This is a genomic window from Rhizobium sp. ERR 942 (assembly GCF_007828395.1).
Taxonomy (GTDB): domain Bacteria; phylum Pseudomonadota; class Alphaproteobacteria; order Rhizobiales; family Rhizobiaceae; genus Rhizobium; species Rhizobium dioscoreae.
In genome coordinates, this window is record NZ_VIUA01000006.1 from 447695 (window position 1) to 504402 (window position 56708).

The window sequence follows — 56708 nt, forward strand, 5'->3', positions numbered from 1 at the left end:
TCTATGCGAGATCGGGCGAAGCCAAGAGATGGACCTTCCTGCAGGGCGATGGAGCGGCCGTCGACTATTTTCCGCAGACGCGGTTGCGTCTTGATGACCTGGAGGTCATTGCCGATGCAGCCGCCGCGGGAATGGGCATTGCGTGGCTGCCCTGCTGGCTGGTGCGGGACTATGTGCGGGCCGGCAAGCTCATGCAGGTGCTCAATGTCTCCAGCCGGCCCGTCAACGTCTATGCCGTCTGGCCGCAGGTGCCGCAGCTTTCGCTGAAGATGCGCGTGGTCATCGACCTGCTCGCCGCGCGCCTGCCTGCAATCATGGACTGAGCATGTGACGCTGCCTCCGGTTAAAGGAGTGCGCCCTCCGCGAATACCTGGTTCCAACGAAAGACCTTGACGGATTTGCGCAGGCCTGCCGCCCAGAATGGATCTTCCTTCACCAGACGATCGACGGCAGCGGCGGTCTCCACTTCGACGAGCCACAGGCCGCCGGCAAAAGCATCGCCTTCCCGGCTGAGTGGTCCCGCCGTCCTGATGGAAGCGGCATTCGCCTCCAGGAAAGCGAAGTGACGAGGCAGATATTCCTTGCGGATCGCGGCGGCGTTTTGTTGATCATCCTCGAACAGGACAGCGAACAGGGTCATCGTTATCTCCTTACTGGATATTTCCAGTCTATGACTGCAATAATGCCGATACACGCGGTAAGTTTGCCGTAAGGAGCTGCAAAATTGCACGACGTCGATTGGAATGACCTGCGCCATATTCTGGCGCTCGCGCGGGGTGGATCCTTTGCCACCGCCGGCAGGGTGATTGGCACGGATGCGACGACGGTCGGTCGCCGCCTGCGCATTCTGGAAAAACGCCTCGGCACGACGCTGTTTGCGCGCGATGGAGGTGGCGCCTTATTGCCGACGCCAGCGGGCGAGATCGTGGTCGCGAAGGCAGAGACGATCGAGGCCGAAGTCATGGCGCTGTCGGGTGCGTTGGATGCAGCCGATCCCATGGCACTCGGCAAGGTACGCCTCACGGCGGCGCCATCCTTCATCAGCCGGCTGTTGATCCCCGCGCTACCCAGCCTGTTGGCGCAGCATTCCGGCCTGCAATTGGAACTCATCGGCGATTCCAGAAATCTCAACCTGACGCGGCGCGAGGCAGACATGGCGCTGCGCCTTGCAAGACCTGCCGATATGACAAACGGCAAAGTCGTCGCCAGGCGGATCGCGACGCTTGACTATGCCGTCTACGTCGCTGCCGGGCAGGAGAGGCATGCGGAAGATTTGCCGTGGATCATCTATGAAGAGGCAATGGCGCATCTGCCGCATGCCCGCTGGATTGCCGCACAGGCGGAAAAGTCAGGTCGTTCCAGCCAGCTTGCGGTCAACGATGCCGAGGCTCTGCTGCAGGCCGCGGCTTCAGGATTGGGGCGCGCATTGCTGCCGAAAATCCTGGCCGGGAATGTGGGAGGTCTTTGCCGCGTCGATAGCGGCGACAGCAATCTGCCGGTGCGAGAGATGTGGCTGCTGATGCATGCCGAGCTTCGTCCACTCGTGCGCATTCGCGCCGTTTCCGGTTGGTTGGATGGGATATTCCGCCGTCCGCATTCGGAGCGGTGAGAGAGGCGGCAGGGATGCCGCCTCTCGTGATCGGGTGAATTACTTGCCGTGCTTCTGCAGCCAGGCTTTCATTTCCTTGATCTCGGCTTCCTGCGCGGTAATGACGGCTTCCGCCAGTTTGCGCAGTTCGGGATCCTTGCCGTATTTCAGCTCGATCTTCGCCATGTCGATCGCGCCCTGATGGTGCGGGATCATGCCGCGGACGAAATCCGCATCGGCATCGCCGCTATAGTGGATCATCATGTCCTTGTGCATCTTGCCCATGGCGTCGTTGAACGCCTTGCTGGAAGCGCTCTGGTCGCCCATCGGCTTGCTCATGTCCATGCTCTTCATGTCGTCGGCAAGGGCAGGAAGGGCGATCGCAAAGGCGAATACGCCGACAAGCATCAGCGATTTTGAAGTAGACATAGGGATTCTCTCCGTTTCTGAACGGTATCTGGATTTGAGCGGCAGCGCTCGTCGATTGAATGCAGGAGATCGTCAGGTGAAACGGGGAGGGGGCGCTGTCGGCTGCGGCAGGGAACCGGCAAGGCGCTGGCCGGGCGCCGGCACTGGATAGGAGATGGCGTGTTTGCCGTCTTCGACTCCAAGGGTCGGCATCAAGGCAAGGCAGGCAGCGCAAGACGCCACATGCGCCATGCCGCCGGCGCAAGGATTTTCCGGCTTCGTTTGCTGGGGCTCGCCCATGTTGCCGTGACCGGCCATGCCAGGCATAGCGGTGATGCCATCATGTATGCTCATGGTCGCCGGCAGGGACATGGCGGAAGCGCAGACAGGGCAATTCGCCAGCGCCGGCATGGCACCGTAAAGCAACCAGGCAATCAGCATTGTCAGGATCGCAAGCGCGCGCATAAACAGAAACCTAGCCGTGCAATCCGTGAAAGCAAGCATGAATTGCATTCCCCGGACACTGGAAGGCGATCAAGGCAGCAGTTTGACTTCCTTGATGATTTCGATCGGCGGAAAGCGGATGCAATCCACCACATCGAAGATGAGCGTAAACTGGGCTGGCCTTGCGGCCGCCCATCTTAGAGCCTCTCCCGCCGCCCCCGAGGGGATCTTCATCGCAACGGTGCAATGCGGCTGCCAGCGATCCGGGCGGGAATGCTCATGACAAAGGCTAGGGTCGATCTCGTCGTGAATGGCGCGGTGTATGCATCTCAGCACGCGATCGTCGGCTGGGCGCGCCCAAAGCACCAGCATCTCGTTCGGAAAATGGCTGATCCCCGAAAACTCGACCGATAGCGGCGGCACGTTCGCGAAGGCCTTTTGAGCGGCGGCGACGAGGGAGGAAACGGCAATGTCTTCATAGACTGCAAATGTCAGATGCGGCGGATAGTTGAGTGCCAGCATCGATGGAGAGGTTTCGAACCGGCTCGCCTCCCGCCAGAGATCGAGAACCGGACCGGCGCTGTTATCCGTGCATTTCAAAACGATTGCGTGTGGCATGGTTCCCTATGCTGCCTTCTCCGGCTTTTCTCGGTTTTGTCGGCCGCTAACATATAACAATCCTTGCCGCATTCAGCCCAATCCGCTAGTTAACCGCGACTGTTCCCATACCGGATTACCCTAGAGATGAGCGACAAACAAAAGAAACCGCAGAAGCTCAAGGCCCGCCTGCCGCGTGGTTTTGTCGATCGTTCGGCCAGCGACATTCGCGCCGTCAACGAGATGACCTCCAAGATCCGGGCAGTTTACGAGCATTATGGCTTCGATCCCGTCGAAACGCCGCTGTTCGAATATACCGATGCGTTGGGCAAGTTCCTGCCCGATAGCGACCGGCCGAACGAGGGCGTGTTCTCGCTTCAGGATGACGACGAGCAGTGGATGTCGCTGCGCTATGATCTGACGGCGCCGCTCGCCCGTCATGTCGCCGAGAATTTCAACGAGATCCAGCTTCCCTACCGCACCTATCGCGCCGGCTATGTCTTCCGCAACGAGAAGCCAGGCCCGGGCCGCTTCCGCCAATTCATGCAGTTTGACGCCGATACCGTCGGCGCGCCGGGCGTACAGGCCGATGCCGAAATGTGCATGATGATGGCGGACACTCTGGAAGCCTTGGGTATCAAGCGGGGCGACTATGTGGTTCGCGTCAACAACCGCAAGGTTCTCGATGGTGTATTGGAAGCGATCGGCCTCGGCGGTGATGACAAGGCCGCTCAGCGACTGAACGTGCTGCGCGCCATCGACAAGCTTGACAAGTTCGGTCCGGAAGGCGTGGCGCTGCTGCTCGGCCCCGGCCGCAAGGATGAGTCCGGCGACTTCACCAAGGGTGCCGGACTCAACAACGACCAGATCGAGAAGGTGCTCTTCTTTGTTGGCATCAAGGACTATGCCGAAAGTGCCGCCCAGCTTGCCGCGCTTGTCGCCGGCACGTCCAAAGGCGGCGAGGGCGTCGAGGAGCTGAATTTCATCGGCAGCCTCGTGACAAGCGCCGGCTATGGAGCGGATCGCATCAAGATCGATCCATCCGTCGTGCGTGGTCTCGAATATTATACCGGCCCTGTCTACGAAGCCGAGTTGCTGTTCGACGTCACCAACGAAAAGGGTGAAAAGGTCGTCTTCGGCTCGGTGGGCGGCGGCGGCCGTTATGATGGGCTCGTCTCGCGCTTCATGGGCCAGCCGGTGCCGGCCACAGGCTTTTCCATCGGCGTGTCGCGCCTGATGACGGCGCTGAAAAATCTCGGCAAGCTCGGCATGGACGAGGTGATCGAGCCCGTGCTTGTCACCGTCATGGACGGCGATGTCGATGCCATGGGACGCTACCAGCGCTTCACGCAGCATCTGCGCGCCGCCGGCATCCGCGCCGAGATGTTCCAGGGCAACTGGAAGAAGTTCGGCAACCAGCTGAAATATGCCGATCGCCGCGGCTGCCCGATCGCCATCATCCAGGGCGGCGACGAGCGTGCCCAGGGCGTCGTCCAGATCAAGGATCTGATCGAAGGCAAGCGCCTTTCCGGCGAGATCGAGGACAATGCCAGCTGGCGCGAAGCCCGCGTGGCCCAGGAAACCGTGCCGGAAGCCGAGCTGATCGAGAAGGTCAAAGCTATCTTGGCGGCACAGGCGGAAGACCGGAAGAGGGCGCTCGGCAATGTCTGAGTGTGCGGCTTTGCCCCTCACCCTAGCCCTCTCCCCGCAGGCGGGGAGACGGGACGACCTCTCTTGCCGCAGCCTATCGATTCTCACAGAGTTGAGGGATGACAGAAGGCGCGCCCATCCCCTTCTCCCCGTCCAAACGGGGAGAAGGTGGCCGATAGGCCGGATGAGGGGCTTTAGTGGAGTTCTGATCCCATGCCCCTGATCAACCTCCCCAATTTTGCCAGCGACCTGCTGGACGAATTTTCCGTTCGCGGGACGGAGAGGGTGGATACGCCCATCATCCAGCCGGCCGAGCCCTTTCTCGATATGGCCGGCGAGGATCTCCGCCGGCGCATCTTCATGACCGAAAGCGAAACCGGTGCCAGCCTTTGCCTGCGCCCGGAGTTCACCATTCCCGTCTGTCTGCGCCATATCGAGACCGCCACCGGCACCCCGAAGCGTTACTCCTATCTCGGCGAGATCTTTCGCCAGCGCCGCGAAGGCGGCCATGAGTTCTATCAGGCCGGCATAGAGGATTTGGGTGATGGCAATACGGCGAGCGCCGACGCTCGCGCCATCAGCGATGCCATCGGTATCCTGGATCGCGTGGTGCCCGGCAAGCCGCTCTCCGTGACGCTTGGCGATCAGGCCGTGTTCGAGGCCGTTGTGCAGGCGCTCGGCCTGCCATCCGGCTGGCAGAAGCGCCTGATCCACGCTTTCGGCAACATGATGCAGCTCGAAACCTTGCTGGCGCATCTTGCAAGCCCGCAGCCGGTCACCGGGCTCGATGCCCATGTGCTCGATTTCCTGAGCCGTGGCGACGAACAGGGGCTGGTCAGGCATATCGATGCCACCATGCACGCAACCGGCTATTCCACCAATGCCAGCCGCTCGCCGCAGGAGATCGCTCGCCGCCTTCGTGAGAAGCTGGTCCTATCGGAAACGCGGCTCGACGATGCGGCCTTCCGCGTGCTGGAGGAGTTCTTGTCCCTGAGCGTACTGCTCTCGGATGCTTCCGCCGCACTGGCGGGTTTTGCCGACGCGGCAGGTCTGAAGCTGGGCAAGGCCCTGGAAAGCTTCGACGTCCGCGTCGCGGCATTGGCCCGCGCCGGTGTCGATGCTTCCAAGATCGACTATCGTGCCGCCTTCGGTCGCCCGCTCGACTACTATACCGGTCTCGTCTTCGAGGTGACGGTGGAAGGGTCGAGCGCGGTGCTGGCCGGCGGCGGCCGCTTCGACCGGTTGATGACCCTGCTCGGTGCCAAGGACCATATCCCGGCTGTCGGCTTCGCGCTTTGGCTCGATCGCATCGAAACCGTGAGGGCAGCCTGATGACCATTACGATAGCGATTCCTTCAAAGGGCCGGATGAAGGACGATTGCGCCGCGATCTTCGAGCGCGCCGGCATGCCGATCGTCGCCGTCGGCAATGACCGCTCCTATCGCGGCCGTGTCGAAGGCTTTGAAGGTGTCGAGATCGCCTTCCTGTCGGCCTCGGAAATCTCGCGAGAGATCGGCAATGGCAGCGTCGATTTCGGCATCACCGGCGAAGACCTCGTGCGCGAGGGCATGGCGGAGGCTGATCGCCGCGTCGAATTCTGCGCCAGGCTCGGCTTCGGTCACGCCGATGTTGTCGTAGCAGTGCCGGAAATCTGGCTTGATGTCGATACCATGGCCGATCTTGGCGACGTTGCCGCCGATTTCCGTGCCCGTCATGGTCACAGGCTGACGGTCGCGACGAAGTACTGGCGGCTGACGCAGCAGTTCTTCTCCAGCCAGCATGGCATTCAGCTCTATCGCATCGTCGAAAGTCTCGGTGCGACGGAAGGGGCACCCGCTGCCGGCTCGGCCGACATCATCGTCGACATCACCTCCACCGGCTCGACGCTTAGGGCGAACCATCTGAAGGTCCTGTCGGATGGCGTCATCCTGCGCTCTGAGGCGTGTCTGGTGCGTGCCCGCAAGGAGAGCCACAATGGCGATCCGATGGTCGACCGCATCATATCTGCCGTGCGCAGGGCGCTCTGACTTTCCAATTTCCTATTCATGCGAAAAGGCCCGCCGGAATTCCGGCGGGCCTTTTGTCTTGGGAAACATGCGGCAATCAGGCGGCGGCGTAGGCACCGCGGCGTGCGTCGACCGAGTAGACGCCTGCGCCGTAGGTGGCGAGCATGATGTAGGCGCCGGCGAGCGTGATGTTCTTCATGAAATTAGCCGAGTTCAGGCCATTGATCCAGCCATTGGCGGCAGCCGGGAAGTCCGGAACGTTGACGGTACCCAGGTGGAAGACGACGCCGGTGAAGACACAGAAGAGGGCGAGCAGCCAGCCGACGATACGGACCTGGAAGCCGATGAGGACGCAGACGCCGGTGACGAATTCAAACGCGCCGGCAAGATAGGTAAGCAGCGTTGCAGCAGGCATACCGGCGCCGGCAATCATGCCAGCCGTGCCGGCCGGATCGGTCAGTTTGCCGAAACCGGCGAAGATGAACATGAAGGCGAGCAGGATGCGCGCCACAAGAATGATGATGTTGTTGGTGTTGGACATGACAGTCTCCAGTAAATTCACTCGGGATCGGGTGGCGACAATTTCTGGAGACAGATATTCGTGATTTTTGAAAGGTTGGAAAGATAAACAACTGCGCACAATTAGTTCACAATCATTGAACAATGGGCCGCTGAGATAACACTTCCCATCCAAGCCCTATCGGCTATTGTGGCGGCAAATCAGTTGTCAAATCATAGCCTTCAGGAGCAAGCCCATGGCCGATCTGTCGTCCTTTCCGATCACGAAACGCTGGCCTGCCAGCAATCCGGATATTATCCAGCTCTACTCGCTGCCGACCCCGAACGGCGTCAAGGTGTCGATCGCGCTGGAAGAGCTTGGTCTGCCCTATGAGCCGCATCTGATTTCCTTCGGCACCAACGACCAAAAATCTCCGGAATTCGTTTCGCTGAATCCGAATGGCCGCATTCCTGCGATCATCGATCCCAATGGTCCCGACGGCAAGCCGATCGGTCTGTTCGAATCCGGCGCGATCCTGGTCTATCTGGCGGAGAAGACCGGCAAGCTCATGCCAAGCGACGCAGCCAGGCGCTACGAAACGCTGGAATGGGTTTTCTTCCAGATGGCCGGCGTCGGCCCGATGTTCGGCCAGTTCGGCCATTTCTTCAAATTCGCCGCCGAAAAAGTCGCCAATAACTCCTATCCGGTCGAGCGTTATCGCGATGAAGCCAAGCGCCTGCTCGGCGTTCTCGAGAGCCGCCTGCAAGGACGCGAATGGATCATGGGCGATGAATACACCATCGCCGACATCACCACTTTCCCCTGGGTCCGCGGCGTCGACATCTTCTATGGCGGCCGCGAGGTTCTGGAGTTCGAAAGTTTCCCCTCGGTCATGGCCTGGCTGGAGCGAGCCCTTGCGCGCCCGGCAAGCCAGCGTGGTCTCAGCATTCCCAAGCGGGATTGATCAGGTTGAACCAAGTAACTGGTCAGGCGAACTCACCCGACCATCATCGACAGTCGTTTACTGCCGGGTGGCGAGCTGGCTGCCCGGTTCCAGCTTGAAGCGTGGAAACAGGAAGACGCCGACCATGCTGCCGGCACGTTGCTTGTCGGCAGCAACGGATTCGCCAACGCAAAAGACCGGCTGGCGATGGCCGCCGGTGCCGAGCGTCGTCGTGGAATAACAGAAAGAAGAGTTTGCGGTTGCCGCCTGCTCGAAGAGATCGAGGATACGCGCTCGATCGTGCGGATCATAGCAATGCATGAGGCTCAGCAAGCCACATTCCGAGGAGCTCAGCCCGTGCAGCATCGTGCTCCACTGCCCAAGTTTGATGATGCCGCTTGAAAGATCGCCCGTCCATCCCTCGGAAACACAGAATTGTGCCAGAAGATCGGGGTCATGGCCTTCGAACTCCAGCGAGCCGGGAGCAAACGGTGCGGAAAAATTGGCTTTGGCAATCTTGAACAAGATGATCCCCACAAGAGCGCATGGTTCCCCGCGCCTCACTTCAATTCCGTATTTCCCCGGATGGAGGGTCTCCCTGCATTTTGCGCCGCAGCTTATGGCCGAGGCGTGCCTCCACTAGTCCGCTGTCGACAATGCTTTTCGGGATGGCGTTCCAGTTTATGAAGTCATTTCAAGTAATAAATCAGGACAGCGCCAGCGCGCAAGGTTATGATCATGCCAAGCCGCAGGTTAAGCCTGTCCAAAAGAAGTAAAAATTACGTGTATTGCAGCTAACTCTCCAAAATCGCTGCGCTGCGAGTTATAGGGGCTTTTTCGAAAACAGCAATGGGCAAGTTGCAAAATTTGCAACACGATAGAATCTTGCAGGGATTGCAGTTGTACAGTTTCGGCACAATTAAAAAGGGCGACCCGAGGGCCGCCCTTCATCAATTCTGGATGTCGGATTGAACAATCGCAACAGGCCGTTGGCCCATCACATCATATCCATGCCGCCACTTCAGGCCGCTTGGCGGCCTGAAGCACTGAAGTGCATGGGCGAAGCTTTATGGACATTCCTGCGATTAGGCCTGTTGGCCTATCACATCATGTCCATGCCGCCCATGCCACCCATGCCGCCCGGCATGCCAGCAGGGGCATCCTTCTTCGGCAGTTCGGCGATCATGGCTTCGGTGGTGATCAGCAGCGAAGCAACCGAAGCTGCATCCTGCAGAGCCGTGCGAACGACCTTGACCGGGTCGACGATGCCCATGGCGATCATGTCGCCGTAAACACCCGTCTGAGCGTTGTAGCCCCAGTTGTCTTCGTTCTTGTCGAGGATCTTGCCGACAACGATCGAAGCTTCGTCACCAGCGTTTTCAGCGATCTGGCGAGCCGGGGACTGCAGAGCACGGCGAACGATGTTGATGCCGGCTTCCTGGTCTTCGTTTTCGCCCTTGACCGAGATCTTGACTGAAGAACGCAGCAGAGCGGTACCGCCGCCCGGTACGATGCCTTCCTGAACGGCAGCGCGCGTCGCGTTCAGAGCGTCGTCGATGCGGTCCTTCTTTTCCTTGACTTCGATTTCCGTCGAGCCGCCAACGCGGATAACGGCAACGCCGCCAGCGAGCTTTGCAAGGCGTTCCTGCAGCTTTTCGCGGTCGTAGTCAGAGGTGGTTTCTTCGATCTGGGCCTTGATCTGGGCAACACGGCCTTCGATGTCGGACTTGGCGCCAGCGCCGTCGACGATCGTGGTGTTTTCCTTGGAGATCGAAACCTTCTTGGCGCGGCCGAGCATGTCGAGGGTGACAGACTCGAGCTTGATGCCGAGGTCTTCGGAGATGACAGTGCCGCCTGTCAGGATGGCGATGTCTTCCAGCATGGCCTTGCGGCGATCGCCGAAGCCCGGAGCCTTGACAGCAGCGATCTTCAGGCCGCCACGCAGCTTGTTGACGACGAGGGTCGCAAGCGCTTCGCCTTCGACGTCCTCAGCGATGATGAGGAGCGGCTTGCCGGTCTGAACGACGGCTTCGAGAACCGGGAGCATGGCCTGCAGGTTCGAGAGCTTCTTCTCGTGCAGGAGGATGAAGGCGTCTTCGAGGTCGGCCACCATCTTTTCCGGGTTGGTTACGAAGTAGGGGCTGAGGTAGCCGCGGTCGAACTGCATGCCTTCAACGACTTCGAGTTCGGTTTCGGCGGTCTTGGCTTCTTCAACCGTGATGACGCCTTCGTTGCCGACCTTCTGCATGGCTTCGGCAATATCGAGACCGATCTGCTTTTCGCCGTTTGCGGAGATCGTGCCGACCTGGGCAACTTCTTCCGAAGTGTTGATCTTCTTGGCCTTGGCGAGCAGGTCCTTGACGACTTCTGCAACAGCGAGGTCGATGCCGCGCTTCAGATCCATCGGGTTCATGCCGGCTGCAACAGCCTTGGCGCCTTCGCGAACGATTGCCTGGGCAAGAACGGTTGCGGTGGTGGTGCCGTCACCAGCGACATCGTTGGTCTTCGAAGCGACTTCGCGGACCATCTGGGCGCCCATGTTCTCGAACTTGTCTTCGAGTTCGATTTCCTTGGCGACGGAAACGCCGTCCTTGGTGATGCGCGGAGCGCCGAAGGATTTGTCGATAACGACGTTACGACCCTTCGGGCCGAGCGTGACCTTCACTGCGTCAGCGAGGATGTCGACGCCACGAAGCATCTTTTCGCGGGCGCTGCGGCCGAATTTTACTTCTTTAGCTGCCATGTTTGAAACTCCTGAATTCGCGTTTTCCGGGCTTTAAGGCCCGTCAGCTGTATCGGAAAAGGGAACCGGCCGGATTAGCCGATGATGCCCATGATGTCGGCTTCCTTCATGATCAGAAGGTCTTCGCCGTTGAGCTTGACTTCGGTGCCGGACCACTTGCCGAACAGAACGCGATCGCCAACCTTGACGTCGAGTGCTACGACCTTGCCGGATTCATCGCGAGCGCCGGAGCCGACGGCGACGATTTCGCCTTCCTGCGGCTTTTCCTTGGCGGTATCGGGAATGATGATGCCACCCTTGGTCTTTTCTTCCGACTCGACGCGGCGAACGACGACGCGGTCATGAAGGGGGCGGAAATTGGTGCTTGCCATTGTCTAATCCCTCGATCAAATGACATTCACGGATCAGCGGAGATCCGTATGGATTTTGTTAGCACTCATCCTTGGAGAGTGCTAGCGACGGTGATTTAGGGGTGGCTTCCGGACGAGTCAAGGACAGCACTGTGAATTTTTTGCGGCGCGTAACGGCTTGTTTTGAGGATGATTAACGCCCATGGCAGTGGCGTGTAGCACGTCGTTGCGAAGTTCCTCTCATTTTCCCCTCTTCAGAAAGGGTCAGGTCGCACCTTTTCGAGAGCGTCATGCTGTTGCTTCCGCTGCGCAATCTTGCCGCTCGCCGAGCTTGCACATGTCTGCTTCTCAGGCCTTGTGCGACGCAAAAACCTTGCATGCCGCTCTTGTAATTTGCCGGCCGGTTTGCGATGTCAGCCCGTGATTTATTTGATGCGAGGATGGCATGGGCAAACGGATCGAGAGCTTTCGCGACATCGGCGGACTTTATGATGTTGCGCTCTGCGATGTCTGGGGCGTGCTCCATAACGGCGTCATGGCCTACAAGGAGGCCTCCATCGCGCTCGAAGCGGCCCGCGGCGAAGGCCTTGCTGTCGTCCTCATCACCAACTCTCCACGCGTCGCTCCGAAGGTCGTCGAGCAGCTGCGTGCGATCGGGGTTCCCGACAGCGTTTACGATCGCATCATCACCTCGGGCGATGTCACCCGCAGGCTGATTGCCGAGGGACCGAAAAAGGTGTTTCTGCTCGGCCCCGAGCGTGACATCGGCATCCTGGAAGGCCTTGACGTTCAGCGCGTCGACGCTGGCGAGGCCGAAAGCATCGTCTGCACCGGTTTCTTTGACGACGAGACCGAAACACCTGACGATTATACCGACATGCTGACGGCCTGGTCGGCTCGCAAGGTGCCGCTGATCTGCGCCAATCCGGATCTTGTGGTCGAGCGCGGCCACCGCATGATCCCCTGCGCCGGCGCTATGGCCGCCTATTATGAGCGGCTTGGTGGCCAGACGCGCATCGCCGGCAAGCCGCACCAGCCGATCTACGATGCCGCGATCGCGGCGGCCCGCGAGGTGAAAAGCGAGTTTCCGCTGTCGCGTGTCGTGGCGATCGGCGACGGCATGCCGACCGACGTGCGCGGCGCACTCGATTACGGCCTCGATCTTCTTTATATCAGCCATGGCATCCACGCCCGCGAATATGTCGTCGAGGGGCATACGGATGAGGCCGCGCTCGGCGCCTTCCTGGCGCGCGAGCAGGCCTCGCCGAAGTGGTGGATGCCGCGCCTTGTCTGAGGAGAGTGGCAGTCGATGACCGTTTTCCATCGCAACGAAACCCGCGAGCCGCTTCCCGATGCCCTGAAGGGCGGGGTGGTCGCCATCGGCAATTTCGACGGTGTGCACCGCGGCCATCAGTCTGTGCTGACACGTGCGCTGGAGATCGCCAGGGAGCGCGGCGTGCCGGCGCTGGTGCTCACCTTCGAGCCGCATCCGCGCACCGTCTTCAAGCCCGATCAGCCTGTTTTCCGTCTGACGCCTGCGCCGCTCCGAGCACGTCTCCTCGAAGCGCTCGGCTTCAACGCCGTCATCGAATATCCCTTCGATCGCACCTTCTCGCAGCGTTCGGCGGACGAGTTCGTCCACTCGATCCTGATCGACTGGCTGCACGCGTCGGAAGTCGTCACTGGCTTCGATTTCCATTTCGGCCATGATCGCCAGGGAGGCCCCGCCTTCCTCATGAATGCTGGCAGTCACAATGGTTTCGGCGTGACGCTGATCGATGCCTTCCGCGACGAAAACACGGAGGTCATCTCGTCGAGCCGCATTCGTGCGCTGCTCGCGGAAGGCGATGTCGCCCAAGCCGCCGGTCTGCTTGGCTATCGCTATACCGTTCAGGCGCCCGTTATCGGCGGCGAGAAGCTCGGCCGCACGCTCGGCTTCCCGACGGCAAATATGCAGCTGCCGCCGGAGTCATCGCTGAGGGCAGGCATCTATGCGGTTCGCTTCCGAACGGCCGATGGTGTCGTCCGCGATGGCGTCGCCAGCTACGGCCGGCGCCCGACGGTGACGGATAACGGCGCGCCGCTGCTGGAGACCTTTGTCTTCGATTTCAGCGGCGATCTCTACGGACAGGTCTGTTCGGTTTCCTTCTTTGGCTATCTCCGCCCCGAACTGAAGTTCGAAGGTCTCGACCCGCTGGTCGCGCAGATCCGCAAGGATGAGGACGAAGCACGCGCGCTGCTTGCCGGCGTCCAGCCGCTCAGCGAGCTTGATCGCGCCATCGCCTTCGACTGATATTCGCGAAGTGATGGGGTGGAAAAGGTTTTCCGCCTCGTATCATCGCTCCGATTTCGGGCTGACATCAACGCCGCCAAGAGACTGTTGAATTCATGCCCGACAAGGATCATTGTTCCGCGCCGGTTTTTGGGAGGAGCAATCGTTGACACTACGCAACCAGATTATTGCGCTCGCGCTCGCGCCTCTCGTCATCTCGATCCTGGCAATCACTGCCTTCATTACCTGGCAGTCGACCAATCTTACCAAGAGCAATATCGAGACCTTCGAACAGAACATGCTGAGGGCGAAGGAAACGGAGATCGTCAACCTTACAAATCTTGCCGTGTCGGCCATTCAGGCGATCTATCGGGACGCAGCCCCGGACGATCAAGCCGCTAAGGACAAGGTAGCCGCGATCCTGACGTCGCTTGATTATGGCCCGGACGGATACTTCTTCGTCTACGACTATGATGGCAACAACATCGTTCATCCGCGCGAGAGATTTCGTAACGGGCGCAATTGGATCGATTTGACCGATCCGGACGGCGACAAGGTCATCGCGGAGCTCATCAAGACCGCAAAAGCCGGCGGGGGCCTGCACCAGTACAAATGGGAGAAGCCTTCCACCGGCCGTGTCGCCGATAAGCTCTCATTCGCTGTCGGCCTTGATAAATGGCACTGGGTTGTCGGAACCGGCGTCTATCTGGATGATATTTTTACCCAGACTGCTGCGGCCAATGCCGCCATGCGGGCAAACATAAAAGGAACCTTTGTCGTCGTCACACTCATTGCCGTCCCTGCTGTTCTGGTCGTCTTCACGACTTGCATGCTCTTGACCTTCCGTGAGCGACGCATGGCCGATGGTCGGCTGAAGGAGCTGACGCAAAGAGTGATTGATACGCAGGAGGAGGAACGCGCCCGCCTTGCGCGTGAACTGCACGATGGCGTGTCGCAGAATCTCCTCGGCGTGCGCTATGTCATGGACCTTGCCAACCGCAAGGTACGAAACCAGGTCGATGATGCCGCCACGACGATCGAGAAGGGTATCGATACCCTGAACAGCGCAATCAAGGACATCAGGCGGCTCTCGCATGATCTGCGTCCCCGCGTGCTCGATGATCTTGGCTTGACGGCGGCGCTGACCGCGCTCGCGAACAATTTCGCCGAGCGGACCGGGATCGCAACCGAGATCGAGGCTTCCGGCTTCACCAGCATGCTGAAGCCGGAAGCCAATACCGCGCTCTACCGTGTCACGCAGGAGGCCTTGAACAATGTGGAGCGCCATTCCGGGGCGACGGTTCTTGCGATCAAACTTTGGAGTGATCGCGGGCGTGCACGCTTGAGAATTTCGGACAACGGCATTGGTTTTGACGGCACTGGCGACGGCAAAGGCGGACTTGGGCTGAGGAACATGCAGGAGCGTATGGCACATTTCCGCGGCCTGCTTCTCGTCCAGAGCAAGGCCGATGGTACGACACTGATTGCGATGCTGCCGAAATCGGCCAATGCCTCGCCAAGAGCAAAGGTGGATGCGGCATGAAAAGCGACAGGATCAGTGTTCTGTTGATCGACAATCATCCCGTGGTGTTGGACGGATTGAAAGCCGTGCTGGAGACGTTTGACCACATAGAGGTGGTCGGGACGGCAAACCTTGCGCAGATCGGCCTGGAGGTCGGACGACGGACGCTCCCGCAGGTTACCTTGATGGATATCAATATGCCGAAGCTGAGCGGTATCGAGGCGATCGAGCTCTTTCGCCGGGAGCTTCCGGAGACGCGGATCGTGATGCTATCCATGCATGACAGCCGAGAATACATCTCCTCGTCGATCATGCGCGGTGCGGTCGGATATATCCTCAAGGATGTTTCGACGGATGAAGTCGTCTGCGCCATCGAGACGGTAGCAGCCGGCGGGACTTATTTCTCGTCCGGCGTTCGCGACATACTGGTGGCAGACAGGGCGCAAAATGAGGCTGATCCGCTGACCCCGCGCGAGCGGCGCATTCTGGGCTTGATCGTTACAGGCAGGAGTAATCGCGAGATTGCCGAAGAACTTCAGATCACGCCCGCGACGGCGGAAACGCATCGCAAGAACTTGAAGAAGAAGCTTGGCATCGCAACGACCGCCGGTCTGATCCGCTACGCGCTTGACCACGGCATCGCAACCGCGGCGGGCTGACGTCCGCCTACCCACTTCTGGGTAGGTTCGGCGATTTCGTATCAGCTAATATCTTGTTCGGACGGTAGACTCGCCGTAGGACTTTATCAGCGGCTGCCCGCAGGCGGGCCGTTGGGAGGAATTCACATCCGTTGGTCTGGCTCTGCATAGCCAAAGCTCCTCGGCTCCGGTCCTAGGGCCTACATTGCAATCGCAGACTGATGCACCCCTTCCACTCTGACAACTGCAACAAGGTGGCGCGCAGACACCGCGTGAGAGGTATCGGACATGGACAAACGTTTCGGGACGGCGGCCTGCTGGCTGCTCGTCATTCCCTACATAGGCTTGCTTTGGGTCCCCTTCTACAACAGCCACGATCCGGTGCTGTTGGGTTTCCCCTTCTTCTACTGGTATCAGCTGGCCTGGGTGCCGATCACCGCCTTCCTGACCTGGATCGCCTATCGGAGCATGCGCCATGATGACTGATATCGATCCGACAGCTCTTGCCGTCTTCATCTTCTTCCTGGCCCTCGTGACCGTCATGGGCTTTGTCGCTGCCCGCTGGCGCCGACCGAAGACTCTTGCCCATATTGATGAATGGGGTCTTGGCGGCCGCACCTTCGGCACCTGGATCACCTGGTTCCTCGTCGGCGGCGACTTTTACACCGCCTATACGGTCATCGCAGTTCCAGCCCTGGTCTACACTGTCGGTGCCTATGGCTTCTTCGCGCTGCCCTATACGATCGTCGTCTACCCGTTCGTCTTCATGGTCATGCCGCTTCTCTGGAGGCGGGCGAAGGACTACGGCTATGTCACGGCAGGCGATGTCGTCCACGGGCAATATGGCTCGCGGGCGCTGGAACTGGCGGTCGCTCTGACGGGCGTCATCGCCACCATGCCCTACATTGCCCTGCAGCTCGTCGGCATGACGGCGGTGTTCAAGGCGCTCGGACTTCATGGCGAATTGCCGCTTGCCGTCGCCTTCATCATCCTGGCGCTCTATACCTATTCGGCTGGCCTTCGCGCCCCGGCGCTGATCGCCTTCGTCAAGGACATCATGATTTATATCGTGGTGATCGCGGCGATTGCGCTCATTCCAGCCAAGCTCGGCGGTTATGCCAATGTCTTTGCGGCCGCCGATGCGGATTTCAAGGCCAAGGGCGCGGGCAGCCTCCTGCTCGGTGGCAACCAGTACGTCGCCTACGCGACTTTGGCGCTCGGCTCCGCGTTGGCGGCCTTCATGTATCCGCATACGCTGACCGGCATCTTTGCCTCCAACAGCGGCAATACCATCCGCAAGAATGCGGTGCTGCTGCCGGCCTATACGCTGCTGCTCGGTCTCCTGGCACTGCTCGGCTATATGGGCCATGCGGCGCAACTGAAGCTGGATAGCCCGAACGATGTCGTTCCGGCGCTATTCCAGACGCTGTTCTCGAGCTGGTTTGCAGGTTTCGCCTTCGCGGCCATCGCCATCGGCGCGCTCGTTCCCGCGGCCGTGATGAGCATTGGCGCTGCCAATCTCTTCACCCGCAACTTCTGGAAGGCCTATGTCGATCCGCAGGTTTCCGATGCCGGCGAGGCAAAGGTTGCCAAGATGACCTCGCTCGTCGTCAAGATCGGCGCACTTCTGGTCATCATTTTCCTGCCGACGCAATTCGCGCTCGATCTGCAGCTGCTCGGCGGCATCTGGATCCTGCAGACGCTGCCGGCCCTGGTCTTCGGCCTCTACACCAAGTGGTTCCGTGCGCCGGCTCTGCTTGTCGGCTGGTTCGTCGGCTTCTTTGGTGGCACCTATCTGGTCTGGGATGCCGGCTGGAAGCCGCTGCATATGGTCCCCCTCGGCGAAGCGGGTTTCACTGTCTACACCGGACTGCTGGCGCTTCTCGCCAATATCGTCGTGGCGATCATCGTCAATGCGGTGATGCCGGCGCGGGCGGAAGCACGGGCCTGATCCGAACAATGCCCATATGGCCGCGGATGGAAACGTTCGCGGCCATTCTCTATGCCGGCTGCGTTGTTTCCTCTTCCTTTCCTTGGAAAAAACGCCTATGAACCGGCGACCATGACCCAATTTCGGCTGAGCCTATCGATACGAATTATTGGCCCGGCCTTCCGCGCGCTCTAAGCTGCCGGAAGGTCCGGGTTTTTGGCGTCTCGTTCAAGAGGCGCTTTCCGCCGCCGAAAAATCCCCATATGGCTGCGCCAGTTCAGGCGCAAGACGCCCGAGACACCGAGGCAATTGTCACGACTATGACCGATACCGTTGAAAAGATGGATTACTCCAAGACCCTTTACCTGCCGGAAACCGATTTTCCGATGCGCGCCGGGCTGCCGCAGAAGGAGCCGGAACTGGTGAAGCGCTGGGAGGAGATGAACCTTTATAAGAAGCTGCGCGCTTCCGCCGCCGGCCGCGAAAAGTTCGTGCTGCATGACGGCCCGCCCTACGCCAATGGCCATATCCACATCGGCCATGCGCTGAACAAGATCCTGAAGGACGTCATCACCCGCTCGTTCCAGATGCGCGGCTATGACAGCAACTACGTTCCCGGCTGGGATTGCCACGGTCTGCCGATCGAATGGAAGATCGAGGAAAAGTACCGCGAGAAGGGCAAGAACAAGGACGAGGTCCCGGTGAACGAGTTTCGCCAGGAATGCCGCGACTTTGCCGCCGGCTGGATCAAGATCCAGTCTGAGGAGTTCAAGCGCTTGGGCATCACGGGCGATTTCGACAATCCCTATCTGACCATGAATTTCCATGCGGAATCCCGCATCGCCGGCGAACTGTTGAAGATCGCCCGCACCGGTCAGCTTTATCGCGGCTCCAAGCCGGTCATGTGGTCGGTGGTCGAGCGCACGGCGCTTGCCGAAGCCGAAGTCGAATATGCCGATGTCGAGAGTGACACGATCTGGGTGAAGTTCCCGGTGGCTGAAGGCCCGGCGCATCTCGCCGGTGCCTTCGTCGTCATCTGGACGACCACTCCCTGGACGATCCCCGGTAATCGCGCGATCGCATACTCCTCGCGCGTGTCCTATGGCCTCTATGAGGTCACGGAAGCCGCCAATGATTTCGGTCCGCGTCCCGGCGAGAAGCTGATCTTTGCCGACAAGCTCGCCGAGGAATCCTTCGCCAAGGCAAAGCTGCAATACAAGCGACTGGCGGATGTGACCGCTGCCGATCTGGCCGCAGTCACCTGCGCGCACCCGCTTGTCTCGCTCGGTTATGGCTTCAAGGTGCCGCTGCTCGATGGCGATCACGTCACCGATGATGCCGGTACGGGCTTCGTGCACACCGCACCCAGCCACGGCCGCGAGGACTTTGATGCCTGGATGTCGCATGCACGCGATCTCGAAAAGCGTGGCATCTCCTCCGCCATCCCGTTCCCGGTCGATGACGCGGGCTTCTACACCGCCGATGCCCCCGGCTTCGAAGGCGGCCGCGTCATGGACGACAACGGCAAGAAGGGCAATGCCAACGATCTCGTCATCAAGGCGCTGATCGAGACGAACACGCTGTTTGCGCGCGGCAGGCTGAAGCATTCCTATCCGCATTCCTGGCGGTCGAAAAAGCCGGTCATTTTCCGCAACACGCCGCAGTGGTTCGTCTATATGGACAAGGACTTCGCTGACGGTTCGACGCTGCGTTCGCGCGCCTTGAAGGCGATTGACGACACCCGCTTCGTGCCGGCTGCCGGCCAGAACCGCCTGCGCGCCATGATCGAACAGCGCCCGGATTGGGTGTTGTCGCGCCAGCGCGCCTGGGGCGTGCCGATCGCGATCTTCGTCGACGAGCAGGGCAACATCCTGCAGGATGACGGCGTGAATGCCCGTATCCTCGAGGCTTTCGAGCAGGAAGGCGCCGATGCCTGGTTCGCGGAAGGCGCGCGCGAGCGCTTCCTTGGCGAGAAGGCCAACGAGCCCTGGACGCAGGTCATGGACATCCTCGACGTATGGTTCGATTCCGGTTCGACCCACACCTTCACGCTGGAAGACCGCCCGGACCTGAAGTGGCCGGCGGATGTCTATCTCGAAGGCTCCGACCAGCATCGCGGCTGGTTCCACTCGTCGCTGCTCGAAAGTGCCGCGACCCGCGGCCGTGCGCCTTACGATACGGTCGTCACGCATGGCTTCACCATGGACGAACAGGGCCGCAAACAGTCGAAGTCGCTCGGCAACGTCGTTGCCCCGCAGGACGTGATGAAGGACGCTGGCGCCGATATCCTGCGCCTCTGGGTCATGACCACGGACTACTGGGAAGATCAGCGCCTTGGCAAGGCTATCATCCAGACCAATGTCGATGCCTATCGCAAGCTGCGCAACACCATCCGCTGGATGCTCGGCACGCTGGCGCACGATAAGGGCGAAGTGATCGCCTATGCCGACATGCCGGAGCTTGAGCAGCTGATGCTGCACCGTCTCGCCGAGCTCGACGAGCTGGTGCGCGAAAGCTACGACGCCTTCGACTTCAAGCGCATCGCCCGCGCCTTGATCGATTTCGCCAATGTCGAGCTGTCGGCCTTCTACTTCGACGTTCGCAAGGATGCGCTCTACTGTGATGCGCCGTCGAGCCTGCGCCGCCGTGCCGCTCTCGCCGTTATCCGCACGATCTTCGATTGCATGGTGACGTGGCTGGCGCCGATGCTGCCCTTCACCACGGAAGAGGCTTGGCTCTCGCGCAATCCGTCGGCGGTTTCCGTTCATCTCGAGCAGTTCGTCACCGTTCCGGCCGAATGGAAGAACGAGGCGCTGGCCGAGAAGTGGAAGAAGATCCGCGCTGTGCGCAGCGTCGTCACCGGCGCGCTGGAAATCGAGCGCAAGGACAAGCGCATCGGCTCCTCGCTGGAGGCTGCCCCGGTGGTCTACGTCGCCGATCCCGAGCTGTTGAAGGTGCTCGAAGGGCAGGACTTCTCCGAAATCTGCATCACCTCCGGTATCACCATCCTTGGCGAACAGGGGCCTGCGGATGCCTTCCGTCTCGACGACGCCGCGAAGGTCAGCGTCGTGCCCAAGCTTGCCGAAGGCCGCAAATGCGCCCGTTCGTGGCGCATCACCACGGATGTCGGCTCGGATCCGGAATACCCGGATGTGTCGGCTCGCGATGCGGCGGCACTGCGCGAGCTGATGGCTGTCAACTGAAGAAAGTTGCCGGATGAATTGCCTTTGCGGCATTCATCCGGTAAAAGCTGCCTGAAAATGGCCTGAATTTTACGGCAGTTGCCGTTGAATGGGGTCCTATTGCGTTTATTCCGGCATGGCTGGGAAGGGTTTTCATGAGAGCGATGCATAAGGTTCGTGTCGGCGTCAGCTTGGCGGCACTTGTGGTTGGCTGCGGCGCCATGTCCGGTTGCCTTAGCAGCCCGACTTACGGCACCGACAAGACGGCCGGCGTCCAGCTCCTCGATGACCTCGGCGATATCGCCTCCGTTTCTGCCGCAACGCCGAAGGACAAGGGTGTAAAATACCCGAACAGACCTGGTCTGGTTATTGGTGGCGACAAGAACACTCTGACTCAGCCGCAGCAGTCGCTGGCCAGCAAGGACAACCCGGCCTGGCTGGAATCGCCGGAAGATGCCCGCAAGCGCCTTGCCGCAGAAGCCGACGAGAAGAAGAACGACGTCAACTATCGCTCGCCGCTGGCTCAGGCCGACAGCGCCAAGAACCATCTGAGCGAAGCGCAGCAGACGGCTGCCTATCGCGCTGCCCGTCAAGACCAGGCCGGCACCTATATCGATCAGCGTCGCTATCTGATCGACCCGCCGCAGCAATATCGCCAGGTATCCGATCAGGCTGCTTTGAACGATCTCGGCACGCCCGAGTCGAAGAAGGAAAAGAAGCGCAAGAAGGATGCCGAGGCTGCGCAGCAGACCAACAACAGCAGCTGGTGGAAGCCTTTCCAGTAAAAAGATTTCAAGGCGGCGGCAGCTGCATAATCCTTGAATCGGAATCGATTTAAGGGAAGATTATGCAGAATTTTAAAGTGTTACAGCGCCGCTTTTCAGTCTTCGGAGCGTTTCGCTTGGAAGAAAGCTCTGAGGATGTCGGCGGATGCGGTTTCGCCGAGGCCGGAATAGACCTCCGGCGCATGGTGACAGGTTGGTTGACGATAGAAGCGCACGCCATTGTCGACACCGCCGCCCTTCGGATCTTCGGCACCATAATAGAGACGGCGGATGCGCGCGAATGAAATGGCCGCGGCGCACATGGTGCAAGGTTCCAGCGTGACGTAGAGATCGGCGCCCGCAAGACGCTCCCGGCCCAGTTCCTCGCAGGCCAGGCGGATGGCGACGATTTCGGCATGGGCGGTGACGTCGTTGAGCTCGCGGGTGCGGTTGCCGGCCGCAGCGATGACCTTGTTGCCGAGCACGATGACGGCGCCGATCGGCACTTCGCCACGTTCTCCAGCGCGGCGCGCTTCGGCCAAAGCAAGCTCCATGAATTGATTTATAGCCGCCATTCAAGTTTTTCCACTTAACCGCAAGGGCGTGACCTGATAGGAACACGCGTTAAAAATTCAGGCAAACAACAAATGACGATGAATGACAAGCCCAAGCGGCCTGGGTCTAAACCCTTTGCTGGCGACAAGAAGACGATAAAGCGCGATGGCGCGAAGCCTGCGAAGGCCGCAGCCGTTAAAGCTGCGGAAGCGACCGCGGTCGAGGATGGAAAGGCCGAGCGCATTTCCAAGGTGATGGCGCGCGCCGGCGTGGCGTCTCGCCGCGATATCGAGCGCATGATCCTGGATGGCCGCGTCAAGCTCAACGGCGTGCTCCTCGATACGCCCGTGGTCAATGTGACGCTCGCCGACAAGATCGAGGTCGACGGCGTGCCGATCCGCGGCATCGAGCGCACCCGCCTGTGGCTCTATCACAAGCCGGCAGGCCTCGTGACCACCAATGCCGATCCGGAGGGCCGCCCGACGGTGTTCGACAATCTGCCGGACGAGCTGCCGCGCGTCATGTCGATCGGTCGTCTCGATATCAACACCGAAGGTTTGCTGCTGCTGACCAATGACGGCGGCCTTGCCCGTGTTCTGGAATTGCCGACCACCGGCTGGCTGCGCCGCTACCGCGTGCGCGCTCATGGCGAGATCGATCAGGAAGCGCTCGACAAGCTGAAGGAAGGCATTGCTGTCGACGGCGTGCTTTACGGCTCGATCGACGCGACGCTTGATCGCACGCAAGGGTCCAACGTCTGGATCACCATGGGCCTGCGCGAAGGCAAGAATCGCGAAATCAAGAACGTGCTCGGCGCTCTTGGTCTCGAGGTGAACCGCCTGATCCGCATCTCCTATGGCCCGTTCCAGCTCGGCGAGTTGCCGGAAGGCCATGTGCTCGAGGTGCGCGGCCGCACGCTGCGCGATCAGCTCGGTCCGCGCCTAGTCGAAGATGCCAAGGCGAATTTCGACGCGCCGCTTTACAATGCCCCGGCGGTTGCCGAGCCGGAAGAGGCGGATGCTGGGAAGCCGGCTCGCACGGCCAAGGAAGAGCGCCCGCGTCGCGAGCGTCCCGAGGACAAGCGCGAGCGTGCGCTTAGCCATCTCGATACCAAACGCGATGCCAAGCGTGATGATCGTCGCGATAGTAGTCACAAGGACGACGACCGGGCGAAGCGCCAGCCGCTCGGCCCGCGCCGCAGCGCCAACGTCTGGATGGCGCCAGGCGCCCGCCCGCTCGGTGAAAAGGCGGCAGCGAAGGCCGCCAAGAATGCAAAGACCGCCTCCCGCCGTGGCGAGATTGAACGCCCACAGCGCAGCGGCTTCGACCGTGCGGATGAAGGCCCGCGCGTCCGCATCAATCGCGTCGACGAGGGTGACGGTGAATGGATCCGTTCGAGCGAGGAAGCACCGCGCCGCTCGCGTGGCGACGACGAGGGCTTCGATCGCAAGCGCTCGCGCGGCGATCGTCCCCAGGGTGATCGTCCCGCCCGTGGGGAACGACCGTTTGGCGATCGTCCGCGCGGCGAACGCAGTTCTCGGTCGGAGAGTGGCGACCGTCCTCGTGCGAAATCCTTCCACGGTGAAGCCCGCTCCGAACGGTCCTTCGGAGATCGACCTGCGCGCGGCGACCGGCCTTTCGGCGACAAGCCTCGTGGCGACCGGCGTCCGCGTGCCGAGGGAGACGAGCGTCCGCGCAACAAGTCTTTCGGCGGTGAACAGCGCTCCGAACGCCCCCGCGGCGATCGCCCGTTTGGTGATCGTCCGCCCCGTGGTGACCGACCCTTCGGCGATCGGCCGGCCGGCAAGCCCTTCGGCAAGAAGCCTGGCGGCAAATCCTTTGGCGGTAAGCCGGGCGGAAAGCCCGGTGGCTCGCGTGGCTTTGGCGGCAAGCCGGGTGGCGCAGGTCGCCCATCCGGCGGTCCGCGCGGCGGTTCCGGTCGGGGTGGCCCCGGCAGGGGCGGCCCCAAGGGCGGCAGGGGCTGACGCGCGGTGAGGATCGTCGGCGGTGAGTTTCGCGGTCGCTCGCTTGCAACGCCGAAGTCGAACGATATTCGTCCGACGGCGGATCGCACGCGCGAAAGCCTGTTCAACATCCTGAACCATGCCTATCCCGAGGCCATCGATGGCACGCGGATGATGGACGTTTTTGCCGGCACCGGCGCCGTCGGGCTGGAGGCAGCCTCGCGGGGCTGCCGTCACGTGCTCTTCGTGGAAAGCAGCGTCGAGGGCAGGGGCCTTCTCTGGGAAAACATCGATGCGCTCGGCCTGCATGGCCGCACGCGCATGCTGCGTCGTGACGCGACGGACCTCGGCAGCGTCGGCAATCTCGAGCCCTTCGATTTTCTCTTCGCCGATCCGCCATACGGCAAGGGGCTGGGCGAGAAGGCTTTCGCGGCCGCTGCCGCCGGTGGCTGGCTGGTACCGGGCGCTCTGGCGATCCTCGAGGAGCGCGCCGATGTCACAGTTGCCGCGCCATCGGACTTCCTGTTTCTGGAGGAGCGAACCTTCGGCGACAGCAAGATGCATTTCTTCCGTTACCAGCCGCTGGCGGCCTGACGGAGGAAGGAGAACACTATGGGCGATTATGCTGATTTCGTCGGCAGCGACTATCCGCTCGCCGCCTCCGGCACGCCGAGCGTCGCAGTCGCCTTTGGCTGCGGCGGCGCGCGCGGGCTCGCCCATATTCATATCATCGAGGCGCTGGACGAGCTCGGCATTCGCCCCGTCGCCATAGCAGGCTCCTCCATCGGCTCGATCATGGGCGCGGCCATGGCCGTCGGCATGAGCGGTGCTGAGATCCGCGATTATACCCTGGCAACCGTCGGTAATCGCCCGGCCGTTCTCAACAAGATCTGGAGCCTGCGGCCGGTCAGCATGCGCAGCATCCGCTTCGGTCAGTTCAATCTCGAACGCATTCTGCGCACCTTCCTGCCGCCGGCCATCCCGGAAAGCTTTTCCGAGCTGCATATCCCGCTGAAGGTGGTCACGACCGATTATTACGACCAGGCGGAGGTCGTCATCGAGAAGGGCGAACTCTTCCCCGTGCTCGCCGCTTCTGCGGCCATTCCCGCCGTGTTCATGCCGGTCAAGCTCGGAGACCGCGTAATGATCGATGGCGGTATCATGAATCCGGTTCCCTATGAACATTTGGCCGGTCTTGCCGATATCATCATCGGCATCGACGTCGTCGGCGGGCCGGAAGGCAGCGGCCGACAGGTTCCGAACCGTATCGAGAGCCTGTTCGGTGCCGGCCAGCTCACCATGCAGTCCAATATTGCCTTGAAGCTGCGGCTGCAGGCACCGCAAATCTTCCTGCGCCCCACCATCGGCCGCACCGGCGTCCTCGATTTCCTGAAGGCACGCGACATTCTCGCCATGTCGGCCGGCGTCAAGGACGAGCTGAAATTCGCGCTCGACCGGGTGATGACCGCGAAGAATTAGTATCCGCCAGTAAGCCGCTGGCTGTGTTTCGCCAGGATTATGCAAACGAAGCGACTAAACCCGCTCCGGCTCTTCTTGTGGCAATGCCACCAGATCGTCGGCGTCACTGTAGGTGTCGGCGGCACGCTTCGGCTTGACCAGCGGTTCGGGCTTGACCGGGCGCGAATAGAGCATGTCTGTCCCGGCCTGCAGGCCCTCGCTCACCTGTAGTACGAGCCTTTGCTCGTCGCGCTTGCGGATATCCTCGCCGATTTCATAGGCCTCGGCTTCGCTGACGCCAAGTGCTTCCAGGGTGCGGCGGCCGAAGAGCAGGCCGGATTCCAGCGTCTCGCGCAGCTCATAATCCACGCCCTTGTGACGCAGCTCGATCGAGTGAATACGATCATAAGAGCGGACGAAAAGGCGCGCATGCGGATAGTCCGTCTGCACAAGTTCGACGATCTTGTCCGTCACCTCGCGCAGATGCGTGCTGACGACGACGATCTTGGCGCGATCGATACCAGCAGAGCGCAGCACGTCCTTGCGTGTGCCGTCGCCGAAATAGATCCGGAAGCCGAAGCTCGATGCCTGGCGGATGCGGTCGGCGGAGAAATCGATGACGGTCACGTCGCGACCGCTGGCAAGCAGGATCTGTGCGGCGATCTGACCGAAACGCGAAAAGCCGATCATCAGCACATCGGAACCGGCCCCTTCGAAATCCTCATCCAGCTCTTCCTGCGTATCGCCCTTCACCAGCCGTTTCGCCAGCGCGGAACTGAGCGGTGTCAGCGCCATCGATAGTGTCACGATGGCGATCAGCATCGATGCCGTGTTCGCCGAGAAAAGATTGCCGCTGGCGCTGGCCGCGCTGAAGAGCACGAAACCGAATTCGCCGCCTTGCGGCAGCAGCCCCGCGATGCGGACGGCATCATTGTGCGGCGAGCCTGCGACCCGGCAGAGCGCATAGATCACGACCGCCTTGATGACCATCATTACCGGGACGGCGAGCACGATCATCACCCAGTTGTCGAGGATGACGTCGAGTTTCAGTGACAGGCCGACTGCGATGAAGAAAATGGCGAGCAATACGCCGCGGAAGGGCTCGATATCTGCTTCCAGCTCATGCCGATAGGAGGATTCGGCCAGCATCACACCGGAGAGGAAGGCACCCATCGCCATGGAGAGGCCGGCAAGCTGCATCAGCGTTGCCGATCCCATGACGACGAATAGGGCGGCGGCAATCATCGCTTCCCGTGCGCCGGTGCGTGCGATCACCTGAAACAGCGGCGTCAGCAGATAGCGCCCTGCGATGATCATCGCTGCCACTGCGCCGATGGCAATGGCGAGACTTGGCAGTGGATTGGCGGTTTCCTGCGCGCCGTCGAGAACGGTGATCAGCGCCAGCAGCGGCACGATGGCAAGATCCTGCAGCAGCAGCATCGAGAAGGAGCGCTGGCCGTATTTCGTGTTGACGTCGCCCTGTTGCTCGAGGATCTGCATCGCAAACGCCGTCGAGGAAAGCGCCAGGCCGAAGCCGATGATGATGCTGCCCTTCCAGCCAGCAATGCCCCCGAAATAGGCGGCCACCATCAGCGCAAGTCCGCTAAAAACCACCTGTGCCGTGCCGAGACCGAAAATATCCCGGCGCATCTGCCAGAGGCGGGACGGCTTCAGTTCCAGGCCGATGATGAAGAGCAGGAAGACGACGCCGAGTTCGGCCACGGCCAGCACGGCCTCGCTGTCGCTGATGCTGTGGAGAATCGGCCCGATCACAACGCCGGCGGCGAGATAGCCGAGCACGGTGCCAAGCCCCAGTTTCTTGAAGATAGGCGCCGTGACGACGGCACCGCCGAGCAGCAGCAGGGTTTCAGTGAAAAGCGTATTGGGGGCGGACATCGTCTGTTTCTTTCCGTGGGGCAGGCGGTGTTGCGACGCTTGGTCATGATAAACAACCATGCGTGAAGGGATTAGAACAAGAATCGGCTTTGCCGCCCTTGATGCTTTATGTAGTGCACAATAAATGGAACGCGAAGGAAAGGCCAAGTCATGACCTCTGAAATCGATTCCGCCACTCTGCTTTCCCGTGCCAGCCAGTTGATCGACCTCGCCCGGAAAGCCGGTGCGGATGCCGCCGATGCCGTCGTGGTGCGGTCGAGGGCCCATTCCGTCAGCGTCCGTCTCGGCAAGGTCGAAGGCACGGAATCCTCCGAGAGCGACGACTTCTCGCTGAGGGTCTTCGTCGGCAATCGCGTGGCGAGTGTTTCGGCCAATCCCGGCTTCGATCTCAACGCTCTTGCCGAACGCGCGGTCGCCATGGCCAAGGTTTCTCCGGAAGATCCCTTTGCCTGCCTCGCTGACGAAGCGGATCTCGCCAAGAGCTATCCCGATCTCGAACTGTTCGATCCGACCGAGGTCTCCACGGAGCAGCTGCGCGAAGCGGCCCTTGCGACCGAAGCTGCGGCACTCGCTGTTCCTGGCGTCACCAATTCTTCCGGTGCCGGCGCTTCGGCCGGCATGGGCGGCCTCGTGCTCGTCACCTCACATGGTTTTGCCGGCCACTATATGGGCTCGCGCTTCGGGCGCTCCGTCAGCGTCATTGCTGGCGAAGGCACCGGCATGGAGCGCGACTATGATTTCGACAGCCGCCTCTATTTCGCCGATCTTGATGCGGCCGAGGAGATCGGCCGCCGCGCCGGCGAACGAGTCGTCAAACGGCTCAATCCGCGCCAGGTTCCGACGGGCAAGAACGTCACCGTCGTTTTCGACCCGCGCGTCGCCCGCGGCTTCGTCGGCCATATTGCCGGCGCGATCAATGGCGCTTCCGTCGCCCGCAAGACCAGCTTCCTGCGCGACAAGATGGGTCAGCAGGTGCTGAAATCGGGCCTCTCGATCACGGACGATCCGCTGATCGTGCGTGGCCCATCCTCGCGCCCCTTCGACGGCGAGGGCGTGTCGGGCAAGCGGCTCGTCATGATCGAGGACGGCGTGTTGCAGTCCTGGTTCCTGTCCACGGCAACCGCGCGGGAAATCGGCGGCGGACTGAAGACCAACGGCCGCGGCGTACGCGGCGGTACGTCCGTATCGCCCGCGTCCACCAACCTGGCGCTGGAGCCGGGCGATATTTCGCCGGAGGACCTGATCCGCAACGTCGGAACCGGCTTCTATGTTACCGAGTTGATCGGCCAGGGCGTCAACATGATAACAGGCGAGTACAGCCGCGGCGCCACCGGTTTCTGGATCGAGAACGGCGAATTGACCTTCCCGGTTTCGGAGGTGACGATCGCCTCCAACCTGAAGGACATGTTCATGCGCGTGACGCCGGCAAACGACATCGACCGCGATTTCGGCATCGCTGCTCCGACGCTTGCCATTGAGGGCATGACGCTGGCAGGCCGCTGAGAAACGAGCGGAGATTGGAATTAATCAATGATCGATAGCAAGGCCGGCCAATTGAGCGACGTGGACCTGATCGTGGGTGCCGCGCTCGAGGCGGGCAAGATCGCTCTCGGTTTCTTCCGGCAATCGCCAGAGGTCTGGTGGAAGAACAACGGCCAGTCCCCGGTCAGTGCTGCCGATTTTGCGGCGAACGAAAGCCTTGCCGTCACATTGCGCTCGGCGCGCCCGGACTACGGCTGGCTTTCCGAGGAAACCGACGACGATGCCGAGCGTCTGAAGCACGAGACCGTCTTCGTCGTCGATCCTATCGACGGCACCAGGGGATTTCTTGCGGGCCTGGATCTTTGGTGCGTCAGCGTCGCCGTCGTCACCGATGGGCGGCCTGTGGCGGGCGTGCTCTACGCGCCGGCGCTTGACGAGCTTTTCGTGGCGACGGCTGGTGGGGAGGCCCTGAAGAACGGCAAGCCGATCCGCGTGTCTCAGAGAGTCGGTGATGACATCCATCGGCTGGCGACCGGCGAGGATATGCTGAAGGGCGTCGATCCGGATTTCCGCAAGACGGTCGAGCGGGTGAAGCACGTGCCGTCACTTGCCTATCGCCTCGCCATGGTGGCGGACGGGCGCCTCGAAGGAACGATCGTCAAGCGCAACTCGCATGACTGGGATCTGGCCGCCGCCGATCTCATTCTGGAGCGGGCCGGCGGCGCGCTCGTGGACCTTTCGGGCAATACCCTCAGCTACAATCGCGCCGAAGTATCGCATGACGAGCTTTGCGGCGCATCGGCATCGCAATTACCGGAGTTTCTCCGTCAACTATCGAACCGACGAGACGGTTGACCTTTCCGTCAAAATCCCGCAGATGAAGGACGGAGGGGGACGACAGTAGAAAGAGACGAAAATGACTGATACCAGCGGCAAAAAGCAGCTCCTGCACCTTGTCTTCGGCGGTGAATTGGAAAACCTCGAAGAGGTCCAGTTCCGCAATCTCAACGAGCTCGATATCGTCGGCATGTATCCCGACTATGGGAGCGCGCTGGTGGCATGGAAGTCCAAGGCGCAGCAGACCGTTGACAATGCCCATATGCGTTATTTCATTGTCCACCTGCATCGCTTGCTCGATCCGCAGGAAAAAGCGGCATCCTGAGCGCCTCGCACCGAATTTTGCATTTGATATCTCTATCCGGTACAGCCCCGTCGCTTTAAATCCGGTCATGAAGCAGTATCTTTGACACAATAAGAACGAAAATTCGGCTGTTTATTCGGCCGGTTGATAATCGGGATTTGGCATTGATGGTGATCAGCTGGGATAGGAGGCGAACGAAATGAGTAGCCTCAGGGCGCGTCTTGCCTTGAGCGCCTATCGCTTTGGTGGAATCGCAGTCTATCCATTCATCGGGCCTTATCTCGCGGTTCGCGCGGCCAAGGGCAAGGAAGATAGTTCCCGCAAACTGGAGCGCTCGGGCTATGCCAGCGCCAACCGCCCGCAGGGACCACTGATCTGGTTCCATGCCGCAAGCGTCGGCGAAACCTCGGCCGTCATTCCGCTCATCCGAGAAATCCGTCGTCGCGATATCCATGTGATCCTGACGACGGGCACGATCACCTCCGCCAAGGTTGCGCAGCAACGTCTTGGCGAAGAGGTCATCCATCAATACGTGCCGCTCGATCTCAAGCCCGCCATCAAGCGCTTCCTCGACTACTGGCAGCCCGATTGCGCCATTTTTGCCGAATCCGAGATCTGGCCGACGACGGTCATGGAGCTTGGCCGCAAGCGCATTCCGCAGATCCTCGTCAACGCCCGCATGTCGGATCGATCCTTTGAACGCTGGAGCCGGCATCTCTCGCTTGCCGAGGCATTGTTTGAAAATCTGGCCCTGGTCGTGGCCCAGTCCGACCTCGATGCCGAACGCTTCCGCGATCTCGGCGCTTTGCAGGTTCTGAAATCGGGCAATCTCAAAGTGGATACGGATGCACCGTCATATGATGCACCGACGCTCGCCGGCTACATGAAGCAGATCGGCGACCGCAAGACCTGGGCCGCGGTCTCCACTTTCGAGGGCGAGGAGGGTGCTGCAGCCTCCGTCCACTCGATGCTAAAGGAGCATAACGGCCAGCTTACCATCATCGTGCCGCGCCATCCCGAGCGCAGCGACGCGATCGAGGCTATGCTCGCGGAACAGGGTCTCAAAGTGGCGCGCCGCACTCGCAACGATATCCTTTCGTCCGATGTCGATGTCTTCCTTGGCGATACCATCGGCGAGATGGGGCTTTATCTGCGGATGACCGAAGTCGCCTTCATGGGCAAGTCGCTGTTCAATGAAGGCGGCCAGAATCCGCTTGAGCCGGCCATGCTCGGTTGCGCGATCCTGACCGGCGGTCATGTCCAGAATTTCCGCGATTCCTATCAGCTGCTCGCCCGCCGCGGCAGCGCCCGCATGGTGCGCGATACCGAGATGCTGGCGCGTGGCGTCCATTATTTGCTCAGCAACGACACGGCACGACGCAGCATGATCGATGCCGGCTTCGCAGCCGTGCATGAAATGCGTGGTGCACTGGCAGCAACGGTGAAGGGGCTGGAGCCTTATATCAATCCGCTTTCGGTCAAGGCACGGCTGATGCCGAAGACGATGGCGAACGGATAAGAAGGGAAGGCCATGACAGCGGCCAAGCTGGGAGCGATTGCGGGCATTCTTTTTGACAAGGACGGCACGTTGCTCGACTATGACCAGAGCTGGCTGCCGGTCAATCGTGAGCTCGCACGCATCGCTGCTCAAGACGATCCTATCCTCGCCGATCACCTTCTCTCCGCCTGCGGCATGGACCCGATTTCCGGTCACATTGTGCCCGACAGCCTGCTTGCCGCCGGCAATACCAGGCAGATTTCCGAGGGCCTGGTGGCCGCCGGCTCGAAAGTGGATGTCGCGGAGCTGGTGGAAAAACTCGACGCGCTTTTTGCACATGCAGCCGATTTCTCTTCGCCGGTGACAGATCTCGCCGCCTTCTTCCGGCGCCTGCATGAGCGCGGCTACAAACTCGGCGTTGCCTCCAGCGATAATGAGCGCTCCATCCGCCAGACGGCGCGCCGCTTCGGCTTCATCGACTATGTCGATTATATCGCCGGCTACGACAGCGGCTTCGGCACCAAGCCGGAGCCGGGAATGGTACTCGGCTTTTACGCCGCGACCGGCCTTTCGCCGGCACAGGTCGCCGTCGTCGGCGACAATAATCATGATCTCCACATGGGCCGCAATGCCGGTGTGGGCCTGACCGTCGGCGTGTTGACGGGCACCGGCTCGCGCGAAACGCTGACAGCGGCCTCCGACTATTGTCTCAACGACATTACCGAGCTGGAAAGCCTGCTCATGCCTGTGGCGCAATCGGCCTGATCCTGGCAATGGCTTGCTTTTTCACGCAATCTGGCCTTTCTTGCCGCTTTGTCGCGGGCACAAGAATAGGGCTGGATTAGACGCATGGTATCGGAAGCCCCACCTTTCTGGTGGCGAAAGCCGGATTGGCGTGCCTGGGGGCTCTCACCCTTTTCGTTCCTATACGGCCGTATCGCCGGGCGTCGCATGGTGAATGGCAAACGGGTTTCCGTGCCGGTGCCTGTTATCTGCGTCGGTAATTTCACGGTCGGCGGCGCCGGCAAGACGCCGACGGCGCTTGCACTTGCCCAGGCCGTGAAGGCGAAGGGGCTGAAGCCTGGTTTCCTGAGCCGCGGTTATGGCGGCTCGCTCGATGTCACCACGATCGTTGATCCCTCGCACCATCATGCCACGGCTGTTGGTGACGAGCCGCTGCTGCTTGCCCACGAGGCGCTGACGGTCATTGCCCGTCGTCGGGCCGATGGCGCGGAAAGGCTGGTGCGCGAGGGCGCCGACATCATCATCATGGATGACGGTTTCCAGAGCGCGCAGCTCGCCATCGACTATGCCCTTGTGGTGATCGATGCCGGCAGAGGTATCGGCAACGGGCACCTCGTTCCAGGCGGTCCTGTGCGCGCGCCGCTGCGCACGCAGCTCCTCTTTGCATCCGGCCTGCTGAAAGTCGGCGAGGGCACTGCCGCCGATCGCGTCGTGCGTCTTGCGGCAAGGGCGGGCAAGCCCTTCTTTTCCGCAAGCATCAGGGTGCGTGGGCAGGAGGATTTGCGCGGCCGCAAGGTACTTGCCTTCGCCGGCATCGCCGATCCCGCCAAGTTCTTCCGCACAGTGGAGACGCTAGGGGCTGAGATCGCCGTCCGGCGCAGCTTCGGAGATCACGAACATCCTGGCGAAGACGACGTCGCCGACATGCTCGACATTGCCTCGCGCGAAGGGCTCGAGATCGTCACCACCTCGAAAGATTATGTCCGCCTCATTGGCCATCATGGTCGCACCGAGGAATTGCTGCAGCGCTGCAGGGTGATCGAAATCGATATGGTCTTTGACGATCCGCAGGCGCCGTCGCTGATCATCGACCGGGCCATTGCAGCCGCGCGCGAACGACGCTTGCGGGAAAAGCGCAGCAAATCGACCTAAAGCCAGGCCGGACTATTCAGCATGTAAAAATCAGCGCTTCTGATTGGGCAGTGCGCCGGCGCGTTTTTCGGCTTCGAGCGAGGTGATGACGTCGGCATAGGGCTCCTGACGGGCAACGCTCCAGTAGCGCAGTTCATCGAGCGCGATGTGTTTACCCGTCATCGCGCAGACGACATAGGAGCCCGGCATCAGGATCTGGAAATCGCCGTCGAGATAGCGAACTTTCGCCTCGCGGTTTCCATGTCCTTCGAAAAGATTCATCTGATGCCGTCCTTGATCTCTGTCATCTATTTGCCATACCGCACTACAGCGCCGCACGTCAAATATGACGCGCAAAGGTCGCTGTGACACTTTAAAATTACGCAGCAGACGCGACTTTTCCAGACTATTTCCCGGAAAAGTTCCCTTTGGAAATGGCTGAGGTTAGCTGCGCCCGAACAGTCGTTCGATGTCCGTAAGCTTCAACTCTATATAGGTCGGCCTGCCGTGATTGCACTGCCCGGATCCTGGCGTTGCCTCCATCTGGCGCAAAAGCGCATTCATCTCTTCCGGGCGCAGGCGCCGGCCGGATCGCACCGAACCGTGGCAGGCCATGGTCGCGGCCACATATTCCAGCTTGGCGGCAAGGCCAGAGGCTGTATCCCATTCGGCGATCTCGTCGGCCAGCTGCCGGATCAGGCCCTGTGCGTCGACTTCGCCGAGCATGGCCGGCGTTTCCCGTACCGCAATTGCGCCGGGGCCGAAGCGTTCGATCGCGAGCCCGAGTTCACCGAGTTCTTCGGCAAATACCATCAACCGGTCGCAATCCTCTTCAGGCAGGTCGACGATTTCCGGAATCAGCAGTACCTGCGAGGACAGCCGCTTCGAATGCAGCGCCTTACGCATGGCCTCGAACACCAGCCGCTCATGCGCCGCATGCTGATCGACTATGACAAGGCCGTTTTCCGTCTGGGCGACGATATAATTTTCATGCAGCTGAGCCCGGGCAGCACCCAGCGGAAAGCGAGCGGGTTCCTCGGCACGTGCTGATTGCAGCGGCGGGGCGACTTCGGCACGTGCGGTCGGCATGGCAAGGCCGTCGAAGGCAGCCTGCGGTCTTTCGGCAAATCCGTAGTCTGCCGTTGCTGCCGCTCCGTCGTAGGGACGGGATGGCGACGTTTCGGCCGTCCAAGGGGTCGGCGCTGGCGAGGGTCGCCAACCCTGCTGAAAGGCGGATCGTCCGGCGGTGAAGGCGCGCAACATGCCGTCTGCGCCGGTCGTAGCCGCGCGGTCGCCCTCGCGCGTCAGCGCTTCGCGCACGGCACCGACGATCAGGCCGCGCACCAGCCCTGGATCGCGGAAGCGCACGTCGGATTTCGCCGGATGTACGTTGACGTCGACAAGCGCCGGATCGAGCCTCAGGGAAAGGACCGCGACAGGATAGCGTCCGGCAGGGATGGTTTCGGCATAGGCGCCGCGGATCGCCGAGAGAATCAGCTTGTCCTGCACCGGCCGGCCATTGACGAAAGCATATTGATGCGCGGAGTTGCCACGGTTGAAGGTCGGCACGCCGGCAAAACCGGTAAGGCTCACATCCTCACGCACGGCATCGAGCGCGATGGCGTTGTCCTTGAAATCGGCGCCCAGTATCTGTGCCATGCGGGCGAGATGATCATCGCCGGTCGCGGGAAATTCCAGCGTCGAGCGGTCGGTACCCGACAGGACAAAGCGCACGCGTGGAAAGGCAATCGCCATGCGCTTGACGACCTCGGTGATCGCGGCTGCCTCCGCCTTTTCCGTCTTCAGGAATTTCAGGCGCGCCGGCGTCGCAAAAAACAGGTCGCGTACCTCGACGATCGTGCCCGGATTGGCGGCCGCTGGGCGCAGATGCAGAACCTTGCCGCCTGCAACCGCGATCTCGGCGCCGCCGGCCGCACCCGCTCTGCGGCTTGCGATCGAAAGCTTCGCCACCGAGCCGATGGAGGGCAGGGCCTCGCCGCGAAAACCGAGGGTGCGTATATCCTCCAGCGTATCGGAAATCTTCGAGGTGCAGTGGCGTCGTACCGCGAGTTCGAGGTCGGTTTCCTCCATGCCCGAGCCGTTATCGGTCACCCTTAGCAGAGCCTTGCCGCCGCCAGCGGTCGCGATCTCGATGCGGGTTGCACCGGCATCGAGCGCGTTTTCGATCAGTTCCTTGGCGGCGCTCGCCGGACGTTCGATGACTTCGCCGGCGGCGATCTGATTGATCAGGGTCTCGGAAAGTTGCTTGATGGCCATGGCTGCATTCTCGTGGATTCGCGGCGGCGAGGGAAGAGGAAAGGCGATTTTGCCGCCTTGATCCACCCATTTACATGGGGACTTTGTTAAGAAATTTAATCAATGTTTAAGGGAATGATGACAGGTTGCGGAGACAGAACTTGAAATGACCGCAGGTGGCGCGTTTCGTGCATGCTGAGGGCTCTCGATGGCAGGTTGGTGGCCATCAGTCAAAATGGAGCCAGGTGCCATCTGCTTCAAGTGCCAAGGCCAGCATGCAACTCCCATGAACTTGCCTTGCAGAGCGAAAGCCGCCCTGTCGATTTGCCGTGTTGTGAAACTGGTTGAGCGTAGGAATCCGACGAATGACTGCCGAGACTGAAAAGGCAGCTTTGGCAATGATGACGGCTGATGCCCCTTTCGGCGGCAGTCTGCAGACGATGTTCTTCGATGCCTTTTGCGATGGTCTTTCCAGCGCCTTTTTCGCCTACGACAAGAACGATCTCTTGCTGTTTGCCAGCCGTCAGGTTCTGAACTTCTTCCCAATCACGCCTGATTTCCTGCAACCTTCCACGCGTCTGCGCGATTTTCTAGGCGCCGTCTTCGATACTGGAGTAGCCTATCAGCGGCATCAGACCAAAACAGCTGCGAGCCGCGACGATTGGATATCGCAGCGCATAGCCACCCATTGGCGTGAACGCTACGAGACCACCGAGCATTTTGCCGACGACCGCTGGGTGCGCGTCCTCAACCGACGACTATCCTCGGGCATCGGCTTCTGCATCATTTCCGATGTTTCGGAAGTCAGGAAACGCGAAGAGCAATGGCGCGTCGACATGGAGCGCGTGCAGCTGACTGAGGATATTCTCGACAACTTGCCCTTTCCGGTTTTCGTCAAGGACCAGAACCTCGTCTACGTCGCAGTCAACCGGGCGTTCTGCGACAAGTACCAGACGGCGGCTGACGAAGTGCGCGGTCGCAAGAGCATCGATATCTTTTCCACCGACCTTGCCAATCGCTTCCATGAGAGCGATCGGCATGTGATCGAGACCGGCGAAATGTCGATCTCGCGGCAGCGCCAGATCGCCCGCGACGGTGTCGAGCGCGACATCGTCACCCGCAAGCAGCGCATCGGCAAGCCGGGCCGCTATTTCCTGGTCTGCACCATGCAGGACCTGCCCAAGGATGGCGGCGACTTCGACGAGTTTGCGCTCGCGTCGAGCATTCGGGAAAACGGCGATCGCTCCTATCGCCGCGCCTATGTTCCGATGGTCGCGCTGCAGACCATTTCGCGCCGTCCGGCGGCGATGGAGACCTTCGTTCCGGAGAATTTCAGCGGCCGCAAGGTGCTCGTCGTCACGCCGGATTTCGCTGCCGAAACGGCGGCTCTGAAGACGCTCGAGAAATACGGCTTCGAAGCCTGCGTCGTACACAACGAGAACGAAGAGGCGGCATTTCTGGACGTGGCAAGCGCGCATGGCGTCAAGATCGATCTGGTCATCGTCGACAACCAGCTCGGCAAGCGCGGAATTGAGCTGGCCGAGCGGCAGAACCTAGCCGCGTTGTCGCTGAACGGATCGCAGCTGGCAACCGAGCTTGCCTTCCTGATCGCGCGCCATTTCAATCGCAACATCCGTGGCGAGCCTGGCGAGAGCATGGAGCCGGGGCTCGCGCCCGAATGGCGGCGTGCGGCCGGAGAGGAGCGCCGGGCGCAGATTCTGGTCGCTGAGGACAATGATATCAACCAGATCGTCTTCTCGCAGATCCTCGAGGGCTTGGGATACAGCTATGTGATCGCCGCAAGTGGTGACGAGGCGGTGCGCCTGTGGCAGGAGCATCGTCCGGAACTGATCCTGATGGACATTTCGCTGCCGGGACTGAACGGCTTTGAATCCACCCGGCTGATCCGCGGCGCGGAAAAGGGTACCGGCTCCCATACGCCGATCATCGGTGTTCTGACGCAGGCTTTCGAGCGCGACCGCAAGGAGTGCGCCGATGTCGGCATGGACGACGTCATCCTGAAACCGGTTAGTCCCGATATCATCGAAACGGTATTTCAGAAGCATATGCGCGGTGCCCTGAAGGCGCAAAATAGATAAATGTTACAATGATATCACCCCCGACGGCAACTTATCGCCGACGCCGAATGACTGTCGTCTTGGCATCCTTTGTTAAGACTTCCTCGGCATGCTCTTCCCCCGGGTGGAGAAAAGGCCGGAACCAAATATGAAATCGACTGAGATGCTGCCGGGGCCAGTCAATCAGCAGCCGCAGGCAATCGCTTATACCGATCCGCTCACCGGGTTGGGCAATCGCCATCGCATGCGCGAGCGTGCGCGCGCGCTTTCGCTTGAGCGTGCCGGCGATCCTGCACCCTTTACGATCGGCATCGTCAATCTCGATGCCTTCAAGCCGATCAATGACCTGTTCGGCGTCGACGCGGGCGATGAGATCCTCTGCCAGGTTGCTCACCGTCTGAAGGCCTGCATACCCGACGGCGCACTGGTGACGCGTCACGACGGCGATGAATTCGCCTTTGTACTGCCGCTTGTCTTCGAACGCGTCGGCGCCGAGAAATTCGGGCAGATGATCCGCGAAGTGCTGTCGGCGCCCTATGATCTTGGCGATCGCAATGTCCGCCTTTCCGCATCCTTCGGCTTTGCCATTCATCCTTTCGCCGGAGAAGAATTCGACGATCTCCTGAAAAATGCGGATACGGCGCTCTATCGCTCTAAGCGTCGCGGCCGCGGCCAGATCACCGTCTATTCCAGAGAGATTGCGCAGGAGATGAAGCGTGCGACGCAGCTGGAGCAGGCGCTGCGCAACGCCATCATTTCCGACTCGATCGACGTGCATTTCCAGCCGATCGTCTCGCTTGCCAACAACATGGTTCTCGGTTTCGAGGCCCTGGCGCGCTGGAACGATCCGGATCTCGGCTTTGTCTCACCGGCTGTCTTCGTGCCGCTTGCCGAGGAGCGAGGCTTTATCGATGCGCTATCCGAAACGCTGCTGCGAAAAGCGGCGGAGGCGGCGCTCTCGTGGCCGCGCGAACTGTTTCTGTCCTTCAATCTCTCCTCGGCGCAGCTGATGGATCCCGGCACCAGCAGCAGCATTCTCGCCATCCTGACACGCGCCGGTCTGGACCCGCATCGCTTCGAACTTGAAATCACGGAAACGGCGGTCATGAGCTCGGCCGATACCGCCCATCGCATCATCGCCGATCTTCGAGCGGTTGGCGTGCGCATCTCTCTCGATGATTTCGGCACCGGTCAGTCCAGCCTTGGACGCTTGCGCGAATTCATCTTCGATAAGGTCAAGATCGATCGGGCCTTCGTCTCGCGCATGAATTCGGACAGGGCCTCCGAGCACATCATCAAGGCTGTTCTTGCCATGTGCGAAGGGCTTGACCTGCGTGTGGTCGCGGAAGGTATCGAGGACCATGCTGAAGCGGCGAAGCTGAAGGCACTGGGCTGCGCCATGGGGCAGGGCTACTATTTTGGAAAGCCGGTCGATAGCGCTGCGACGCTTCGCTACCTGCAGACCCATTATTTCGATCTCAGCCACGAACGCGAAATTGCCTGATCCTAAAAAGTAGGGTGAAAGATGGTCAAAGAAAGCGGCGGCCATAAGGCCGCCGCTTCCGTATTTCGTCCAACCTTTGTCGATAGTTACTTGTTGGTGGTCGACGAAGTCGTGGTGTTGTCGGTGGCCGGCATTGTCGACGTACCGGACGATTGAGCCGCCTTTTCGGAGGCCTGCATCGACAGGGTCTTGAATTCTGGGGCAGCCTTCAGGGCATCGGCGGTTTCCGTCGTCGTCAGCTTCACCGTTCCGTCCTGCGGGTTCTGGGTGGCGCTGATCTTGTCGAAAGGAACGGCGACGTTTTTCTGGCCCATGCCAAGGAAACCGCCGACGCCGACGACCGCGGCAACTACTCCGCCCTGCTTCTGCAGGATCAGATCGTTGATGCTGCCGATGCTTTCGTTCTGACCATTATAGACCGACTGGCCCATATAGGTCTTGGCACTGATCTGATCGGCGGACTGCGCGGTCAGATAGCCAGCCTGGCCACCCGTCGAGGGGGCAGGAGCCTGGGCGCTTTTCGGTGCTGCCGAGCTATCAGGTTTGGTGGCATCCGGCGTTGCCGGCGCGCTTTGCGTCACCGGCGCATTATTGCCCGCGCCGCCGTTTGATGGCTGTTGCGCTTGGGCAAAAGCCATGGGTGAAAGCACGGACGCAGTGGCAAAGATGGCGCCAGCGGCAACGGAAGTGAAGAGTTTCCCAGTCATCGTGAACCTACCTTTCATTCTGATGGGCATGCTTAATTAACGCGCATGCTTACCAGCGCGAGTGGAACCTTGTTTGTGCCGACCGTTATCGTACCGGTCTTAAAGGCAATGGTTCAGGGAAGTTTTGGTTCCGTCAAAAGTTGCAGAAAATTGCTTCACTCAGCTCGGAAGCAAAAGGAATATGCTGGGAAATCAATAATTACAGCTTCAAAAAACAACCAGAAAGATTATTAGGATCGCAAAAAAACGATCCAGCTCAAATTTCAATTTTTTCGAGGGCCAACGTGTCTTGCGCCTTACATGACTCGTCGAAATAATACCGCCCTCAGCGAGATTGGCTGAAGGCGGCCTTCAATCAAAGCTTGTATGGAGGGTCGAAAACGCCCTTCACCGTTAGGCCAAGCTCCAGAAGAGCACCCGCCTGCGGCTGCATGGAGCGCGCCTCCTCATCCAAGCCTTCCCAGGCGGTCGTCACGGCCAGCCGGTCCGCGTTCTTGCCGATGAAAGCCGGGCAGGACGGCTGCATCGCGGGCACGCGATACCGCTCGATGCGCAGGCCGTCCGGGCTGTATTTGTCGACGAAGCCGGAGCCCCAGCGCGCATTCCAGATATAGCCGTCCGCGTCGCAGACCGAACCGTCAAGGCCCCCAGGATCTTCCATGCTGTCGACCATGACGATCGGCTCGCCGGTCGGGAGTCCCGTCTCGGGGTCGACGAGCACGCGCATCAGCTGGCTGACGCGGGTATCGGTGAAATAGCCGATCGTGCCATCGGGAGAGAAGCAGATGGAATTCGGAATGCTGATCTGGTCGAAGATCTTTGTAACCTTGCCGCCGGCGACATGATAGATCGCGCCTGCCTGCATCTCGGCGCGCTTGCCCATGGTGCCGATCCAGAGCGATCCGGAAACATGCGTGCGCCCGTCATTGGAGCGGTTTTCAGGCTTGTCTGCTTCGATGGCCGTATAGAAGCTCAATTCGCCGGTTGCGATATCGCGCAGGAACAGTCCCTGCTCGGTGGCGATCATCTGCCGCTCCGCATCGACGCGAGCTAGCACGCTTGCCATCATCGGCAGCTCGTGAACCTGTTTCTTTCCGGTCGGCAGGTGCAGTTCGTGCAGTTCCTTGCCGAGGATGTTGAACCACCACACGGTGTCTGTATCGGGATCGTAGGTCGGGCCTTCTCCCAGGACGGAGGACGTGTTGCAGAGAATATTGCCCTGGAAATCATGAATATCGGTCATAGATCAGGCTCCTACGGCTGCATCATAGGCATAAATGGTGACCTTGGCGCGTTCGGCAACCTCTGCAGCCGTCATTCCCGGCTTGTAAAGACTGGTGCCGAGGCCGAAGGCGAGCACGCCGGCCTTGGTGTAATCGGCGAAATTCTTGTCCGAAACGCCGCCGACCGCGGCAATGATGAGCTCAGGCGGCAAGACGGCGCGAATGGCCGTGATGCCGGAGGCGCCGAGCACGCCGGCGGGGAAGAATTTGAGACCGGTGGCACCGGCGCGGGCGGCCGAAAGCGCTTCCGTGGCGGTGAAGACGCCCGGCATCGTCACCATGCCCTTGTCGCGGGCGCGGCTGATGACCGCGGGCTCGACATTCGGTGTCACCAAGAGCTTGCCGCCGGCGCCATCCAGCCTGTCGACGTCTTCCACCGTCAGCACCGTGCCCGCGCCGATCAGGCAATCAGCAGGCGCCATCTTGGCGGCGGTCTCGATAGAGCGGAACGGTTCCGGCGAATTCAGCGGAATTTCGATTGCCGTGAAACCTGTCTCGATCAGCGTGCCGACGATATCGGCCGTTTCCTCCGGCTTGATGCCGCGAAGAATGGCAATGAGCGGGCGCTTCATGGGCGGGAAGGGGATGCGGGTCGTCATCAGCTTTTGCTTTCTTTCTTGAACCAGATCGCTTCGGCCGCAGCGGACAGTCCGCGACGGACGGCTGCATCGGCATCGATGGTCTTGTAATTGAGGGAAAGGGTGCGGAAGGCGTCTTCATAGAGCGCCTGGAGGCGGCCGGAAGCGACCAGCGTGATGGTCGCATTCTGTCCCGCCGAAGCGCGCGCGCCGGCGATTTCCGCACCGATCAGGGTGCCCGAGATCAGTGCCTGGGCGCCGGCGGCCGTAAGCCCGTTCAGGAGCTGGCCGGAGCGGGCCGTGAACAGCAGGTTGGTGACGAGGGCCGGCTTGTCGAGGGCCGTCTTAAGGGCAGCCTCGAACGCCTTCGTGTCGGGCGGCATGTCCGCAGCGCCGGCAACGGCATGCGACAGGATGCTGTGCTTGGTAATGACGTCGAAAAGCTCGCCCGTCATGAAGGTGGAAAAACCTGTCACCTGGCCATCCAGCACGCGCACCCATTTCGAATGCGTTCCCGGCATGCACACGAGCTGTTCGCCCTTCGCATCGGCGGCAATCGCGCCGAGCAGCTGCGTTTCCTCGCCGCGCATGACATCGGGCACCTGCTGGCTTCGCTGTGCGAGACCCGGCAGGATGCGCACGTCGCGGTATTGTCCGGGCACGGAAACGGCGCCTGTCAGGATGGCGGCAAGTGAGGTCGGCGTGTCGATATATCCGGCTTCCACCCAGCCCTGGCGCGCTCCGGCCATGCCGCAGACGATGACGGGCAGGACGCCCGGTGCGGATATGGCGTCGAGATGGGATTGCAAGACCTTGGCAAAGCCGGTCTGGGCCGCCGTGGTCATGCCTTCGCCGCTGCGGCGCTCTGCCAGTATGCTGCCGTCTTCGCCGATCAGCCACAGCCGGAAACTGCTGGTGCCCCAGTCCACCGCGACATATGCGGGTTTCGTCATGAGAAATGCTCCAAGTCTTACGTCAGAACTCTTGAGATTAGAAAATACCGCCGTCGACGGTGATAGCTTGTCCGGTCATGGCGCCGGAGCAGTCCGAAGCCAGGAAGAGCACCGGCCCGACCAGATCGTCGGCGCTCAGTACGCGCTTCAGGCATTGCCGGTCTATCGTCTTCGCCATGCCCTCTTCGGTCAGCCAGAGGTCGAGCTGTCGCTTGGTGACGATCATTCCCGGCAGGACGGCATTGACGCGGATGTTCTCGGGACCGAAGCGCCCGGCAAAGCTCTTGGTCAACCCGATGATACCGGACTTCGCGGTCGCGTAGGAGGACAGCAGCGGTGGGTTCATCTTGAAGACGATCGAGGAGAAATTGATGATGGCCCCGCCGCCGGCGGCGCGCATGCCGGGTGCAGCCGCCTGCGAGACGAAGAAGACCTGCTTCAGGTTGATTGCCTGATTGTTGTCCCAGTATTCTTCGGTCGTGGTGTCGATATCGTGCCGGTCGTCCCAGGCTGCATTGTTGACGAGGACGCGGACCGCCCCGAGATCGGACTCAACCGCAGCAACCGTGCTTTTGATCGCGCCGACATCACGCAGGTCGGCGTGATAGAAGGAGACAGGATGGGTCGATTGCGTCGAAAGCTTGGCCGCCAGTGCCTTGCTCGCTTCTTCGATGATATCGATGAAGGCAACCTTTGCGCCCTGTTTGGCAAAGGCCTCCACAAGGCTTGCGCCGATGCCGGAGCCGCCGCCGGTGATGAGGACGGTGCGATCTTTCAGATCGGGAAATTGCGCCTGAGTATCCACCAAATGTTTCCTCCCGATCAATCGAAAGTTCCATTATTCGGAACATAATTTGACTATATGGAATTATCGATCTACCCTTGCGCGGTGTCAAGGATAGTGCGGCTCTGCCAGAGATAAATGAATGAACATGGATCTGGGTTCAGAGGGTGGAAAAAATAAAGGGCATCGCGACCGGGAAACCGGAACGCTGGGAAAGCTCGTCTCCCTGCTCGATCTTGTCGCGCTCGCCGATGGCCCGATGCGCTTTACCGACATCCTTTCGCTCTCCGATCAGCCGCGCGGCACATTGCATCGCCAATTGTCGCACCTTGTCGAGGAAGGGCTGCTGGAGGTCGACCGCGATGGTCGTTATCTGATTGGATTGCGGCTCTTGACGCTTGCCTCGCGCAGCTGGGCGCGCAACGAGTTTCGCGCGGTTGCTGAGCCACATCTGCACCGCCTGCAGGAGGTGACCGGCGAAACCGTCCATCTTGGCGTCCTGCGTGGCACGGAGGTCATCTATCTCGACAAGGTCGAGGGTCGCCAATCCGTACGCATGTATTCGCAGGTCGGCAATGCATCTCCGGCCTATTGTACCGGTGTCGGCAAGGCGGCGCTTTCCGCGCTCGACGATGCCGAGCTGGATGCGAGAATCTCATGCCTCGAATATCGCCCTTATACCGAGCATACGCTTCGCAATGTCTCGGAGCTGCTTTTCGATGTTTCGGAAATCAGGAAGCGAGGCTATGCCTTCGATATCGAGGAGCATGAAAGCGGCATTTGCTGCGTTGCCGCCCCGATCCGTTCCGATGATCGGCATATGCTGGCCGGCGTCTCGGTGACAGGCCCGGCCTATCGCGTTACACTGGAAAAGTTGCAGGCATGGGCGCCTTTGGTGGTTGCTGCTGCTGATTCGATCATGACGGACATGCGCAACCGCATGGGGCCTAAGCGCTAGCTCCATAAATTTCGCGCAACGGCTGTCAGAAACTCGCGGATTTAATGCTGTCGGTGCCTGATCTTAGCGAAATTGCTCGTTTATCTTGAATTTTACTGTTGAGATATGCGGAAGAACTGCCATTATCCGCAAGTGATTATTGGAACCATACAGGATTTGGCGAGGTGTTGGGCGGACATAATAGTAACGGGCGTTGATGCAGTCGTGATTTTGGAAAACTTATATTTTGCCGAGCGGCTGAGACCGGCTGCCGTACGATAATCGTGAGGGACAAGAGACGGAAGTTTCGTATTTTTTTCCTCTTTTACATAAAGAAGACTGATGATGGCGGCATTGATACAGGCGGGCATGTCCCCTCGTGGCGAGGACTTTATCGAGGAAATCAGCAGGCTTAAGACGCAGTTCGATGTGTTCCGTTTCATGAAGGGCCTGACGGAGGCCTATCGTTGCCGGGCCTTCATGGTGCTCAATCTGCCGCCTATTACGTCCTCGGACCTGCAGAGCAATTCAGTCATCAACAATTGGCCGGCAGAGCTGCTGTCGATCTACGATCAGGAAAACCTGTTGTCGACCAGCCCCCCGCTGCAGCGTCTGCGCGGCTCCACGCTGCCCTTTCTTTATGAGGTGACAACAAGCCCCAATCGCGAGGAGAGCAAGTCGCAGCTCGTGGTTGCTCTGTTCGAACGTTTCCGCATGACGCGCTTCGTCTATTTCCCGACGCACGATGCCTCCGGTCTTCGCGGTGCGGTTTGTTTGGCTGGTGATCGCGAGCTCTTTTCGATGGAGGAGGTCAAGGACCTTTTCTACATAGCAGTTCACGTCTATGACCGGCTTGCGGAAATCCGCAATCTCGATGTTCGCGTCGTCGATGCCCTGACCGACCGGGAGATCGATTGCCTGAACTGGACAGCGGCCGGAAAGACCAGCGCCGAGATCGCCGAAATCCTGTCTCTGTCCGAACATACGGTCAATCACTACCTCAACCGCGCCACCAAGAAGCTCGACACCGTCAACCGCACTCAGGCCGTCGCCAAGGCTTTGCGCGTTGGATTGATCAAATAATGACGTTGTCGTCTCGACGTGATGATCGAGATTCGAGCAGCGTGTGAATGAATTTTGTGCGCTGCGAATAAAATATGATGAACCCCATGGCGATGATCGATCATGCCGATCCAGGCGGACAGCGATTAACCAATTGAAATACCGTTATTTCTCTGGTTTTCTGAAAACTGGCACGCTTCCTGCTTATAAAAAGACAGAGGTCCAGAGGGGACTTTGATAACAGCGCCGATGAAACGTGCGCGGATCAAACGACCGTCGCCGATGCCCCGTCGCCATAGCTTCTCCCGGCGAGGGGGTCGGCGGCGGTTGTTGCTTATTTAACACGCTTAGCAATTTCGGGCGCGCTTGTGGGACGATTTTCGCGCCTTTGCCCTATTCCTTTCAGACGAGTGTTTTATCTCGGCCCGCGATCATGTCTTCCCGAATTGGGAGCGCGTTGCGGCTGGTAAGGGTTCTTTATGCACCCGGCGGACCTGCCGGCCGCAACGAAGACGCATTTTATCGACGGCGTCCCGAATTTCGTTTGGCGAAGTCCCGCCTCTCTACTATCTAAGCCAGAATGATTTCGGAAAGCGTGCGCTCCCTGCGGCGCTGCCGAAAAGGATTCTGCAGTGAGGATGAAATGGCAGACATCACCAAGGAACAGGTGCTGGAAACGTTGAAGACGGTTCGCGGCCCGGACCTGGAGCACAACATCGTCGAACTCGGCATGGTGTCGGATGTCTTCATCTCCGATGGCAAGGTCTATTTCTCCATTACCGTACCCGCCGAGCGCGCCAAGGATCTGGAGCCGATGCGTCTTGCCGCCGAGCGTGTCGTCAAGGATATGCCAGGCGTCAAGGGCGCCCTGGTCGCGCTGACGGCCGACAAGAAGGCTGGCGCTCCGGCGCCTCGGGCCGCGCCTGCGCAAGCCGCCCCGCAAGGCCATTCCCATTCGCATCCTCATCAGCACGCGCCGCAACAGCCGCCCCGCGCCGCCAAGATCGGTGTTCCGGGCGTCAAGGCCATCATCGCGGTCGCCTCGGGCAAGGGTGGTGTCGGCAAATCGACGACGGCGGTCAATCTGGCGCTGGGGCTGCTTGCCAACGGCCTGAAGGTCGGCATCCTGGATGCCGATATCTACGGTCCTTCGATGCCGCGCCTCCTGAAGATTTCCGGACGGCCCACCCAGATCGATGGGCGCATCATCAATCCCATGGAGAATTATGGCCTCAAGGTCATGTCGATGGGCTTCCTCGTCGAAGAGGAAACGGCGATGATCTGGCGCGGGCCGATGGTGCAGTCCGCTCTGCTGCAGATGCTGCGCGAGGTCGCCTGGGGCGAGCTTGACGTGCTCGTGGTGGACATGCCGCCCGGCACCGGGGACGTGCAGCTCACCATGGCGCAGCAGGTGCCGCTTGCCGGTGCCGTTATCGTGTCTACGCCGCAGGATCTGGCCTTGATCGATGCGCGCAAGGGCCTGAACATGTTCCGCAAGGTCGAGGTTCCCGTCCTCGGCATTGTTGAAAACATGAGCTATTTCATCGCTCCGGACACCGGCGCCCGTTACGATATTTTCGGCCACGGTGGCGCGCGCAAGGAAGCCGAGCGCATCGGCGTGCCTTTCCTGGGGGAGGTGCCTCTGACCATGGGCATCCGCGAAACTTCGGATGCCGGCACGCCGCTCGTCGCTGCCGAGCCAAATGGGGTGGTTGCGAATATTTATCGCGAGATCGCAGCCAATGTCTGGAAGCAAGTGGCAGGCGCACCGCAGCGCGCGGCGCCATCGATCGTATTTGAATAATTCACAAAGACATCCTGCTTTCCGTATAGTGACGGATTGTCTTGTCGGCGTCCTGTGCTATGACTTCGCAAGTTTAGCCAAACTGCGGTGAAATCGCGCAATGAAGAGGTTGTGACTTGATTCTTTGCGAGCTTTGCTGCATATGCGCCGCCGGCGTGGAACTGGTCGGGCATTTCCGATGACCGCCCTCCGCCGCATGGTGGTTTTATTTCGTCCGAGCAGGCGGCTTCGCCAGGACGGGCGAAGGATTGGTACAGCAGCGCAATGGAACATGGACACGGATTCCCGGCCGGACCGGCGGGATACGACCGGGGTTTTATGAGCTTTTTTCATTGGCCATTGGTGGGATCGCGGCAAGAGCGCGCAAGGCGCCTTGATGGCGGCTTCCTCTCCGCTGCTGTGGGAGCAAGCAGTTGATAACTGCCTATTGCTCAGATTCCAAGCCGCTTCAGCTGCCCGATCTTTCGGCCGCCGACCGCTTGCCTGACAATGCCGTCTGGATTGATATGGTCGATCCCACGCGTGAGGAAGAGGCCAATATCGAGCGCCTGCTTGGGCTCGAGGTTCCCACGCGTGAGGACATGAAGGACATCGAGCCGTCGAGCCGCCTCTATGTCGAAAACGGCTCTGTCTTTCTCACGGCCTCGCTGCTGTGGAAGGCCGACACCAATCTGCCGATGCTCACCGATGTCGCCTTCATCCTGACGGGACATCGGCTGGTCACCATCCGCTATGCGCAGCCGAAGTCCTTCGCGCTCTTCATCGCAGCGCTGCAGCGTATTCCGCAGGAGCGGCGCACGGGTGTCGCGCTTCTCGCCAAGCTTCTCGAAACCATCGTCGACCGTACCGCCGAGGTCCTTGAACAGACCGTGGCGGGTATCGATATATTGTCGGTGCACGTGTTCGGCGATCGCGTAAAGAAGATCCGCCGCCCGGCGAACTATCTGGAAGAAAAGCTCAAGGACATCGCAGGCTATCACCGTACGCTCAGCAAGGTGCGTGACAGTCTGAGTTCGCTGTCCCGGCTGCTGACCTTTCTTCATACCATCCCCGCCATGCAGCAGGACCACGAGGCCAGGGAACTGTGTCGCAACGTGTCGCGGGATGTGCAGTCACTGTCGGAGCATGCATCCTTCGTCGCGGGAAACATCACCTTCCTGCTGGATGCATCGCTCGGGCTGATCAATATCGAGCAGAATGCCATCATCAAGATCTTTTCGATCGCTTCGGTGGTATTTCTGCCGCCGACGCTCGTGGCGTCCGTCTACGGCATGAATTTCGAGCATATGCCCGAACTGCACTTTGCCTACGGTTACCCGACATCGTTGTTGCTGATGGTGGTTTCCGCCATCGTTCCGTTTTTCTTTTTTCGCTGGAAAGGCTGGCTCTGAGAGTCTAGTGATCCTGAATGTCTAACGAAACCCATCATTCTCCCGACGGGAAAATGAACGCTCGTAAGCTCGCATACCTCGCCCTCGGCTCGATTGGCGTTGTTTATGGCGACATTGGTACGAGCCCGCTTTATGCCTTTCGCGAAGCATTGAAGCCGGTGGCCGCCGACGGTCTGACGCGCGGCGAAGTCATCAGCGTCGTGTCGCTGATGTTCTGGACGCTGACCATCATCGTCACGATCAAATATGTCCTTTTTCTGCTGCGTGCGGACAACGACGGCGAAGGCGGCACCTTGTCGCTGCTGGCGCTGTTGATGAAGACGGCGAATGGCCACACGGCCATCCTGATGCTGCTGGGCCTTTTGGGTGCCGCGCTCTTCCTCGGTGATGCGATGATCACTCCGGCGCTTTCCGTTCTTTCCGCTGTCGAGGGTCTGAAGCTGGTGACCCCGCAATTGTCGGATTATATCGTCCCGATATCGGTGGCGATCCTGGCATTGCTTTTCGCGATCCAGTCGCATGGTACCGGTGCCGTCGCCCGTTTCTTTGGTCCGATCACGGCGCTGTGGTTCATCGTTATGGGTCTTGCCGGCATCATGCATATTTCCGATGATTACAGCATTCTGGCAGCGCTGAATCCCTGGTATGCGGTGAGCTTTCTAATGCGCGAGGGCTTCCTCGGCGTCGTCGTTCTCGGTGCTGTGTTCCTGACGGTGACGGGCGCAGAAGCGCTCTATGCCGACCTCGGCCATTTCGGCCGCCGCCCGATTCAGTGGGCCTGGTTCGTACTGGTGTTTCCGTCGCTGACCTTGAACTACTTCGGTCAGGGCGCGCTGGTGCTGCGCGAGCCCATGGCCATGTCGGACCCGTTCTTCCTGATGTATCCGCATTGGGCGATTCTGCCGGTGGTCATTCTCGCCACGATGGCGACGATCATTGCGAGCCAGGCCGTCATCACGGGTGCTTTCTCGCTCACGCGTCAGGCGATTCACCTCGGCTTCCTGCCGCGCATGGAAATCCTCTTTACCTCCGAGACCAATACCGGGCAGATCTTCCTGCCGTCGGTCAATACGGTCCTGTTCTTCGGCGTCATCTTCCTCGTATTGGCCTTCAAGACCTCGGATGCGCTGGCAACGGCCTATGGTATTTCGGTGACCGGCGCGATGGTCGTCACCTCGATCATGGCATTTGAATTCGTCCGGGTCCGCTGGAACTGGACGCTGCCGATGGCGGTTGCCGTGCTCACGCCGCTCTTGCTGCTGGAATTCGTCTTCCTCGGCGCCAACCTCCTGAAGATCCACGACGGCGGCTATGTTCCCGTCATGATCGCAACGGCCTTCACGGTGATCATGTGGACCTGGCGCCGCGGCACGTCCATCCTGATGGAAAAGACGCGGCACACCGATATTCCACTGTCGTCCTTCGTCAGCTCCATCGAGCGCAAGAGCGATCATTCGCCCGCGCATGTGCCCGGTACGGCAATCTTCCTGACCAGCGATCCGGAATCTGCGCCCGCCGCGCTGCTGCACAATCTGAAGCACAATCACGTCCTGCACGACAAGAACGTCATCCTGACGATCCGCACCATCAACAAGCCGCGCGTCGCCCAGGAGGATCGCTATTCGGTCGAAAAGGTCTCGGAGCGCTTCTCGCGCGTCGAGCTGCGCTTCGGCTTCATGGAATCGCAGAATGTCTCGCAGGCGCTCGCAACCCTGCGCAAGACGGGCCTGAAGTTCGACATCATGTCGACCTCCTTCTATCTCGGCCGCCGCAAGCTGGTGCCGGATGCGAAATCCGGTATGCCGCACTGGCAGGACCGGCTCTATATCGCGCTCGCCAACGCCGCGACCGACCCCTCCGACTACTTCCGCCTGCCTGCCAACCGCGTTGTGGAACTGGGTTCGCACGTCATCATCTGAGGCTGGTTTTATCGGTGATTATTCAACGGCCCGGTGGATATCTGCCGGGCGTTAGTTTTTTCTATTGCGCAAGCAAGGCGCTGATCTATTCAATTTAAAGGCGAAAGTGATGCTATGCCCAGGGGAGGCAATCGCTGATGCTGAAACAGTCCTTGTCCGTCGCGCGTCAAAATCTGGCGTTTTACGCAACGTTTATCCTATGCTCGGTTGGCGCTTCGATTTTCGATGAATATTCTGGGAAGTCCGCTTCTGCAGGCGCCACTTTTGTCTTAATGAGCATATTGTCGATGAATGTTCAGAACTCGGTTCTACGAGATCAGAATTTCACCGCGGCGGCCAAGGGCAGAAAGCTTCCATTTGCTGGATATATGTTCAGGAGCGTGGCGCTGACCCTGGCAGCGTTCCTGATAATGCTGCCGATTCTTGTTATTCTTTTGAAATCGAATGGCGTGGGAAAAGCTTACGCCGGGCTCTGGGCAACGCTGGCATTCTTGGGAACGCTTACCATCGTCTTTTCCCTGCTGGGTACATGGCTACCGGCGCGCCTCCATGGCACCAATGCAAGTATGGGAGATGCATTGCGCAGAGGTTTGAAGCGATTTCCATCGACGGCATCTCTGGTATTCCTGGGCCTAGCCGTTCCACTCGTTGCCGGCTTGATAGTCGGGATTTTTGCGAGTTCTTTCCAGGGTGCGGATCTGATCGTGAATGGCCAGTTGAATATCCCTACCATTGCGGCGTCTTTGGTATCCAATGCGTTGCAGATGATTGGCTGGACTTACGTCTCAGTGCTCTTGGTACGGCGATACATGGCGGCGGAGCATATCGAGTCTCCGCCTGGGGCGGAGCTGGTCACGGCTCTTATGTGAATTCTTGATGCATCGGCTCCGGCCCATTCATCCCTAACCATAGATTCGCCCGAATTAACCATCCATCAAGGTTAATGGGAGATTATTCCGGCTCCTAGTTTCGAGTGCCGTTTGGAGTCCGGTGTTGTCTCGCTCGCGTTCCGTCAGCCGCAAGTCGCGGTTCCTGCCACAAAATTGGACCTCTCCAGCCGTCTTCGGGCTTTGCGCCTGGCTTATTTTTCCATCGACAGCAGCCTATGGCGATCTTGCCGGCCTGCTTGCTGGGATCGACAGGGAAGGGGCCAATTGGCGCATGGTGATGACGGACTCGCCCGCCGGCTCCACCCATCAGGCGGAACTGGCCTTCGGCGATGTCAAGGCCTCTGCCGCCATTGGAGATGGCGGTCTGGTGTTGCCGGACGGGCGCCGCGTCGCGTTCCAATCCGAAGCCAAGGGCAGCGATCCACGGCCCGATGAAGACCGCATCAACCGGCAGAACAAGAAAGGCAGGGTGGTGGCCATCACGCCGATGCAGCCGCCGAAGGATTTTTCCGCAGGCTCGGTGCTGCAGCGCCAGAGCATGCTGCTTCGGCCGGAATCTGCGACCGGCGAACGCACCGCCTTCCTGAAGCCGCAGCTCGGCGGTAAGGAAATCCAGATTGCCACCGCCTTCTATAAGAAAGAGCCGCCAAAGCCTGATGATAGCGTGCCGGCCTATATCGCCAATCTGGTCACCAATCAGAATGCCGATGTTCTGGCCGCCGCCTATGCCTCGCCGGCGCCGGACTATGCCCGTGTCTCGCCCTTCGATTCCATTCTCGCCAAGGATCAGGACGGCGAGGGCCGCTTCGTGCCGCAGATCGGCCCGAAGGATCATGCCTGGGCCGCCAATGTCCTGCCGCCATCGGTTTTCTCGCCCGACGAGCAGCAATGCCTTGCCACTGGCATCTATTTCGAGGCGAGGGGCGAGTCCGTGAAAGGACAGGCGGCCGTTGCCCAGGTCATCCTCAATCGTGTCCGCAACCCGGCCTACCCGAAGACCATTTGCGGCGTCGTCTATCAGAACGAGGATTGGACCAACGCTTGCCAGTTTTCCTTCGCCTGCGACAACGTCAAGGAGCGCGTCAATTCTCCCGAACACTGGCGCATTGCCCGTCAGGTCGCCATGGCCGTGACCGCCGGCAAGATCTGGCTGCCGGAAGTCGGTTCCGCCACTCATTACCATGCTGTCTATGTCCGGCCGAAATGGGCTGCCGAAATGGTGAAGGTCGGCCGCATAGGCATGCACATCTTTTACAGGACCTATGGCGGCGGCTGGAGCTGATGCGCCCGGTTCCGGCAGATTGACACCGCGGGCGAGGTCGCTTCTCCTGGCAAAAAAGCCACAGGAAAGCGCGGGCTGAAGAGGATTCTTCGGCTCAGTTTTCGGTCAATATGGCTCTTTCGCTCTAAGATCATGATTTAATTGGGCTAATTTATGGCTGGACAGATGACGCCTACGCCTTGACTATGCTTTTTCCTAAAACTATGTTGCGCGCGACTTCAAAACGGGCCGAAAGGTGGCGAAACCTGCTGTTCGTTTACGCGTTGACCGGGGTACAGGGATTACGCGCAACGAAAATGGGGAGGATGCCACCATGACGGATGACCGCGACGAAGGTCTGGAACAGCGGCGGGCGCAGCTGGAAGCCGAATTGGCGACCAAGCGCGCTGCGGTGAGAGAGGATGAACGCGGGGAGGTTCGCGCCGAGGAAAGCCGTAAGGGCTACGCTCAGGCGATGAAGCTTTCCAGCGAGTTCATAGCCGCAATCATCGTTGGCGCCGTTCTGGGCTATGTCTTCGACCGTTTTGTCGGTACGACGCCGTGGGGCATGATTATCTTGCTGCTTCTCGGATTTTGTGCCGGCGTTTTGAATGTGCTGCGCTCTGCGGGCAAGGTGGCGACACCGGTGCCGGGCGAGGGTAGGCCTGATAAGAAATGAGCGGAGGCAACGCTGCGGCGCTGTTTCCAGATGAGAAGCATCCGCTCGGTGGAGCGGAAAAATGAAAGAGAACAAGCGGTGGCAAACGATCCTACCCATCAGTTCCTGATCTTCAAGATTATCCCGATCGATATCGGCGGAATTGATTTTTCGTTCACCAACGCCTCGCTGTTCATGGTTGCCTCCGCAGTTCTCTCTGCTGGCTTCCTTTATTTCGCCAGTGCGCCGCGCGGCGTCATCCCGACGCGCTCGCAGTCGGTGGCGGAAATGGCCTATGAGTTCATTGCCTCGATGTTGAAAGAGGGGGCGGGGACAAAGGGAATGAAGTTCTTCCCGCTGGTCTTCTCTCTCTTCATGTTCGTCCTGACGGCAAACCTGCTCGGCCTTGTTCCTTACTTCTACACCGTCACCAGCCAGATCATCGTGACACTGGCGCTTGCGCTGCTTGTCATCTTTACCGTTATTTTCTACGGCTTGATCAAGCATGGTTTCGGCTTCTTCAAGATCTTCGTCCCGCAGGGTGTCCCAGGTGTTCTTCTGCCGCTGGTAGTGGCGATCGAGATCATCTCCTTCCTGTCTCGTCCGGTTTCGCTCTCCGTTCGTCTTTTTGCCAACATGCTGGCCGGTCATATCACGCTTAAGGTGTTCGCAGGCTTCGTCGCCTCGCTCGGAGCACTCGGCGCGCTCGGTATCGGCGGGGCTGTTCTTCCTCTTATCATGACCGTCGCCCTCACCGGTCTCGAGTTCCTTGTCGCCTTCCTTCAGGCTTACGTCTTTGCGGTGCTGACTTGCATGTACCTCAACGACGCAATCCATCCGGGCGGCCACTAAGGATAAAGACATTGGCGTCTAACGGCGTCAGTCATTCACCGCACAACCATTTCAAAGGAGTTCAACATGGACGCGGAAGCAGCAAAGTTCATCGGCGCAGGTTTGGCTTGCTTTGGTATGGCCGGCACGGCTCTCGGCCTCGGCAATATCTTCGGCAGCTACCTGTCCGGCGCACTGCGCAACCCGTCGGCTGCTGACAGCCAGTTCGGCCGTCTGGTATTCGGCTTCGCCGTTACGGAAGCTCTGGGCATCTTCTCGCTGCTCGTCGCTCTCCTCCTGCTCTTCGCCGTCTGATATCAGCGGCGTCATAGATCACGGTTCGCGGGCAGCGAGCCGTGATTCTTTGTATTTGCAGACCACCTGGAGGTGAGCATGTTTGTGACCCCGGCATATGCTGAAGAAGCACCGCCGGCCGCCGGAGCGGTGCACACGGAAACGGGTGCGCCGAATGAAGGCCATCACGGCGGCGTATTCCCGCCGTTTGACCATACGACGTATCCGTCACAGCTGTTTTGGCTGGTGATCACCTTCGTCATCTTCTACGTGGCCATGCAGAAGATCGTTATTCCGCGCGTCGGTAGCATTCTGGAAAGCCGGCACGACCGGATCGCCCAGGATATCGAAGAGGCCTCGCGTCTGAAGGCTGAAGCCGATGCCGCCGTCGCGACCTATGAAAGCGAATTGGCCGCTGCGCGCGCCAAGGCGAATTCCATCGGCGCCACTGCCCGCGATGCCGCCAAGGCCAAGGCCGAAGAGGATCGCAAGGCGATCGAGGCAAGCCTGGCTGAGAAGCTCAAGGCTGCAGAAGGCCGCATTGCTGAAATCAAGGCGAAAGCCTTCGGTGATGTCGGTGCGGTTGCCGAGGAGACGGCTAGTGCCGTCGTCGAGCAGCTGGTCGGCAATGTCGCCGGCAAGGCCGATGTCGCCTCTGCGGTTGCAGCAGCTGCCGCCAAGCAGGAGGGGTGATCCATGGAGTTTGCTTTAGACAACACCTTCTTCGCCTTTGTCAGCCTTCTCATCTTCCTCGGCCTGATCGTTTACCTGAAGGTTCCGGGCATGATGGCAAAGTCGCTGGACGACCGCGCCGATCAGATCCGCAACGAGCTGGCGGAAGCCAAGCGCCTGCGTGAAGAGGCCCAGCACCTGCTGGCCGAATATCAGCGCAAGCGCAAGGAAGCCGAGGCTGAGGCAGCACACATCGTTGCCGCAGCTGAGCGCGAAGCGGAAATGCTGACGACCGAGGCTCGCAAGAAGACCGAGGAATTTGTTGCCAACCGCACGGCTTTGTCCGAGCAGAAGATCAAGCAGGCTGAAGCCGATGCGATGAAGGCGGTCCGCTCCGCTGCTGTCGACCTCGCGATCGCCGCTGCTGAATCGGTGCTTGCCAAGAAGGCCGATGGGAACGTCCAGTCCGGTCTCTTCAGCGATGCCGTCAAGGAAGTGAAGACGCGGTTGAACTAAGCCCTGGGAATATCGAAATTCGAAAGAGCCCCGCTTCGGCGGGGTTTTTTATTTCCCTCCTGCTGGGTTGATCATTGCCGGAACCAACAGCAAAATCATGAGATTGAGGAGGGATGGATGCAGGCAGCGACAGGCGGCGAACCGTTTCGTCAAGGCGATGTCATCGTGAGACCGGCTGCGGCATGGACACCCGGCGTCCACGCCTTGCTGGCTGCGCTGCATCGGCATGGATTCGATGCAGCTCCGATTTCGGCTGGATATGACAAGGCCTGGGAGCGGGTAACCTATCTGCTCGGGGATACGGGCGATCTCGATGACTGCATTGATATGCGCGGCGAAATGGCGCTACGGTCGGCTGCATCGCTGCTGCGTCGCTATCACGATTGTTCCCGCTTGTTCGCAAAAGACCTCGAGGCCGATCACACCTGGCAACTACCGGCCCGCTCGCCTTGCGAGGTCATCTGCCATGGGGATTTTGCTCCCTACAATGTCGTCCTGAACGATGGCGAAGTGACCGGTATCATCGATTTCGAGGCTGCGCATCCCGGTTCGCGAATGTGGGATCTGGCCTATGCCGTCTATCGCTGGGCGCCGCTGTCCTCCAGCGTCGCCGTCGACGGAATGGACACACTTGCCGCCCAAGTTGGTCGCGCCCGCGTCTTTGTCGATGCCTATGGCCTGTCCATTGCCGAGCGTCCCTCATTGCCTGACGTCATCGTCGAGCGGCTCGAGGCTCTTTTGGCCTTCATGGAACGGGAAGCTGCCCGCGGCATCGAGAGATATCGTCGGAATCTCCACGAGGGACATGACCGCATCTACAGAGAAGATGTTGCATATATCAGAAAGCGGTCGGCTGAAATCGCCGCGGGGCTGACGGGCTGAGTGCTTAGATGACCTCTTTGCGCAAGGGGCGAAAGCTCATGCG

56 protein-coding genes (2 of these 56 running past the window's edge) are annotated in these 56708 nt (G+C 60.1%); 38 read left to right on the forward strand and 18 right to left on the reverse strand.

All coding sequences use genetic code 11. From position 1 onward, the window contains the following. A protein-coding gene (locus FBZ97_RS25465; protein WP_145322594.1) for a LysR family transcriptional regulator crosses the window boundary here: on the forward strand, positions 1 to 323 show its 3' portion. 577 nt of this gene lie to the left of the window's left edge; 323 of the gene's 900 nt are visible here — the last part of the coding sequence; its start codon lies off the left edge, out of view; it ends in the stop codon at positions 321 to 323. A gap of 20 nt (positions 324 to 343) precedes the next feature. On the opposite strand, the gene FBZ97_RS25470 is transcribed toward FBZ97_RS25465, so the two are convergent. Next, on the reverse strand, positions 344 to 640 hold the full coding sequence (locus FBZ97_RS25470) for a YciI family protein (protein WP_145322596.1): 297 nt from the start codon (positions 638 to 640) through the stop codon (positions 344 to 346). 84 nt (positions 641 to 724) lie between these two features. Between FBZ97_RS25470 and FBZ97_RS25475 the strand changes: the two genes are divergently transcribed. Beyond that, entirely contained in the window at positions 725 to 1609 is an 885-nt protein-coding gene (locus FBZ97_RS25475; RefSeq protein WP_246661842.1) for a LysR family transcriptional regulator, read from the forward strand. A 39-nt stretch (positions 1610 to 1648) separates the two neighbouring features. On the opposite strand, the gene FBZ97_RS25480 is transcribed toward FBZ97_RS25475, so the two are convergent. From FBZ97_RS25480 to FBZ97_RS25490, 3 genes are all read right to left on the reverse strand, one after another. Next, positions 1649 to 2017, reverse strand: coding sequence for a DUF305 domain-containing protein (locus tag FBZ97_RS25480; protein ID WP_145322598.1), 369 nt, complete (start codon positions 2015 to 2017; stop codon positions 1649 to 1651). Positions 2018 to 2089: 72 nt separating this feature from the next. Continuing rightward, complete coding sequence (locus tag FBZ97_RS25485; protein WP_246661843.1) at positions 2090 to 2500, reverse strand: hypothetical protein; 411 nt, start codon at positions 2498 to 2500, stop codon at positions 2090 to 2092. Positions 2501 to 2530: 30 nt separating this feature from the next. Then, the gene (locus tag FBZ97_RS25490) at positions 2531 to 3058 is read right to left on the reverse strand and encodes a 2'-5' RNA ligase family protein (RefSeq protein WP_145322600.1); all 528 of its coding nucleotides are present in this window, start codon (positions 3056 to 3058) and stop codon (positions 2531 to 2533) included. Between the two features lie 126 nt (positions 3059 to 3184). Between FBZ97_RS25490 and hisS the strand changes: the two genes are divergently transcribed. The 3 genes from hisS to hisG all read left to right on the forward strand — a co-directional run bounded on the left by hisS (position 3185) and on the right by hisG (position 6714). After that, positions 3185 to 4708 carry a histidine--tRNA ligase gene (gene hisS, locus FBZ97_RS25495; RefSeq protein ID WP_145322602.1) on the forward strand — a complete coding sequence of 508 codons (1524 nt, stop codon included), beginning with the start codon at positions 3185 to 3187 and terminating at the stop codon, positions 4706 to 4708. Positions 4709 to 4900: 192 nt separating this feature from the next. Continuing rightward, the gene (locus tag FBZ97_RS25500; protein ID WP_145322604.1) at positions 4901 to 6019 is read left to right on the forward strand and encodes an ATP phosphoribosyltransferase regulatory subunit; all 1119 of its coding nucleotides are present in this window, start codon (positions 4901 to 4903) and stop codon (positions 6017 to 6019) included. Next, positions 6019 to 6714 carry an ATP phosphoribosyltransferase gene (gene hisG, locus FBZ97_RS25505; RefSeq protein WP_145322606.1) on the forward strand — a complete coding sequence of 232 codons (696 nt, stop codon included), beginning with the start codon at positions 6019 to 6021 and terminating at the stop codon, positions 6712 to 6714. The genes FBZ97_RS25500 and hisG overlap by 1 nt, the downstream gene beginning before the upstream one ends. A gap of 76 nt (positions 6715 to 6790) precedes the next feature. Here the strand turns inward: hisG and FBZ97_RS25510 are convergent, their stop codons facing one another. Continuing rightward, positions 6791 to 7234 (reverse strand): DoxX family protein, encoded by a 444-nt coding sequence (locus FBZ97_RS25510; protein ID WP_145322607.1) that lies wholly within the window; start codon positions 7232 to 7234, stop codon positions 6791 to 6793. Between the two features lie 214 nt (positions 7235 to 7448). Here FBZ97_RS25510 and FBZ97_RS25515 point away from each other — a divergent pair, with 214 nt between their 5' ends. After that, entirely contained in the window at positions 7449 to 8156 is a 708-nt protein-coding gene (locus tag FBZ97_RS25515; RefSeq protein WP_145322610.1) for a glutathione binding-like protein, read from the forward strand. Positions 8157 to 8213: 57 nt separating this feature from the next. On the opposite strand, the gene FBZ97_RS25520 is transcribed toward FBZ97_RS25515, so the two are convergent. The 3 genes from FBZ97_RS25520 to groES form a co-directional block, all read right to left on the reverse strand. Continuing rightward, positions 8214 to 8660 carry a hypothetical protein gene (locus FBZ97_RS25520; protein ID WP_210296346.1) on the reverse strand — a complete coding sequence of 149 codons (447 nt, stop codon included), beginning with the start codon at positions 8658 to 8660 and terminating at the stop codon, positions 8214 to 8216. A gap of 577 nt (positions 8661 to 9237) precedes the next feature. After that, a complete protein-coding gene (gene groL, locus FBZ97_RS25525) occupies positions 9238 to 10878 on the reverse strand; it encodes a chaperonin GroEL (RefSeq protein WP_113330948.1) in 1641 nt (546 codons plus the stop codon). Positions 10879 to 10952: 74 nt separating this feature from the next. Beyond that, entirely contained in the window at positions 10953 to 11249 is a 297-nt protein-coding gene (gene groES, locus FBZ97_RS25530) for a co-chaperone GroES (protein ID WP_004109735.1), read from the reverse strand. A gap of 424 nt (positions 11250 to 11673) precedes the next feature. Between groES and FBZ97_RS25535 the strand changes: the two genes are divergently transcribed. The 8 genes from FBZ97_RS25535 (at position 11674) to FBZ97_RS25570 (ending at position 21557) form a co-directional block, all read left to right on the forward strand. Continuing rightward, on the forward strand, positions 11674 to 12522 hold the full coding sequence (locus FBZ97_RS25535; protein ID WP_145322614.1) for a TIGR01459 family HAD-type hydrolase: 849 nt from the start codon (positions 11674 to 11676) through the stop codon (positions 12520 to 12522). A 15-nt stretch (positions 12523 to 12537) separates the two neighbouring features. Then, entirely contained in the window at positions 12538 to 13521 is a 984-nt protein-coding gene (locus FBZ97_RS25540) for a bifunctional riboflavin kinase/FAD synthetase (protein WP_113330950.1), read from the forward strand. 145 nt (positions 13522 to 13666) lie between these two features. Then, on the forward strand, positions 13667 to 15043 hold the full coding sequence (locus FBZ97_RS25545) for a cache domain-containing protein (RefSeq protein WP_145322616.1): 1377 nt from the start codon (positions 13667 to 13669) through the stop codon (positions 15041 to 15043). After that, the gene (locus tag FBZ97_RS25550) at positions 15040 to 15681 is read left to right on the forward strand and encodes a response regulator transcription factor (RefSeq protein WP_145322618.1); all 642 of its coding nucleotides are present in this window, start codon (positions 15040 to 15042) and stop codon (positions 15679 to 15681) included. Before FBZ97_RS25545 ends, FBZ97_RS25550 begins: the two co-directional genes overlap by 4 nt. A 267-nt stretch (positions 15682 to 15948) precedes the next feature. Beyond that, the gene (locus FBZ97_RS25555) at positions 15949 to 16146 is read left to right on the forward strand and encodes a DUF3311 domain-containing protein (RefSeq protein WP_068391887.1); all 198 of its coding nucleotides are present in this window, start codon (positions 15949 to 15951) and stop codon (positions 16144 to 16146) included. Then, complete coding sequence (locus FBZ97_RS25560) at positions 16136 to 17611, forward strand: sodium:solute symporter family protein (protein ID WP_113353840.1); 1476 nt, start codon at positions 16136 to 16138, stop codon at positions 17609 to 17611. Before FBZ97_RS25555 ends, FBZ97_RS25560 begins: the two co-directional genes overlap by 11 nt. A 299-nt stretch (positions 17612 to 17910) precedes the next feature. Then, complete coding sequence (ileS, locus tag FBZ97_RS25565) at positions 17911 to 20793, forward strand: isoleucine--tRNA ligase (protein ID WP_113354074.1); 2883 nt, start codon at positions 17911 to 17913, stop codon at positions 20791 to 20793. Positions 20794 to 20927: 134 nt separating this feature from the next. Then, positions 20928 to 21557, forward strand: a complete 630-nt coding sequence (locus tag FBZ97_RS25570) for a hypothetical protein (RefSeq protein WP_113330954.1) — start codon at positions 20928 to 20930, stop codon at positions 21555 to 21557. 95 nt (positions 21558 to 21652) lie between these two features. Here the strand turns inward: FBZ97_RS25570 and FBZ97_RS25575 are convergent, their stop codons facing one another. Next, entirely contained in the window at positions 21653 to 22111 is a 459-nt protein-coding gene (locus tag FBZ97_RS25575; protein ID WP_145322620.1) for a nucleoside deaminase, read from the reverse strand. Positions 22112 to 22183: 72 nt separating this feature from the next. On the opposite strand from FBZ97_RS25575, the gene FBZ97_RS25580 reads away from it, so the two are divergent. Genes FBZ97_RS25580 through FBZ97_RS25590 form a run of 3 tightly spaced genes read left to right on the forward strand, consistent with a single transcriptional unit; the run spans position 22184 to position 25534 of the window. Continuing rightward, positions 22184 to 24076, forward strand: coding sequence for a pseudouridine synthase (locus FBZ97_RS25580; RefSeq protein WP_145322622.1), 1893 nt, complete (start codon positions 22184 to 22186; stop codon positions 24074 to 24076). 6 nt (positions 24077 to 24082) lie between these two features. Then, the gene (gene rsmD, locus FBZ97_RS25585) at positions 24083 to 24649 is read left to right on the forward strand and encodes a 16S rRNA (guanine(966)-N(2))-methyltransferase RsmD (protein WP_095434065.1); all 567 of its coding nucleotides are present in this window, start codon (positions 24083 to 24085) and stop codon (positions 24647 to 24649) included. An 18-nt stretch (positions 24650 to 24667) separates the two neighbouring features. Beyond that, complete coding sequence (locus FBZ97_RS25590) at positions 24668 to 25534, forward strand: patatin-like phospholipase family protein (RefSeq protein WP_145322624.1); 867 nt, start codon at positions 24668 to 24670, stop codon at positions 25532 to 25534. Positions 25535 to 25588: 54 nt separating this feature from the next. On the opposite strand, the gene FBZ97_RS25595 is transcribed toward FBZ97_RS25590, so the two are convergent. Continuing rightward, a complete protein-coding gene (locus tag FBZ97_RS25595; protein ID WP_145322626.1) occupies positions 25589 to 27409 on the reverse strand; it encodes a monovalent cation:proton antiporter-2 (CPA2) family protein in 1821 nt (606 codons plus the stop codon). 150 nt (positions 27410 to 27559) lie between these two features. Between FBZ97_RS25595 and FBZ97_RS25600 the strand changes: the two genes are divergently transcribed. The 6 genes from FBZ97_RS25600 (at position 27560) to lpxK (ending at position 33426) form a co-directional block, all read left to right on the forward strand. Further along, positions 27560 to 28912 carry a TldD/PmbA family protein gene (locus FBZ97_RS25600; RefSeq protein ID WP_145322628.1) on the forward strand — a complete coding sequence of 451 codons (1353 nt, stop codon included), beginning with the start codon at positions 27560 to 27562 and terminating at the stop codon, positions 28910 to 28912. A 27-nt stretch (positions 28913 to 28939) separates the two neighbouring features. Continuing rightward, a complete protein-coding gene (locus FBZ97_RS25605) occupies positions 28940 to 29746 on the forward strand; it encodes a 3'(2'),5'-bisphosphate nucleotidase CysQ (RefSeq protein WP_145322630.1) in 807 nt (268 codons plus the stop codon). Between the two features lie 61 nt (positions 29747 to 29807). Then, positions 29808 to 30053: a DUF4170 domain-containing protein gene (locus FBZ97_RS25610; protein WP_145322632.1), complete on the forward strand. Its 246-nt coding sequence runs from the start codon at positions 29808 to 29810 to the stop codon at positions 30051 to 30053. 178 nt (positions 30054 to 30231) lie between these two features. Further along, positions 30232 to 31551, forward strand: coding sequence for a lipid IV(A) 3-deoxy-D-manno-octulosonic acid transferase (gene waaA, locus FBZ97_RS25615; protein WP_145322634.1), 1320 nt, complete (start codon positions 30232 to 30234; stop codon positions 31549 to 31551). A gap of 12 nt (positions 31552 to 31563) precedes the next feature. After that, positions 31564 to 32295, forward strand: a complete 732-nt coding sequence (locus FBZ97_RS25620) for an HAD family hydrolase (RefSeq protein WP_113330963.1) — start codon at positions 31564 to 31566, stop codon at positions 32293 to 32295. 84 nt (positions 32296 to 32379) lie between these two features. Continuing rightward, a complete protein-coding gene (gene lpxK / locus FBZ97_RS25625; RefSeq protein WP_145322636.1) occupies positions 32380 to 33426 on the forward strand; it encodes a tetraacyldisaccharide 4'-kinase in 1047 nt (348 codons plus the stop codon). A gap of 30 nt (positions 33427 to 33456) precedes the next feature. Here the strand turns inward: lpxK and FBZ97_RS25630 are convergent, their stop codons facing one another. Then, the gene (locus tag FBZ97_RS25630; RefSeq protein WP_069612411.1) at positions 33457 to 33687 is read right to left on the reverse strand and encodes a DUF2093 domain-containing protein; all 231 of its coding nucleotides are present in this window, start codon (positions 33685 to 33687) and stop codon (positions 33457 to 33459) included. 162 nt (positions 33688 to 33849) lie between these two features. Continuing rightward, positions 33850 to 35682, reverse strand: a complete 1833-nt coding sequence (mutL, locus tag FBZ97_RS25635; protein ID WP_145322638.1) for a DNA mismatch repair endonuclease MutL — start codon at positions 35680 to 35682, stop codon at positions 33850 to 33852. A gap of 377 nt (positions 35683 to 36059) precedes the next feature. Here mutL and FBZ97_RS25640 point away from each other — a divergent pair, with 377 nt between their 5' ends. Both FBZ97_RS25640 and FBZ97_RS25645 read left to right on the forward strand, forming a co-directional pair. Next, positions 36060 to 37760 carry a response regulator gene (locus FBZ97_RS25640; RefSeq protein WP_246661851.1) on the forward strand — a complete coding sequence of 567 codons (1701 nt, stop codon included), beginning with the start codon at positions 36060 to 36062 and terminating at the stop codon, positions 37758 to 37760. 127 nt (positions 37761 to 37887) lie between these two features. Continuing rightward, the gene (locus FBZ97_RS25645) at positions 37888 to 39243 is read left to right on the forward strand and encodes an EAL domain-containing protein (protein WP_145322642.1); all 1356 of its coding nucleotides are present in this window, start codon (positions 37888 to 37890) and stop codon (positions 39241 to 39243) included. A gap of 86 nt (positions 39244 to 39329) precedes the next feature. Here the strand turns inward: FBZ97_RS25645 and FBZ97_RS25650 are convergent, their stop codons facing one another. From FBZ97_RS25650 to FBZ97_RS25670, 5 genes are all read right to left on the reverse strand, one after another. Then, a complete protein-coding gene (locus FBZ97_RS25650) occupies positions 39330 to 39950 on the reverse strand; it encodes a PRC-barrel domain-containing protein (RefSeq protein WP_113420901.1) in 621 nt (206 codons plus the stop codon). A gap of 355 nt (positions 39951 to 40305) precedes the next feature. Then, entirely contained in the window at positions 40306 to 41193 is an 888-nt protein-coding gene (locus FBZ97_RS25655) for an SMP-30/gluconolactonase/LRE family protein (RefSeq protein ID WP_113353851.1), read from the reverse strand. Positions 41194 to 41196: 3 nt separating this feature from the next. After that, positions 41197 to 41832: a 2-dehydro-3-deoxy-6-phosphogalactonate aldolase gene (locus tag FBZ97_RS25660; protein WP_113420900.1), complete on the reverse strand. Its 636-nt coding sequence runs from the start codon at positions 41830 to 41832 to the stop codon at positions 41197 to 41199. Then, positions 41832 to 42764, reverse strand: coding sequence for a 2-dehydro-3-deoxygalactonokinase (locus FBZ97_RS25665; RefSeq protein ID WP_145322644.1), 933 nt, complete (start codon positions 42762 to 42764; stop codon positions 41832 to 41834). The genes FBZ97_RS25660 and FBZ97_RS25665 overlap by 1 nt, the downstream gene beginning before the upstream one ends. A gap of 37 nt (positions 42765 to 42801) precedes the next feature. Continuing rightward, on the reverse strand, positions 42802 to 43572 hold the full coding sequence (locus FBZ97_RS25670; protein ID WP_145322646.1) for an SDR family oxidoreductase: 771 nt from the start codon (positions 43570 to 43572) through the stop codon (positions 42802 to 42804). Positions 43573 to 43696: 124 nt separating this feature from the next. Between FBZ97_RS25670 and FBZ97_RS25675 the strand changes: the two genes are divergently transcribed. The 13 genes from FBZ97_RS25675 (at position 43697) to FBZ97_RS25735 (ending at position 56665) form a co-directional block, all read left to right on the forward strand. Continuing rightward, complete coding sequence (locus FBZ97_RS25675; protein WP_145322792.1) at positions 43697 to 44506, forward strand: IclR family transcriptional regulator; 810 nt, start codon at positions 43697 to 43699, stop codon at positions 44504 to 44506. Positions 44507 to 44830: 324 nt separating this feature from the next. Continuing rightward, positions 44831 to 45568: a LuxR family transcriptional regulator gene (locus FBZ97_RS25680; RefSeq protein WP_113330991.1), complete on the forward strand. Its 738-nt coding sequence runs from the start codon at positions 44831 to 44833 to the stop codon at positions 45566 to 45568. 622 nt (positions 45569 to 46190) lie between these two features. Then, on the forward strand, positions 46191 to 47351 hold the full coding sequence (gene apbC, locus FBZ97_RS25685) for an iron-sulfur cluster carrier protein ApbC (RefSeq protein WP_145322648.1): 1161 nt from the start codon (positions 46191 to 46193) through the stop codon (positions 47349 to 47351). A gap of 413 nt (positions 47352 to 47764) precedes the next feature. Then, a complete protein-coding gene (locus FBZ97_RS25690; protein WP_113330975.1) occupies positions 47765 to 48742 on the forward strand; it encodes a magnesium transporter CorA family protein in 978 nt (325 codons plus the stop codon). A 17-nt stretch (positions 48743 to 48759) separates the two neighbouring features. Continuing rightward, positions 48760 to 50661: a potassium transporter Kup gene (locus tag FBZ97_RS25695; RefSeq protein ID WP_113330976.1), complete on the forward strand. Its 1902-nt coding sequence runs from the start codon at positions 48760 to 48762 to the stop codon at positions 50659 to 50661. Positions 50662 to 50798: 137 nt separating this feature from the next. Beyond that, positions 50799 to 51530 (forward strand): hypothetical protein, encoded by a 732-nt coding sequence (locus tag FBZ97_RS25700; RefSeq protein WP_145322650.1) that lies wholly within the window; start codon positions 50799 to 50801, stop codon positions 51528 to 51530. 124 nt (positions 51531 to 51654) lie between these two features. Further along, on the forward strand, positions 51655 to 52833 hold the full coding sequence (locus FBZ97_RS25705) for a cell wall hydrolase (protein WP_145322652.1): 1179 nt from the start codon (positions 51655 to 51657) through the stop codon (positions 52831 to 52833). 313 nt (positions 52834 to 53146) lie between these two features. Further along, entirely contained in the window at positions 53147 to 53491 is a 345-nt protein-coding gene (locus FBZ97_RS25710; protein ID WP_113353857.1) for an AtpZ/AtpI family protein, read from the forward strand. Positions 53492 to 53569: 78 nt separating this feature from the next. Beyond that, positions 53570 to 54322 (forward strand): F0F1 ATP synthase subunit A, encoded by a 753-nt coding sequence (locus FBZ97_RS25715; RefSeq protein ID WP_092709533.1) that lies wholly within the window; start codon positions 53570 to 53572, stop codon positions 54320 to 54322. Positions 54323 to 54388: 66 nt separating this feature from the next. Beyond that, positions 54389 to 54616: a F0F1 ATP synthase subunit C gene (locus FBZ97_RS25720; RefSeq protein WP_015338972.1), complete on the forward strand. Its 228-nt coding sequence runs from the start codon at positions 54389 to 54391 to the stop codon at positions 54614 to 54616. Positions 54617 to 54694: 78 nt separating this feature from the next. After that, entirely contained in the window at positions 54695 to 55288 is a 594-nt protein-coding gene (locus FBZ97_RS25725; protein WP_145322654.1) for a F0F1 ATP synthase subunit B, read from the forward strand. A 3-nt stretch (positions 55289 to 55291) separates the two neighbouring features. Next, the gene (locus tag FBZ97_RS25730) at positions 55292 to 55783 is read left to right on the forward strand and encodes a F0F1 ATP synthase subunit B (protein ID WP_069612429.1); all 492 of its coding nucleotides are present in this window, start codon (positions 55292 to 55294) and stop codon (positions 55781 to 55783) included. A gap of 117 nt (positions 55784 to 55900) precedes the next feature. After that, positions 55901 to 56665 carry a phosphotransferase gene (locus FBZ97_RS25735; protein WP_145322655.1) on the forward strand — a complete coding sequence of 255 codons (765 nt, stop codon included), beginning with the start codon at positions 55901 to 55903 and terminating at the stop codon, positions 56663 to 56665. A 4-nt stretch (positions 56666 to 56669) separates the two neighbouring features. Here the strand turns inward: FBZ97_RS25735 and FBZ97_RS25740 are convergent, their stop codons facing one another. Next, positions 56670 to 56708, reverse strand: partial view of a ribonuclease HII gene (locus FBZ97_RS25740; protein ID WP_113330980.1) — the 3' portion only. The gene runs 621 nt beyond the window's last position; only the last 39 of its 660 coding nucleotides appear in the window; its start codon lies beyond the right edge, outside the window; its stop codon occupies positions 56670 to 56672.

Coding starts and splice junctions, on each gene's coding strand:
- FBZ97_RS25595 (WP_145322626.1), bottom strand. CDS start 27,409: ATGTCCGCCCCCAATACGCTTTTCACTGAAACCCTGCTGCTGCTCGGC.
- FBZ97_RS25650 (WP_113420901.1), bottom strand. CDS start 39,950: ATGACTGGGAAACTCTTCACTTCCGTTGCCGCTGGCGCCATCTTTGCC.
- FBZ97_RS25490 (WP_145322600.1), bottom strand. CDS start 3,058: ATGCCACACGCAATCGTTTTGAAATGCACGGATAACAGCGCCGGTCCG.
- FBZ97_RS25575 (WP_145322620.1), bottom strand. CDS start 22,111: ATGGCGGCTATAAATCAATTCATGGAGCTTGCTTTGGCCGAAGCGCGC.
- FBZ97_RS25630 (WP_069612411.1), bottom strand. CDS start 33,687: ATGAATCTTTTCGAAGGACATGGAAACCGCGAGGCGAAAGTTCGCTAT.
- FBZ97_RS25725 (WP_145322654.1), top strand. CDS start 54,695: ATGTTTGTGACCCCGGCATATGCTGAAGAAGCACCGCCGGCCGCCGGA.
- FBZ97_RS25620 (WP_113330963.1), top strand. CDS start 31,564: ATGACAGCGGCCAAGCTGGGAGCGATTGCGGGCATTCTTTTTGACAAG.
- FBZ97_RS25555 (WP_068391887.1), top strand. CDS start 15,949: ATGGACAAACGTTTCGGGACGGCGGCCTGCTGGCTGCTCGTCATTCCC.
- apbC (WP_145322648.1), top strand. CDS start 46,191: ATGGCAGACATCACCAAGGAACAGGTGCTGGAAACGTTGAAGACGGTT.
- FBZ97_RS25480 (WP_145322598.1), bottom strand. CDS start 2,017: ATGTCTACTTCAAAATCGCTGATGCTTGTCGGCGTATTCGCCTTTGCG.
- FBZ97_RS25485 (WP_246661843.1), bottom strand. CDS start 2,500: ATGCTTGCTTTCACGGATTGCACGGCTAGGTTTCTGTTTATGCGCGCG.
- groL (WP_113330948.1), bottom strand. CDS start 10,878: ATGGCAGCTAAAGAAGTAAAATTCGGCCGCAGCGCCCGCGAAAAGATG.
- FBZ97_RS25560 (WP_113353840.1), top strand. CDS start 16,136: ATGATGACTGATATCGATCCGACAGCTCTTGCCGTCTTCATCTTCTTC.
- FBZ97_RS25655 (WP_113353851.1), bottom strand. CDS start 41,193: ATGACCGATATTCATGATTTCCAGGGCAATATTCTCTGCAACACGTCC.
- FBZ97_RS25570 (WP_113330954.1), top strand. CDS start 20,928: ATGAGAGCGATGCATAAGGTTCGTGTCGGCGTCAGCTTGGCGGCACTT.
- ileS (WP_113354074.1), top strand. CDS start 17,911: ATGACCGATACCGTTGAAAAGATGGATTACTCCAAGACCCTTTACCTG.
- FBZ97_RS25665 (WP_145322644.1), bottom strand. CDS start 42,764: ATGACGAAACCCGCATATGTCGCGGTGGACTGGGGCACCAGCAGTTTC.
- FBZ97_RS25600 (WP_145322628.1), top strand. CDS start 27,560: ATGACCTCTGAAATCGATTCCGCCACTCTGCTTTCCCGTGCCAGCCAG.
- FBZ97_RS25580 (WP_145322622.1), top strand. CDS start 22,184: ATGACGATGAATGACAAGCCCAAGCGGCCTGGGTCTAAACCCTTTGCT.
- FBZ97_RS25540 (WP_113330950.1), top strand. CDS start 12,538: ATGACCGTTTTCCATCGCAACGAAACCCGCGAGCCGCTTCCCGATGCC.
- FBZ97_RS25510 (WP_145322607.1), bottom strand. CDS start 7,234: ATGTCCAACACCAACAACATCATCATTCTTGTGGCGCGCATCCTGCTC.
- FBZ97_RS25730 (WP_069612429.1), top strand. CDS start 55,292: ATGGAGTTTGCTTTAGACAACACCTTCTTCGCCTTTGTCAGCCTTCTC.
- mutL (WP_145322638.1), bottom strand. CDS start 35,682: ATGGCCATCAAGCAACTTTCCGAGACCCTGATCAATCAGATCGCCGCC.
- FBZ97_RS25470 (WP_145322596.1), bottom strand. CDS start 640: ATGACCCTGTTCGCTGTCCTGTTCGAGGATGATCAACAAAACGCCGCC.
- FBZ97_RS25710 (WP_113353857.1), top strand. CDS start 53,147: ATGACGGATGACCGCGACGAAGGTCTGGAACAGCGGCGGGCGCAGCTG.
- FBZ97_RS25590 (WP_145322624.1), top strand. CDS start 24,668: ATGGGCGATTATGCTGATTTCGTCGGCAGCGACTATCCGCTCGCCGCC.
- FBZ97_RS25535 (WP_145322614.1), top strand. CDS start 11,674: ATGGGCAAACGGATCGAGAGCTTTCGCGACATCGGCGGACTTTATGAT.
- groES (WP_004109735.1), bottom strand. CDS start 11,249: ATGGCAAGCACCAATTTCCGCCCCCTTCATGACCGCGTCGTCGTTCGC.
- waaA (WP_145322634.1), top strand. CDS start 30,232: ATGAGTAGCCTCAGGGCGCGTCTTGCCTTGAGCGCCTATCGCTTTGGT.
- FBZ97_RS25645 (WP_145322642.1), top strand. CDS start 37,888: ATGAAATCGACTGAGATGCTGCCGGGGCCAGTCAATCAGCAGCCGCAG.
- FBZ97_RS25550 (WP_145322618.1), top strand. CDS start 15,040: ATGAAAAGCGACAGGATCAGTGTTCTGTTGATCGACAATCATCCCGTG.
- FBZ97_RS25680 (WP_113330991.1), top strand. CDS start 44,831: ATGGCGGCATTGATACAGGCGGGCATGTCCCCTCGTGGCGAGGACTTT.
- FBZ97_RS25660 (WP_113420900.1), bottom strand. CDS start 41,832: ATGACGACCCGCATCCCCTTCCCGCCCATGAAGCGCCCGCTCATTGCC.
- lpxK (WP_145322636.1), top strand. CDS start 32,380: ATGGTATCGGAAGCCCCACCTTTCTGGTGGCGAAAGCCGGATTGGCGT.
- FBZ97_RS25720 (WP_015338972.1), top strand. CDS start 54,389: ATGGACGCGGAAGCAGCAAAGTTCATCGGCGCAGGTTTGGCTTGCTTT.
- FBZ97_RS25675 (WP_145322792.1), top strand. CDS start 43,697: ATGGATCTGGGTTCAGAGGGTGGAAAAAATAAAGGGCATCGCGACCGG.
- FBZ97_RS25515 (WP_145322610.1), top strand. CDS start 7,449: ATGGCCGATCTGTCGTCCTTTCCGATCACGAAACGCTGGCCTGCCAGC.
- hisS (WP_145322602.1), top strand. CDS start 3,185: ATGAGCGACAAACAAAAGAAACCGCAGAAGCTCAAGGCCCGCCTGCCG.
- hisG (WP_145322606.1), top strand. CDS start 6,019: ATGACCATTACGATAGCGATTCCTTCAAAGGGCCGGATGAAGGACGAT.
- FBZ97_RS25640 (WP_246661851.1), top strand. CDS start 36,060: ATGATGACGGCTGATGCCCCTTTCGGCGGCAGTCTGCAGACGATGTTC.
- FBZ97_RS25500 (WP_145322604.1), top strand. CDS start 4,901: ATGCCCCTGATCAACCTCCCCAATTTTGCCAGCGACCTGCTGGACGAA.
- FBZ97_RS25735 (WP_145322655.1), top strand. CDS start 55,901: ATGCAGGCAGCGACAGGCGGCGAACCGTTTCGTCAAGGCGATGTCATC.
- FBZ97_RS25695 (WP_113330976.1), top strand. CDS start 48,760: ATGTCTAACGAAACCCATCATTCTCCCGACGGGAAAATGAACGCTCGT.
- FBZ97_RS25605 (WP_145322630.1), top strand. CDS start 28,940: ATGATCGATAGCAAGGCCGGCCAATTGAGCGACGTGGACCTGATCGTG.
- FBZ97_RS25700 (WP_145322650.1), top strand. CDS start 50,799: ATGCTGAAACAGTCCTTGTCCGTCGCGCGTCAAAATCTGGCGTTTTAC.
- FBZ97_RS25610 (WP_145322632.1), top strand. CDS start 29,808: ATGACTGATACCAGCGGCAAAAAGCAGCTCCTGCACCTTGTCTTCGGC.